Raw genomic sequence first — 55,530 nt, forward strand, 5'->3', positions numbered from 1 at the left:
ATCGCCGGAAGCGGCGGCGAGCAGCAGGTCCACGCAGCCCTGGCCGGCGCCCGCGTCTACATCGCCGTCGTGGCGCAGCTGGCCGACGGCGGCATGGGGGAGCACGGCTTTGCCGAGGACAAGGAAGCCGACATGGCACTTGTCACCCTCAATGCCCCCGACGGGCGCAAGGCCCTGCCGGTGTTCAGCAGCGTCGACAACCTCCAGGCCTGGCACCCCGAGGCCCGCCCGGTGGCCGTCTACGCGCCGCGGGCAGCCCTCTCGGCGGTAAGCGAGGACGCCCAGATGCTGGTCCTGGACCCCGGGGCCGATTTCACCTTCGTGCTGCGCCGCCCGGGCATGTGGGCCCTCGCCCGGCAACAGGAGTGGATCCCCAGCTACCTCAGCGAGGACCTTGCTGCGGTGGTGGCCGAGCAGGCCAGTGACGAGGAGGCTCTTGCCTCGATCCAGATCGCCCCGGGCCGTGGGGTGGGAACACGCACCGCCGCCGGTGCCTCCGTGGCCGGCGGGGGATCCGGGCCGGAACTGCGCCTGGAATTCACGTTCCGCCCGGGTACCGACGAGGCGGCGGCCCGCGAGTGTGTCTCACGGATCCACGCCCGGCTCTCCGCCAACCAGGACTTTGCCGAAAACGTCGACTCGCTCGAGGTCGCCTTGAAGGCAGGACCCTCCGCAGACCCCGGCACGCGGGCGTGAAATTCGGTCGCTACGGCCAACTGCTGCGCCAGCCCGGGGTCGCGCCGCTGCTGCTGATCGGCATGGTGGCCAGGCTGCCGCACGCCACGGTCGGCATGCTCCTGCTGCTGCACCTGGTCAACGAGCTGGGCATGGACTGGGGACCCGCGGGCCTGGTGGTTGGCCTGATGACCATCGGCATCGCGCTGGGTGCGCCGTGGCGCGGGCATGTGGTGGACATGTACGGGCTGCGCCGGGCGCTGATTCCCTCCATCATCGCCGAGGCCGTGGTGTGGAGCATCGTGCCGCAGGTTTCGTTTTACTGGGTGCTGCCGCTGGTGTTCGCCGGCGGGCTCTTTTCCCTTCCGGTGTTCTCCGTGGTGCGCACGGCGCTGGGCGTGATGACCACGGGGGAGACCCGCCGATCCGCCTTCGCCCTGGACGCCATGGGCACCGAGCTGGTCTTCATCGTCGGGCCGGCGACCGCCGGGATCGTTGCCACGTCCCTGGACACCACCGTCGGGATGATCGGCATTGCCGCGGCGGCCTCGCTCAGCGGCGTGGCATTGATGATCCTGAATCCGCCCACCCGCTCGGGCCAGCCCGGGGCGGTGGCCCAGAAGCCCAACCCGCACGAGGAGCGCCTCGGGGCCGAGGCCTCGCTCATTGCCGCGGGGCCCGGCGGCCTGGCCGATGTCGAAGGCGAATTGATCCTTGCCGGTTCCAAGTCCGCGCGGGCGCGCGTCGCCGCCCGCGGACGGGAGTTCCGCCACAAATTCGGCTGGGTCAGCGCCTCGGTGATCGCGGTGTTCATTGCCGCCTCCGGCGCCGGACTGGTGCTCTCGGGCACCGAGGTAGGGATCCTGTCGCTGCTTGACGAGCAGCACAGCGAGGGACAGCTGGGCATCGTGTTCCTCTTCTGGTGCGGCGCCTCGCTCGTGGGAGGACTCCTCTACGGCAGCCAGAATCGGCGCATCTCGCCGATCGTGCTGTTGCTGGCCATGGCGGTGCTCACGCTGCCGATGGCGTTCGCCACCAACACCTGGTCGCTGGCGCTGCTCTCGATCCTGCCCGGCATGTTGTGCGCCCCGGTGCTGTCGGCCGCCTCCGAATGGCTGACCGACCTGGTGGCGGAAAAGCGGCGCGGGGAGGCCATGGGCTGGTACGGCTCGGCGCTGACCAGCGGCACGGCCCTGGGCTCGCCGATCACCGGCGCGACGGTTGACGCCTTCGGCGCCTACTCCGGATTCCTCATGGTCGGAGCCATTGGCGCCCTGGTGTGTGCCGTGGCGTTGGTGGCACAGCAGGTGCGCCGGCACCGTGCGACCACGCGGGCACGCACGCTCATCGAAGATGCCTAGGGCCGGCTGAGGGTTCGCCGGACAAAAAACAAGTGCCCCGCCGTGAAGCGGGGCACTTGATCAGCAATGCGGCCGGGTGGATCCCGGTGGTTCGGATTCTCCGGAACCATCCTGTGAGAAACCTCTCGGCGGCAGGCCGCCAAAATCTTGCAGTGTTACGCGGAAAACGCGGTGGGCTAGTTCACCGGGCCGGTGAGCTTTTCACCCGGGCCCTTGCCCGGCTCGTCCGGGAAGGTCGAGGCCTCGCGGAATGCCAACTGCAGCGAGCGCAGGCCGTCGCGCAACGGACCTGCATGCTGGGAGCCGATTTCCGGGGCGGCGGACGTGACCAGGCCGGCCAGTGCGGTGATCAGCTTGCGGGCCTCGTCGAGGTCCTTCAGCTCTTCGGCGTCGTCGCCTGCGGCCAGGCCGCACTTGACGGCGGCGGCGCTCATCAGGTGAACGGCGGCGGTGGTGATGATTTCAACGGCAGCCACTTCGGCGATGTCGCGGATCTCGTTGGTGGCGTCGGTGGAGACCGGATTGGTTTCAGGAGTGCTCATACTGCTAAGCTTTCCATAGACCGACTGAATCCGTGTATTTGGAAGCGTCGCCCAACGGGTGGATGTGACCAAGGAGCCATGGATCAGTACGCAAGTGGAGGCCACTCCCACCCGCAGCAGCCGATTCAGGCGGCCGGGTAAGTTCGGTGCCGATGACCCCGCGGGGAATGTCGGCTGGATGATTTATTCATCGATCGAATCTGGGGCCTTCGCCTGCACTTGCAGCCGAGGGCCTTTCCTTTTGCTGCGGTGGCCTCGAACTTCGAACTACTCAGGAGCAACACATTAGCGATCCACGCATTAATGATCGAATCCGCGTCCCAGAGGTGCGGCTTGTCGGCCCTGCCGGTGAACAGGTTGGCATTGTCCGTATTGAGGATGCACTTCGTCTTGCCGTCGAGTCCGACCTTGATCTCGTGGAGGTCGCGCCCACCGCGAAGCCTCCCGTGTGCAAGTTGATGGACTTCGGAAAGTACAAGTACGAGGCTGCAGTCAAGGCACGTGAAACCCGCAAGAACCAGACGAACACCGTGCTGAAGGAAATTCGTTTCCGTCTGAAGATCGACACGCACGACTACGAAACCAAGGTCGGACACGCACTTCGCTTCCTTGGAGCCGGTGACAAGGTCAAGGCCATGATCCAGTTCCGTGGCCGTGAGCAGCAGCGTCCGGAAATGGGCATTCGCCTGCTCAACAAGTTCGCCGAGGCAGTTGCCGAAGTGGGCGTCGTTGAGTCGACTCCCCGCATCGATGGCCGCAACATGGTCATGGTCGTCGGGCCGCTGAAGAACAAGGCAGAGGCCAAGGCCGAAGCCCGTCGCTTGGAACAGCGCGATGCCGACAAGGCCAAGGCAGCGAACCCCAAGGCAAAGATGGACACCTCGGAGCCCCAGGGCGACATCGGCGGTTCGGTTGCCGATGTCATCGAGTCGGACATCATGGAAAAGCTTGCCAAGGTCCGTGCAGAGGCAGCAGCCGAAGAGGCCGCAGCAGCTGCAGCACCCAAGGTGGCCCCGGTCCGGACAGCCCCCGCAGCGGCCAAGGCCCCTGTCAGGTCGGCACCGACCCGCGAGGCCTCCAGCCGTCCGGCAGCCTCAAAGGCACCGGCAGCAGCACGTCCGGCGGCCAGCAGGCCGGCAGCGGCAGCGGCTCCCAAGCCGGTCGTCGCAGCCAAGCCCGTTGCGGCCCCGAAGCCAATGGCCGTTCCCAAGCCGATGGCCATGCCACCAAAGCCTGCGGGCAAGCCGGGTCCCAAGCCCGCAACCCGCGCAGCCAAGCCCGGGACGACCAAGTAGGGTCACCCCGAGCAGGGCACGCTCGCAAGAGCAACACCAGAACCACGGATTCCCCCAAACGCGGGAGTTCGCAAGATCCCCGGTCCGAAAGGATCCCGGGAGCAAGTAAGGAGAACGGCGGATATGCCGAAGTTCAAGACCCACAGTGGCGCCAAGAAGCGCTTCAAGCTCACCGGTAGCGGCAAGCTCGTGCGCCAGCAGGCCAACCGCCGCCACTACCTGGAGCACAAGTCCTCCCGCATCACCCGTCGCCTGGCCTCTGACCAGCTGGTCGCCAAGGCGGACGTCAAGACCATCAAGCGGATGCTCGGTCTCTAACACCAGTCCGTCTTGGGAATCCTGTCCTGGGTTCCCGACCACTTAAAGATTTTTTGCCGGCCCAATATTTGAGGCCAGGCGGAACAGAAACAAAGGAGTACACACGTGGCACGTGTGAAGCGGGCAGTAAACGCCCATAAGAAGCGTCGCGTCATTCTTGAACGCGCCAAGGGCTACCGCGGTCAGCGCTCGCGCTTGTACCGCAAGGCCAAGGAGCAGCTGCTCCACTCGTTCGTTTACAGCTACGGCGACCGCCGCAAGCGCAAGGGTGACTTCCGTCGCCTCTGGATCCAGCGCATCAACGCTGCATCCCGCGCCAACGACCTGACCTACAACCGCCTGATCCAGGGCCTGAAGGCTGCATCGGTCGAGGTTGACCGCCGCATGCTGGCCGAGCTGGCAGTGTCGGATGCCAAGGCATTCGCCGTGCTCGTTGCCGTTGCCAAGCAGGCCCTCCCGGCCGATGTCAACGCCCCGAAGGCCGCCGCCGCAGCTCCGGTTGCTCCGGCCGCCAAGAAGGCTCCGGCCAAGAAGGCTGCCGCTCCGTCCGCCGAGAAGGCTGAAATCGAAGGCGCCGTCAAGGCCGTCGAAGGCGAAGCCGCTCCCGAGGGCTTCATCATCAAGGGCAACGCCCAGTCGAACAAGTACCACGTCCCGGGCTCGACCTGGTACGACCAGACCGACGCCGAGTACTGGTTCAACAGCATTGAAGCAGCCAAGGCTGCCGGCTTCGAGCCTGCAGGTGGCGAGTCCCGCCAGCAGATCAAGGACGCCTAGTCCTTGAGCGCTTAAAGCTCTGGTCCAAAGGGACGGAATCGCTTGCGATTCCGTCCCTTTGGCGTATCCCCGGTAAAGTCATTCTCATGAATCTTGCCGGAGACAACGAAGTGACCATGACCAACGTCCGTGCCGAAAAGGTTCGAGAAGTGGCCCGACTGGCCACCCGCACGGGGCGCGCCCGCAGCGGCGAGTTCCTAGCCGAGGGCCCGCAGGCCGTCCGCGAGGCCCTGCGCCTGCAGCTGGAAAATGCAGAACAGGGAAAGGCCGCCGTTGTTCGTGCCGTCTATGCGACCGAGGACTGCCTGGACCGGTATCCGGAACTCGAGGTAATGGCCAACCAGGCCGAGAGCGTGCACACCCGGCTGGTCAGCCCGGAGGTCCTGGCGGCAATGGCCGACACCGTGACCCCGCAGGGAATCTTGGCCGTGTGCATCATTCCCGAAACCAGCCTGCAGGACGTGGCCGCGGCCAAGCCGCGACTCGTGGCGGTGCTGTGCCGCGTGCAGGACCCGGGCAACGCCGGAACCATCATCAGGGCGGCGGTGGCCGCGGGCGCCGACGCCGTGGTGCTCACCGCAGGCAGCGTGGACATCTACAATCCCAAGGCCGTGCGCTCCACCGTGGGCTCCGTCTTCCACCTGCCCATCATCACCAATGTCGATTTCGGTGAAACCATCGCCACGCTCAAGGCCCAGGGCAGCACCGTCCTTGCCGCCGACGGCTACGGTGCCGCGGACCTGGATGCGCTCCAGGACGCCAGCGCCGCGCGCCGCGCGGGAAGCCCGGGGGAAGCCGCCCAGGGACAGCCGGCCCTGGAGGACCCCACGGTGTGGCTCTTCGGAAACGAGGGCCAGGGCCTGAATGAGGACGAACTGGCCGGCGCCGACCACCGTGTGGCCGTGCCGCTGTACGGGATCGCCGAATCGCTGAACGTCGGCACTGCCGCCACGGTGTGCCTCTACGCCTCGGCACGCGCGCAACGACGCGCCTGAGGCGGGCGCCGCGCAGCTGCGCAACGGCGAAAATCCGGTGGCATAGGATGAGAAAATAGTGCTCAAATACCATGCCGATACCTCCTGCACGCGAGGTCTGCCCTTGCCGGGCGGACTGGTACACGGGTGTCGACGAATCACGGGCGAAAGAAGGTAGGGGCGCCATGGCAGCATCCGGCGGAACGAAGGCAGTGGTCGCGGCGCTTGCGGCCAACCTGACCATTGCGGTATTCAAGTTTGTGGCCTGGGCCGTGACGGCCTCCTCCTCAATGCTTGCCGAGGCCATCCACTCGGTGGCCGACTCCGGAAACCAGGTTCTCCTGCTCGTCGGCGGAAAGAAGGCCAGGCGGGAGGCCGATGCGCAGCACCCCTTCGGCTACGGGCGCGAACGCTACGTGTATTCGTTCATTGTCTCCATCGTGCTCTTCAGCGTCGGCGGGCTTTTCGCCCTCTACGAGGCCTGGCAGAAGTTCCAGCACCCCCACGGCATCGAAGGCAAGTGGTGGTGGGTTCCGCTGGCAGTGCTCATTGGCGCAATCATCGCCGAGTCCTTCTCCTTCCGCACCGCCATCATCGAATCCAACCTGGTGCGCGGCACCCAGTCCTGGGCCAAGTTCATCCGCACCGCCAAGGCCCCCGAACTGCCGGTCATCCTGCTGGAGGACTTCGGCGCGCTCCTCGGCCTGGTCCTTGCCCTGTGCGGCGTCAGCCTCACCCTGCTGACCGGCAACGGCGTCTGGGACGCGGCGGGCACCGCCTGCATCGGGCTGCTGCTGGTGGCCATCGCCATCGTGCTGGCCATGGAAACCAAGTCGCTGCTGCTGGGCGAATCCGCCGGGGTCGAGCACGTCGAGCAGATCTCGGCCGCCCTCACCGCCCGGGGCGCCAAGCTGATCCACCTCAAGACCCTGCACCTGGGCCCCGAGGAACTCCTGGTCGCCGCCAAGGTGTCGGTGCCGGAAAACGCCACGGGGGAGCAGATCGCCACCGCCATCGACGACGCCGAAGCACGAATTCGCGCCGCCGTGCCGCTCAAATGCGTGATCTACATTGAACCGGACATCCTGGGGGCGGCCAAGACGCTGCCCCAGGAAGGATAGTGGCGATGGCCTACAAGCAGATCGTCGCCGCCGCGATCCTGGACTCCCTTTCCTCCCCGCGCCGGCTGCTTGCCGCACGGCGCACCGCCCCGCCGGAACTCGCAGGCTTGTGGGAGTTCCCCGGCGGGAAGCTCGAGCCGGACGAGAGCTGTGAAGAGGGCGTGAGGCGCGAACTGGCCGAGGAGCTCGGTGTCGAGGTGGCCCTGGGCAGCGAGGTCTTCGGTCCCGTGCCCGAAGGTTGGGTGCTCAACGATCGTGCGGCGATGCGCGTCTGGTTTGCCGAGATCACCGGCGGCACCCCGGAGACGCTCGAGGACCACGACCAGCTCGCCTGGGTTGACCTGGAACGCGGGGCCCTCGAGGCCCTGGCCTGGATCCCTGCCGACCTGCCCATCGTCCGCGCGGTGCTTGCGGAGACCCTGGCCGGTGCCACCCGGTGATCCTGCTGACCGGATTTGAACCGTTCGGCGGGGCGGAGTCCAACTCCTCCCTCGCCGTCGCGCGGGAAGCCGCGCTGATCCTCGAAGAACAGGGCCTCCGGGCCGCGGCCGCGGAACTGCCCTGCGTCTTCGCCACCGCCCCGGCAGTGCTCGAAGGCCTCCTGGCCGCCCGGCGGCCGCACGTGGTGATCGCCCTCGGGCTGGCCGCGGGGCGCAGCACCCTGGGCCTGGAAAAGGTGGCGATCAACCACCTGGACGCCCGCATCGCCGACAACGCCGGGAAACAACCCATCGACCTGCCGGTCGTTGCCGGCGGGCCTGCAGCGTACTTCTCCGGCCTTCCGCTGAAGGCAGCCCTGCAGGCATTGCGGGACCCGGCCGCCGGAAACGGCCATGTCGCTGCCGAGATCTCCTATTCCGCCGGGACCTTCGTCTGCAACCAGGTGTTCTACGCCCTGATGCACCACACCCATGCGGTGCCGGGGGTCAGCGCCGGGTTCGTCCATGTTCCCCCGATGCGCGACGCGGACCCGGGGATCGGGCACCATGCACGCGCGGTGGCCGCCCTGGCACGGCTGGCGCTGGACCCAGGCCCCGAACCGGCCCTGGCCGCGGGCACCGAATACTAGGATCCCGCGGCGGGGCCGCTGTCCCGGGTGAGCAGTTCCCACTGCACCTCAAGCGTCACCGAAAGCTCCCGCCGGCCGGCAACCACCGGCATCGACTCGGCGGCCAACGCGACGGCCTTGGCACGTTGCAGCGGCTCCACGGGTGCGTCGCCCACTTCGCGGATCAGCAGCGCGGCCCCGAGGCGCGCGCCGGCAAGCGCGGCCAGGTGCGCGGCCTTGGAGCGTGCATCGGCGAAGGCCGATTCCCGGGCGGCCTTCAACGCGGTGCCGGGATCGGATACCTCCGCCCGCAGCGAATGGATCCGCAGTGCATCCCCGCCTGCGGCAACGGCGGCCGCCAGCACCCAGGTGACCGCGTCCACCGCCAGCTCCCGGGCCTCGATGGTCGTTTCCGCGTCGTAGCCGTCGGCCACGGATTCCTCGTTCCGCCAGGAGGTCCTGGCCATGAGCCCGATTCCCGTGGTTGCCAGGTTTGCCCCGGGTGCCGCGACCAATACCGCCGCGATGACCTCCCGCGCCCGGACGGCGGCAAGATCAAAGGCCTCCGCCGCCTGCCCGTGGTGCAGGTGGATGGTCAGGGAGATTGCCATGACATCGGGGACGGCCGGCGCGGATGCGGTCCCGTGCACCGTGATGGCGGCCGGGCGGTTCATGCCGCGGGCCCGTCAACCGGGCGTGCACCTGCCGGGGTTCCGCGGAGCCCGCGGCGCAGGCCGGCTGCCAGCACGGGCAACAGCTTGCGGACGGGCCTTTCCCGGTAACCGCCGGCCTGCAGGTTGGCAGCGCGCTCAAAAAAGTTCCTCGAGGCAGGGTCCGCGGTGCGCAGCCACGAATAGCCGGCGGCCGCAAAATACAGGGGGAGGAAGGGCAATCCCAGGCACAGGGCATATTGCGTGCAATGCGTCTCCTCATGGGAGAGCAACTGCGGGTGCAGGACCTGGCCGCTGAGCGAAGGACGAAAAAAGACGACGTTTCCCACGGTGAATGCCCCTGCCTTGGGGAGCGCCGGGGTGTAGTTTCGCGCGTAGAGGATTCCCCGCGCCCCGCGCGAGATGCTGCATCCGCTGGCGGCTGCCAGCGCCAGTCCACTGATGGTGCTCAAATTCAGCCAATTGGCGACCTCGCGGGTGCGCTCCCAGGTGTTCATGGTTCCCAAGTGTAGGCCCGGGGGGCCGGCAATGGGGGCCCGAGGCCGAAGGAACAATTCTTGGCCCGGGCGACCCACCCACTAGTGTTGAAGGGTGAACCGGGAGCACCGTCGCCGATCAATGCCCCGCACGTGGAGGAGAATTCATGAAGAAGACCGTATCCGTCATTGGTGTCATGGTCGCGCTGGTGTTGAGCCTGACCGGTTGCGTGAAGATGGAGGCCGACCTGGTCATCTCGAGCCCGGAGGAAGCAACGCTGGAGATGGTGATGGCCTTCGACAAGGGCGTTGCCGGAGACGTGGGCACCGACGAACTGCTGGCCCAGATGGGAATGACCGAGGACGAGTTCTTCCAGAGCATGCCGGAGGAAGCTGAGAAGACGCCCTACGACCAGGACAACTTCCGGGGCTACACCTTCACCGTCGCGGACAAGTCGCTGACCGAGATCAGCGACATCTCCGGCAAGCTGGGCCCGAAGATCGACGTCGACTACAGCGGGGAGATGTACCACTTCTCGGCCCAGGGTCTTGCCGGGACCGACACCTCGTCCCTGAGCGAAGCCACGATGACGGTCACCTTCCCGGGCGAGGTCACGAGCGCCAGCGCCGGGGCGCACATCGAGGGCAATACCGTGAGCTTCGACATGCGCGAGTCCAGCGGCGAGATGACCGCCGTGGCCAAGCCCAAGGACAACTCGGCGATGTACCTTTCCCTCGGCTTCGGTGCGCTTGGCCTGCTGGGCGCCGTCGTCGCGGTCGCCACGATGCGCCGCGCCGAGGAAACCGAAAACGTGCACGCCTAACACCGCAGGACGCCGAACCACGCGGTTCGGCCGGATAACGACAAAGGGACCGCCAGACCGGGATGAACCCGGGCTTGGCGGTCCCTTTGGCATGTCGGCCGGGAGGGGAGCGGCGGCTACTGTGCCTCGGTCAGGAATTCGGCAAGGATGGGTCCGGCGGTCTGCGCCCCGCCGCTGCCGTCGCCCACGAACACCGCCACCGCAAGGTCGCCCTGGGCGGCGATGGTCCACGCGTGGGCGTTGCGCTCGGCGTCGTATTCGGCCGTGCCGCTCTTGCCGATGATCACGGGTCCGGGGACGTTCTTGAGGTCCTTCAGGGTGCCGTGGTCAACCACCTGCGCCATCATGCCCGAAAGCGCCTTGGCCTCGGCCGCCGTCAACGGGTTCTTGGGCTTCGGTGCGGCGTCGGGCTTGGGGCTGGCCACCAGGTGGGGGCTGACGGTGGCGCCGTTCTTGACCGAGGCAGCCACCGTGGCCATGCCCAGCGCCGAGGCCTCGACGACACCCTGTCCGATGCCGTTGGCCGCCAGCTCGGTGCCGGTGGAGTCCTCCGGGACCGAGCCCAGGAACGAGGCGGCGCCCGTGGAGGGGCTCAGGTTCAGCCCCAGGGAGGCCGCAGCATCGGCGAGGGCCGGCGCCTTGACCTTCGAGGCACCCTCGAGGAAGACGGTGTTGCAGGACTGTGCCACCGCCTCGGAGAGCGGGATGCTTCCCAACGCACTGGAGGGGTAGCCGTCGTAGTTCTTGAACGCCTTGCCATCCACCGTCATGGTGGCCGGGCACTCCACGCTCGTCGCCGGGGTGTCCCCGGAGCGGAGCATGGCCAGCGCAGTGACGACCTTGAACGTGGAGCCGGGGGCGTACTTGCCCAGCAGCGCGGTGTTCTGTGCGTTGTCGGTGGGCCCGGCGGCGGCGGCGAGGATCGCCCCGTCGGAGGGGCGGATGGCGACCAGGGCGCTGTCGCTGTCCGAATCGGCAATCAGCGACTCGGCAAGGGTCTGCAGGTCGCGGTCGAGGGTGGTCTTCACGTCCTGGCCGTCCACCGCTTCCCGCGACACCAGGGTCGAGACCTCGGCCCGGTCCTTGTCGTAGATGTTGATGCTGTAGCCCTTGGTTCCTGCCAGCTCGTCCTGGTAGGCCTTTTGCAGGCCCGAGAGCCCGACCTGGTCCCCGGCGCCGATGCTGCCCTTGGATTCGGCGACGATTTCCGCCGTGGCCTCGCCCACCGATCCCAGGATCGCCCGGGCAAAACTCCTGCTGGGTGCCAGCGGCTGGGAGCCCGGTTGGGCCAGGACCCCGGGAATGGCCTCGAGCTGCTCGTCGGTGACGGTGCGGTTGATGTCGTCGCGCAGCGTGATGGCCTGGACGAAGGCGCGCGGGCCGGCGGCGGCAACGCTCTTGGCGTACGGTTCGGCGTCGATGTCCAGCACCTTGGCCAGCTTGGTTGCCGAGCCCTCCCAGGCCTCCTCGCCGATCGCTTCCTTGTTGATCCCGATGCGCAGGACCGGCCGGTCGGTCACCAGGGTCTGGGCCTTGTTGCCCAGGATCTCCCCGCGCTTGGCCGGGGCGCTGCGCTTGGCAACGTACTGGCCGGCCTCCAGCCCCGGCACTGCCAGGGCGGGGGAGTAGCGCACCGCCCAGGTCTTGGTCTGCTCATCGAGTTCCAGCGTCGCCTGGGTCTGGTAGGTCCAGTCGGTGTCGGTTGAATCGATGTCCCACACCGTGTTGTAGACGGCGGTGGCGGTCTTGGGGCCCTCGGACCCCTCGTCCTCGGTGACCGAGGCCAGGGTGACGGTGCGCGGGATCGACTCCAGCGGCTTGAGCGCCTCGGACAGTTCGGCACCCGCGGCGGCGGCGTCCTGGCCGGCCAGCGGGACGGAGGCAAGGTCCAGGCCCTGCAGCGAACCGGCCAGGAGTTCGGCCGTGGCATTCGGCGAGGGCGGCGCGGAGCAGGCCCCCAGGGAGCCGATCATCAACAAGGCGGCGGCAGGCAGGGCAAAAGTTCGAATAACTCGCGACATGGGACTAACTATTGCCCAAGCCTCCCGCGCTGTCCACAACCGCGGGGCCGCGGGGGGCCGAGTCGCGATTCCCGGCCCGCGGGGCGGTGCACCTAGAATGGGATGCAGAACCAGAGACACAATCAACAGTGAAAAGGGCCGTAGAACCCCATGTCTGAACCCACGAGCCCGGAAATGGACGCCAATGACGCCCATGCGCCGGTCGTCCCGCATCCCACCGACGAGGCCGGCATCGACATTGCGGTGCAAGCTGCCCTGGCCGCCTTTGCCGCCGCGCAGAACCTGGACGAGCTGAAGGCTGCCCGCCTGGCGCACACCGGGGAAAAGTCCCCGCTGTCGCTGGCCAACCGTGAAATCGGCCGCCTCGACAAGTCCGAGAAGGCTGTCGCCGGCAAGCTCCTGGGCGCCTCCCGCGGCCGGGTGAACAAGGCGCTCGCCGGACGCACAGCCGTCCTGGAGGCCGAGGACGCCGCCCGCATCCTCGTCGAGGAAACCGTGGACGTCACCGCGGCCCCGCGCCGCCGCCGCGCAGGTGCGCGCCACCCGCTGTCCACGCTGCAGGACCGCGTGTCCGACATCTTCGTGGGCATGGGCTGGGAAATCGCCGAGGGCCCGGAGATCGAGTCCGAGTGGTTCAACTTCGACGCGCTGAACTTCGCGCCCGACCACCCGGCCCGCGAAATGCAGGACACCTTCTTCATCGACCCGGTGGATTCGCACCTTTTGCTGCGCACCCACACCTCCCCGGTGCAGGTGCGCTCCATGCTCGAGCGCGAACTGCCGATCTACGTCTTGTGCCCGGGACGCGTGTACCGCACCGATGAGCTGGACGCCACCCACACCCCGGTGTTCCACCAGTTCGAGGGCCTGGCCATCGACAGGAACCTGACCATGGCCGACTTGCGCGGCACCCTGGAGCACTTCGCCCGGCAGATGTTCGGCGAGGACGCCTCCATCCGCCTGCGCCCGAACTTCTTCCCGTTCACCGAGCCCAGCGCCGAGCTGGACATCTGGCACCCGGGTGCCAAGGGCGGGCCGCGCTGGATCGAGTGGGGCGGCTGCGGCATGGTCAACCCCAACGTGTTGCGCGCCGCGGGCATCGACCCGGAGGAATACTCCGGGTTCGCCTTCGGCATGGGCGTGGAGCGCACGCTCATGTTCCGCAACGAGGTCCCCGACATGCACGACATGATCGAGGGCGATATCCGCTTCAGCGAGCACTTCGGGATGGAGATCTAAGTTATGCGTATTCCCCTTTCATGGCTGCGCGAATACGCGCAGGTACCGGCCGATGCCTCGGCCGAAGACGTCATGGCCGAACTGGTCAAGGTGGGCCTCGAGGAAGAGGACGTGCACCGTCCCGCCGACGAGATCTCCGGCCCCATCGTGGTCGGGCAGGTGCTCTCCATCGTCAAGGAGGAGCAGACCAACGGCAAGACCATCAACTGGTGCCAGGTCCGCGTCGTGCCCGAGGGCCAGCCCCAGACCCTGGCGTTCGAGGGCATCGACCCGAGCGGCGTGCAGGGCATCATCTGCGGAGCGCACAACTTCGTCGAGGGCGACAAGGTCGTGGTCACCCTTCCCGGCGCCGTGCTGCCGGGCAACTTCGCCATCAGCGCCCGGAAGACCTACGGCCACCTCTCGGCCGGGATGATCGCCTCCTCCCGCGAGCTGGGCATCGGGGACGACCACGACGGCATCATCGTGCTTTCCCGCCTGGGCCTTGACCCGGAGATCGGCGCCGACGCGATGGAACTGCTCGGCCTCTACGACCAGGCCGCCGAAATCAACGTCACCCCCGACCGCTCCTACGCGTTCTCGATCCGCGGCGTGGCCCGCGAATACGCGCACGCCACCGGCACCCCCTACACCGACCCGGCATCGCTGGTCGCGGTGGACGCGGCAACCGCCCCGGGCCACGAGGTCAAGCTGTCCGATGCCGCCGGCATCTACGGCAAGGACGGCTGCGACAGGTTCCTCACCCGCAAGGTCACCAACGTGAACCCGGCGCTGCCCACCCCGCCGTGGATGGCCAGCCGGCTGAACCTGGCCGGGATGCGCTCGATCTCCCTGGTCGTGGACATCTCCAACTACGTGATGCTCGAGCTCGGCCAGCCGCTGCACTTCTACGACGCGGACAAGCTCACCGGCGCCATCACGGTGCGCCGCGCCAACCCGGACGAGACGCTGAAGACCCTGGATGCCAAGGAGCGCAAGCTCCACGCCGAGGACCTTTTGATCACCGACGAATCCGGCGCCATCGGCATTGCCGGGGTCATGGGCGGATCGGCCACCGAGGTCTCCGACGCGACGCGCACCGTGCTCATCGAGGCGGCGCACTTCGAGCCGATCTCCATTGCCCGCTCGCGCCGCCGGCACAAGCTGCCCTCGGAGGCCTCGAAGCGCTTCGAGCGCGGAGTGGACTGGAACATCGCCGACGTGGCGGCCCAGCGCGCCGTGGACCTGCTGGTCCTGCTGGCCGGCGGCACCGCCACCACCGAGATCACCGACGAGGGCACCAGGCCCGAAGCCGTGGTCATCGACCTGCCGGCCGGGTTCGCCTCGGCACTGATCGGCATCGACTACACCGAGGAGCAGATCACCTGGGCCCTGGGCGAGATCGGTGCGACGATCGAGAACGTCGCCGGCGGCTACCGGGTCACCGCGCCGTCCTGGCGCCCGGACCTTTCCACCAAGCAGGACCTGGTGGAGGAAATCGCCCGCCTGGTCGGCTACCACCTGATTCCGGCGACGCTGCCCACCGCCCCTCCGGGCCGCGGCCTGAGCCGCGTACAGGGCCAGCGCCGCCGCGTCGTCGCGGCCCTGGCCGACGCCGGGCTGACCGAGGTGCTGTCCTACCCGTTCGTCACCAAGGTGCAGAACAACACCTTCGGTGCCGCCGAGGCCGGGGAGGTGAAGGCCGTCAAGCTGAACAACCCCATGTCCAGCGAGTTCGGGTTCATGCGCACCTCGATCCTGCCGGGCCTGCTGGGCATTGCCCGGCGCAACCACGGCCGCGGCTTCCGCGACCTGGCCCTGTACGAGGCCGGCCAGGTCTTCCTGCCGGGCGACACCCTGGGCACCGCCACGATCCCGCCGCTGGGGGCACGTCCCTCCGAGGAGGAGCTCGAGGCACTGTACAACGGTCTGCCGCACCAGCCGACGCACATTGCCGCAGTGCTGACCGGGCACGATTCGCCGGTAGCCGCCGCGCACACCCCGCGCGTCTACGACTGGGCCGATGCGCTGGATGCCGCCAAGCTGGTCGGCGACGTGCTGGGCGTCGAGGTCGTCGTCTCCCAGGGTTCGCACCAGGCGTTCCACCCCGGCCGCACCGCCGCCCTGGCGCTGCGCAACGGCACGCACGTCGGCTACGCCGGCGAGCTGCACCCGAAGCTGCTGGCCGAGCTGGACCTGCCCGAGCGCACTGTCGCGATGGAAATCAACGCGGACGAGCTCTTCGAGGCCGCTGCAGACGTGATCGTGGCCAAGGAGATCTCCACCTTCCCGATCTCCACCCAGGACGTGGCCCTGGTGGTTGACTCCAGCGTGGTCGCGGCCGAGGTGCTCGAGACCCTGCGCGAAGGCGCCGGCGAACTGCTCGAGGACCTCGCGCTCTTCGACGTGTACTCCGGCACCGGCATTCCGGAGGGCAAGAAGTCGCTGGCCTTCGGCCTGCGCTTCCGTGCCAACGACCGCACGCTGACCGCCGATGAGGCATCCGAGGCGCGTGCCGCCGCGGTTGCACTGGCGGCCGACCGCTTCGGCGCCGTGCAGCGCTAACATACGCAACATCTGATCCGGTAGGGGGTCGGCATTCGCTCACCACGTATGTGGTGGGCATGCCGGCCCCCTGCTGTCTTTAGTTCAACGGGTCGGAGTGCTTTTGTAGGTTCCTGGTGCTTCTTTTGGCGGAGGTATTCAGCGCCGACAGCGAACCCGACGGACCTGCCGGCTGCGTATCCCGAAGTTGCGGTCCAGAATGCCACGGCCTGATTCCTGGGCTGGCTGCAACCGAAGAAAAACAACATGGATAGAAGCGGAACTTGGAGCGTGAGAACCGTTGCCTCCGAGATAATATGTGAACTACAGTTGACATGCGATCGAGATTCTCAAGAGTGAGACATTCGATAAGTGGCGATCCGGTCTGAAGGACCGTCGCGCTGCTGCCCGCATCACGGCAAGGATCGATCGCCTGGCCGCGGGAAATCCGGGTGACGTGAAGTCTGTCGGGCGGGGGATCTCGGAACTGCGGATTGATGTTGGGCCAGGGTACCGGGTGTATTACCTCCAGGATGGCGATCGATTGGTCTTGTTGCTCTGTGGAGGCAACAAATCAAGTCAGCGGAGCGATATCAAGGAAGCGCACAGAATCGCCGACGAATGGAAAAGCAATGGGCAAGACAACTGAAAGCTTTAGCCGCTATGACGGTGCGGATTACCTCAACGATCTAGGGGACGCTGCGGCTTACCTCGAGGCGGTGTTTGAAGAGAGCGGTGACCCCGCGATGGTCGCGCAGGCGCTTGGCACAATCGCACGTTCCGGCAACCTCAGCGAATTGGCACGCCGCGTCGGGATGAGCCGTGAAGGTCTGTACAAGGCGCTTTCGGCCGACGGCAACCCGAGTTTCGCCACCATCGTCAAGGTCGTCAACGCCCTGGGGCTCAGGTTCCGCTTCGAGTCCGTGGCCTGACGGCGTTGCTGCCAGCGAAGCTTCATTGCGCGGACGCACTGCGCTCGCGGGATTCCTTAGGGCTCCGCCGGATTCCGGGCCCACGCATGGGCTGACGGGCCCCGCTGAAGGCAGCGCCGGGGAGCGGTGTCGGAAAGCAGAACAGCCGCCGGGTTCCTGCCCAGTTTCAGGTCGTGGAGTGTCCAGAGTCCAGTGGGCAGGCCCAGACGTTCAACCAACATACTCATCGTGCAGATCCTTGATGGCCTCGCGGACCACGGACTGGGCGACGAGGGTTCCGGCGGTGTATTCCACGACTCCGGGCTCCAGACAAGCGAGGATGGCGTCGGATATTTCCCCGAAACGGTCCGCCAGCCGGTCCTGGATGTCCTGTCCGAGACTCAGCAAGTTGGTTTCCCCGTGGGCCTTGGCAGTGGATGATTCGGTGGCCACGTCAGCGAGCACAGACATGAACCTGTGGGCCCGCCGCAGCCCTGCCATGCCGGATGCGGGTGTGGCATCCGCCATGGCTAGGATTCGCAGGTAGGCAGTCAGTAGGCTGCGGATGGCATCGTGGTTTCGGGGATGATCGTCCTGCAGCAGGGCCATCCCCGAATGCGTGGGATAGGGTTCGCCGTTGTTCTCCCACGCTTCTTCGACATATTCGTCCACGTCCCCGGTGGCTTCGTCCCCAGCGGTTTCGAAGAGATCGGCTTCGCCCATGGCGGCGTAAAGGTCCAGAAACCTCGAGAGCGGAAGCGGGTGGAGTCCCGGCGCCAGCAGGACGGGGCCCTCAGGGTCCGCGACAGGATACGCGAGTGACTCGACGGCGCGGGGGCTAAACCTTCCCTCGAGCATCCCGTCAAGCAGGAAGGCGGCCCACTGCACGAGCGCTATGCCCTGCCCGTGGGGCAGTGCGATGTCGTAGGGGCATTCGTGGGGTGTGCTTCGATGCGCCCGGCCGGGAACGCGAATCAGCACCAGCATGTGCAACAAGTCGAACACCTCGTCCCCGCGATGCCAGCGGCCGTTGTCCTTCAGGAAGTGAAGGTAGCCATCCAATCGGTCCATGGCCTGGCCGGCCACGACGCCGGGTAAGCGGCGCATGGTGTTCAGCATCAAAGAGAAGTGTCGCGGGACCAGGGCGTCGGGTGCGTTGAATGGCCCGATTTTGGCGTAGGACTCCAGCAGCACAAGCAGCCCTGCCCAGTCTTCGTGGGCCCGGCCGTGCGTCACGGTGCGGGATCTCCAGGCGATGTAGGCAGGTTCCAGGGCGTGAAGCCGTTCCAGTCCCGAGGCGCGCGACGGGTGGTGGCCTTGCTGCCGTGGCTTCGGTGATTTGCGGTGCTTGCGGCGCAATTGCTTGCTCGTCGTGGTCATTTCCATCCTTGGGGATTCGGTGCGGGAATCCCAGCATGGACCGATCCGCGGGTCGGTGGACCCGTGGCCTGCAGGGTTGTGGAGAAGTCGTCAATCCGCCCAGTCGAATGCCCGGGAACAAACCGCCCGCACCCCGGTGAGTTGGGGGAGTGGTCGGCCTTCAGCGTTCCCTCAGGCGTTCCCGGCCCCGGTTGCGATGGCCCCGATCCCGGCGGCTAGCAGGCCAGCGGTGAGACAGGCCGCGCCGAGGCCGATCAGCAGCGACAGTCGGTTGGGCTTCTCAGGGTTCTTCCCGAGCACCGAGAGGAAGAAGCCGGCGGGCATCAAGATTGCTGCCACGGGGACGCCCGAGCGGGCGATCCAGTCGACCCAGGTCGGGACGTCGAGGTGGTCGGCGAAGGCGAGGATTGCGAGGGACAGGACCAGTAGGACCGCGGCATGGGCGTGCCCCGCCCGGTACCAGGATTTTTGCAGGTCGTTGGCGGGAACCCCGCCGGCGGCGACGCGGACGAGGAAGGCGCCTCCGGATTCGACCGTGACGAGCGCCAGAAGCAGGATTCCGGCGAGGACCAGCGTGCTCGGTTCCATGGGGTGATTCCTTTCGAACCCGATTGGATAGCTGTACTATCCAAGGTAGATACCAAAACTATCCAATACAAGGGGTTGCGCCATGCGGATGTCCGAACTTCTGAAGCGGTCCGGGATGCCGCTGGCGACCGTGAAGTATTACCTGCGCGAGGGCCTGCTGGCCCCGGGGGAGAAGGTCGGTGCGACCATGGCAGACTACGGCGAGGAGCACGTGCGCCGGCTGGCGCTGATCCGCGCGCTCACGGAGGTCGTGGGCCTGCCGATCGCGGGCGTGCGGACCATCGTCGGCCTCATCGACGAACCGGAAGCTGACCGCTTCAGCACCTTGGGACGCGCGATCGAAGTGCTTCCGCCCGCCGTGGAGGCGGACCCGGACGGCGACTATCCGCGGGCGCGGGCGGCGCTGGAGGAGATCGGCCAGCTTTACGACCCCGGCTACGCGGCGGTGGCCCAGCTCGAACGCGGGCTCGCCGCCGCAGAGTCCGTCGGCCTGCCGATGGGGCGCGAACGGCTGCACGGCTATGCACGCCACATCATGGCGATCGCCGAGATCGACCTGGCCCAGCTGCCCGGCGCCGACACGCCCCGGGCCGTGGAGTACTCGGTGCTCGGCACCGCGGTCTACGAACCGATCCTGGCCGCGATGCGGCGCCTGGCCCACCAGGACCTGGCAAGCCGGATGCTTGGCGGAGTCGCGGCGGACCGCGACCGGTAGGATCGATGCCCGGCCGCGCGCCGCGAACCATGGCGGCCGGAGAACCTTTTTCGTAGGCTGTGCACATGACCGCTCCCCAGATCTATGTCAGCTTTCCCGGCACGGCCCGTGAAGCGCTCGGCTTCTACGCGGAGGTTTTCGGCGGAAAACTCTCCCTGTACACCTATGAAGAATTTGGCCGGAAGGACGGTCCCCCGGAGGCCATAGCCCATGGGGTTCTCGACGGCCTGGTGGCGTTGGCGGGATCGGATGCCGCCGAGGGCAGTAAGAGCGTCCGGTTCGAAGGGCTCATGCTCTCGTTGCTGGGGACCGCCGGACCGTCCGTCCTCCACGGGTGGTTCGACAAGCTCGCGGTGGACGGGAAGGTGCTGGATCCGCTTGCACCCAAGCCCTGGGGAGCGTCCGACGGCCAGGTCATCGACCGCCATGGGCTGCACTGGCTCATCGGATACGACCCGGAGCCGTGAGGTTCCAACAATCACCGGGCAGTCCCTCTTCGTACAACCCCGACGATCCATTGCGGCGCGGCCACGGTTCGCAGGTGGAAAAGCGGTTGGTGGAACTCGGCAGCGGAATCCGCATCGGCTGCCGCATTTCCGGCGCTGCCAGGGGGCCAACGATGGTCCTGTTGCACGCGCTCGGGGAACGGGCGGCCAGCTGGTCGGGTGTCGAGCCGCTGTTCGCTTCGCTGTTTCGTGTGGTGGGTCTGGATTTGCGCGGACATGGTGACAGCGACCGACCGGGCCTCTACACGTTCGAACTCATGCGCGACGACGTCATCGAGGTCCTTGAGATCATGGACCTGCGTGAGGTGGTGCTGATCGGGCACTCGATGGGCGGCGCCGTCGCATACCTGGTTGCCCAGGCACAGCCGGATCGCATCGCCCGGCTCGTGGTTGAGGACGTCCCGCCGCCGTTCCCGCGCACGCGGCCGGTTCCCGAACGCCCCGAGGGAGTGCTGGAGTTCGATTGGGCGGTCGTGCCGGCCATCGTTGGGCAGGTCAACGATCCCACCCGCCGCTGGTGGAGGCTGCTGCCCGAGATCACCGCTCCCACGCTGCTTGTCGGAGGCGGTCCCACCAGCACCATTCCGCAGGAGCTGCTCGTGGAGGTCTCGGGGCTCATCCCCGAATGCACGCTCGTCACCATGCCCACCGGTCACGACGTCCATGCGACGCGGCCGGGCGAGTTTGCCGACGTTGTGTTGGGCTGGTTGGACGGGGCCGGCACTTTCCCCGGCCCCGGGCCCGCCGGCCGCTAGCCCTGGCTCTCGCGGTCCTTGAGCAGGACGCGGAGCAGGCCTTCGAGCTGTTCGCGTTGGCCGGGCGCCAGGGCGGAGAGCAGGCGTTCCTCGTTGCCGACGTGGTCGGGCAGGGCCGCATCGAGGACCGCCCGCCCCCGCTGCGTGAGGGAAATGCGGATCGTGCGGCGGCTGCGCGGGTCGGTCTCGCGGGTGATGAGGTCCTTGGCGAGGAGCCGGTCCAGCCTGTTGGTGATCGCCCCGGAGGTGACCATGGCGCTGTCGGCGAGTTGTCCCGCGGTCAGTCCGTGCCCGTCGGTGTCGGCCCTCCGCAGGGTGGCCAGGATGTCGAACTCCCCGGCTTGCAGGCCGTGCTCGGTGAAGACGGCCTGCAGCTCGCGTTCGAACAGGCGCGTGAGGCGGGAAAGCCTGCCGAGCACGCCCATCGCGCTGACATCGAATTCCGGGTGCACCTGCGCCCACTGGGCGATGATGCGGTCGACGCTGTCTTCCACTTAAACCTCTTAATGTTGAACTGTTTGACACGAGTCAGATTATCACCGTAGTCTGCTCATCGTTGAATAGTTTAACGCTAAGGAGTTTTTCATGGGCAGAATGCGGACCACGTTGCTTACCGCCATTGCACCCGCGGTGTGGGGCACGACGTACGTCGTGACGACAGAGCTGCTGCCCCCGGGGCACCCGCTCTTCGCCTCGCTGGTTCGGGCGTTGCCGGCAGGCGTGCTCGCAATCGTGCTGACCCGCGCCCTTCCCACGGGTGCCTGGTGGTGGAAATCCGCAGTGCTGGGCGTGCTGAACATCGGCGCCTTCTTCCCGCTGCTGTTTATTGCCGCCTCCCACCTGCCGGGTGGCCTGGCCGCGACCCTCGGTGCCGCGCAGCCGCTGGTCGTCGCCATCCTCGTCGTGGCCATCCTGCGTGAGCGGTTCTCCGCGTGGCGCCTGACGTGGGGGATCGTTGGAATCGCCGGTGTCGCCCTGGTGGTCCTGCGTTCCACCGCCACCCTCGACGGGGCCGGCGTGGCAGCGGGCCTGCTCGGAGCGGTGTCAATGGGCTTCGGCGTCACCCTCTCCAAGAAATGGGGCAGGCCCGCGGGAGTGCCCGCCATGGGCGTGGCCGGATGGCAACTTGCCGCCGGAGGGTTGTTCCTCCTGCCGGTCACGCTGCTCTTCGAGGGGATGCCCGCGAGCATCGACGGCAGCGCGCTGGCCGGCTACCTCTGGCTGGGCCTCGTCGGCGGGCTGCTCACGTACACGCTGTGGTTCAGCGGCATCGCCCGGCTGCCTGTCGCCTCGGCCGCCGTGCTGGGACTGCTCTCGCCACTTGTCGCGGCGGGCCTCGGGGCGTGGCTCCTGGGCGAATCCCTCGGCGCAGTCCAGCTGGTCGGATTTGCCCTTTCGCTGGCGGCAATCGCCGCCGGCCAGGTCGTCCCCGGCGGGAAACCGCCCACGTCCACGAACACCGACGCCAGGCAGCCGGCGATGGCCGCCGCACAGGGAAAGAGGGCATCATGAGGATCGCCGTTATCGGGGCCACGGGAATGGCAGGCTCCCGCATCGCAGCAGAGGCGGTCCGCAGGGGCCACGCCGTCTCCGGCTTCTCGCGATCTATAGGCAGCGACGAACGGGACCGCGGGGAATTCGCCGTGTTCACCGCCGATGCGGCCGACGCGCAGGCCATGGGACGCATCGCTGCAGGGCACGACGTGATCGTGCTGGCCACCAGGCCTGCCCCCGGCGCGGACGACGATGTCTGCTCCCCGGTGGCCGCGGTGCTGGGCACGGCGCTGGAGTTCGGACGGCGCGTCATCGTGATCGGCGGCGCCGGCCCGCTCCGGGGACCAAACTCGGACCAACGCGTCATCGACGATCCGCGCTTCGTCCCCCCGGAATGGCGTTCCATCGCACAGCTCAGCGTCGACCAGTTCAACGCCTGCGCCACGCATCCCGCGGACTGGACCTATCTGAGCCCGCCGGCCCTGTTCGGACCCGGCACCCGGACGGGGACCTACCGGCGGGGAGGAAACCGGATCCTCATCGACCCACGCGGAGAATCACTGATATCTGCCGAAGACCTTGCCGTTGCCGCACTGGACGAGATCGAGGAACCCGAACCCGGGGTGCGCCACTTCACGGTTGCGTACTAGGGATGCGGTGCCCGCCGCCGCGTCTCCGGGGTCCAACGGGCTGTAGCTGAGGCCGCCGACGTGACCACGTGCATGGGGGCGCCCGCCACTTTCAGGATAGGGCAGCCAGGGGGTCTTGCCGCAAGACCCGTGCCGTGCCATACACTGCTCGGGTGTTCCCCTAGGGGAAGCATCAGGGAAATGAGGACGGGATGCCGGATGTGATTGTGGTGGGCAGCGGACCTGCGGGAATGATGCTCGCCGGTGAGTTGGCGCTGGCTGGCATTGAGGTGGCGGTCGTGGAGCGGCGACCCCCGGGGGCCCTGGCCGAATCCCGTGCCGGCGGCTTCCACTGCCGCACGATCGAGGTCCTCGACCAGCGGGGGATAGCCGACCGATTCCTGGCGGAGGGGACCACGGTGCAGACGGCACGGTTCGGCCGCACACTCCTGGACATCAGTGACTTTCCGACGCGGCACCCGTACGGCCTTGGCCTGTGGCAGAGCCGCATTCAACCGATCCTCGAGGACTGGATCGGCCAGCTCGGGGTGCCCGTCCATCACGGTCGCGAGGTCGTCGGAATCAGCCAGGATGAATCCGGCGTGGATGTCGAGCTCGCCGATGGCGGGAATCTCCGGTCGAGGTACCTGATCGGAGCCGACGGCGGCCGCAGCCTGGTCCGCAAGAGCGCGGGTATCGACTTCCCCGGCTGGGATGCAACCCGCAGCAACTTGATCGCCGAGGTGGAGGCAACGGAGGAACCTCCCTCCGGAACGCACCTGGACGAGTCGGGGGTCCACGGCTTCTCCCTGCTGGGCGACGGGCGCACCTATCGTGTCATCACGACGGAGCGGCAACTCGGCTCGCGGGAGGAACCCGGGCTGGGCGACCTGAGCGATTCCCTGACCGCGGCTTACGGAACGGACTTCGGGGTGCACTCGCCGACCTCGATCTCCAGGTTCACCGACGCCACCCGGCAGGCGGCGACCTACCGCAAGGGCCGGGTGCTGCTGGTCGGGGACGCCGCGCACATCCACTATCCCGCCGGCGGCCAGGGAATCGGCCTGGGCCTGCAGGACGCCGTCAACCTTGGATGGAAGCTTGCCCAGGTGGTCAAGGGCATCTCGCCGGAGTCTTTGCTGGATACGTACCACTCGGAGCGGCACCCGGTCGGCGCCCGCGCGCTCCAGCATTCGATGGCGCAAACGGCCCTGCAGCGCAATGACCCGCGGACCGCGGCGCTCGCCGAAACCGTGGATGAATTGATGTCCATGGACGGGCCCCGCCGGCACGTCGCCGCGCTGATCCATGGCCTGGACATCGCCTACGATCTGGGGGAGGGGCACCCGCTGCTCGGGCGCCGCATGCCGGACCTGGACCTTGAGACAAATGACGGACCGACCCGGGTGTTCACGCTGCTGAACGACGCCAAGCCGGTGCTGCTGAACCTCGCCGGTCCGGGCAACCTCGGGATCGCACCCTGGGCGGAGCGAATCCGTCGGGTCGACGCCCGGTACTCCGGCGCATGGAGCCTGCCACTCCTCGGCGAGGTGACACCTCCCGCCGCGGTGCTGATCCGCCCGGACGGCTATGTTGCCTGGGTGGGCCAGGGCTCCGCTCAAGGCTTGGAGGAAGCGCTCACCCGCTGGTTCGGCCCCAGGTTGCCCGGCCATTAGCGACAGTTTGGTCGCCAGTGAAATTGACCGAACTCGTTACTTCAGTGATTTCCGCGCCCCGACCGTGCACCGGCCTGGCGTTCGCCGGGGGTACCCCAACCTCGTGGATAGTGTGGCCACTACAGACCGTCCTCGTTACGTTGGCACGCTCGATGCGCGACACGGTAAACCATCGCATGGCGTTACGCAGTCGGCACCACCCAACCAAATACCACTGGCCGTTCGTGGAGGCGAACAGCACAGGTTCGACGTCGCGGGTGGTCGTGGTGCCGTCTCTCGAAGTGTAGCGAATACGGACTACTAACTGCTCGACCATCGCCACTTCCAGTGCCGACCTGTTGGCGCGGGAAGTGGAGGGAAGCTCGTTGACCCATACTCGGTGGGCCAACGCGTCGGCTCTTGCTCGGGTTCTGGGGTCAAGGACGTCCAGTATCTTTTGGATGCCGGCTGCTGCCAGATCGGAGTAGGGGGCATCGGGTGCAGCGGACACGGCCGCCATGAGCGCCACAGCCTGTGCGGGGGACAGGCTGACAGGGGGCAGGGACGCGCCAACCGCCAATCCGTAGCCACCGCCCGGACCTGGGCGCGACCATAAAGGCGTGCCACTTTTCTCTAACGCATCAAGGTCTCTTTTGACCGTGCGCACGGATACTTCGAACTCTCTCGCCAACCGTTCGGCGGAAATCCCGCGCGCGCCGCTGCGGCGCAGCATCTCGTTCAGCGCATGGAGCCGTTCGGTTCGTTTCACAGTTCAGGCTCCGACAAATTCATGACATAAATAGTGACACACTCTTGTCCGTCGGGCCTGCGAGAGTAGTGACATGACAACTGCTACGAACGGTCCGACCATCATTCTCATCGCCGGCCACTGGCTGGGCGCGTGGGCGTGGGATGAAGTCCTTGAACACCTAAAAACCAAAGGCACTCGTGCAATCGCGATGACGCTGCCGGGTCTTGATGGGAATGATCCTGAACGTGCTGCGAAGACTCTCAATGACCAGGCAGACGCAATCCTAGGCGTCATTTCTCAACACGGAAATCAGCCAGCAATTCTCGTTGCCCACAGTGGGGCCAACGCCCCCGTCAGCCTCGTCCTTGACAGACACCCGGACCTTGTCCGCCGAGTGGTATGGGTCGACTCCGGCCCTGTGGCGGCGGGCAGTGTCTTCGCACCCGATTTTCCGGATGACGCACATGAGTTGCCACTGCCGTCGTTCGATGTACTCGCGCAGCAGGCGAGCCTTGAAGGCCTGAGTGAGGAGGTCCTCGAGCGATTCCAGGCACTGGCCGTCCCTGAGCCCGGTCCAGTGCTTCGTCAGCCCGTCGAACTCACGAACGAGGCCCGCCGCAACGTCCCGACTGTCCTGGTGTGCTGCTCAATCTCGAGTGAACAGGTGATGGAGCTGGTCCGAGCAGGCCATCCCATGTTTGCCGAAGTCGCCAACCTTGAACACCTCAACGTCATTGACCTGCCCACAGGGCACTGGCCCATGTGGAGCCGCCCCCGTGACCTCGCCGAGCTCATTGACTCGGCGACATCACTAGACAGCTAAACAGCAAGTAGAGGGAGAGAGGCGGCCTAGTGCAAAAGGCCTACAAAGCGACAGCAGCGGACGCCGGCCTTCGATTCGAGGGCGTGCAGCGGGCCGGCAAGTCCAAGGATGGCCGGATCGCCCCTTCCCGGGGTGACCCGCACACGAGGTCGAAGGTGCCCGCCGCCATGACGTCTCCGGCAAGGGTTGTGCGGGTATCGACAGGAAGTTGTTGCTAGTGTCGTTGATGGGAAACACTCGGTCGCGGTGGAATCCGTATCCGGTGCCGATCCACCGGATCCGAGGCGTTTTTCCGTACGGCGGGACGATAGGCGTTGCCGGCAAGAATCTGTGGATGGCGGGCGACGAGTGATGAAAAAAATGATGAATTGGCACAAGGGACGCCTCGCGGCGGCCGCTTCCGGGCTGGCTTTCCTCTTGGTCGCAACCGGGTGCACCGCGGCCGACCAGGCCGACGGAATCAACAAATCCGGTGCCCAGGCACAGGAGAACCAGAACCGCGTGGTACTGGCCCAACCCGAGTCGGGCATTGGCCGAATCGGCGGCGGCTCCGAGGAGATGGCGTTGGAGTCCAGCCGGGCGTTCTTCGAAAAGGCCCCGGCCGTCGTCGTGCTGGGCGACGGCGGAGAGCAATCGGCGGCCATCGGGCAGGCCCGGGAACTCGGCCTCCCGCTCCTCGTGGCACCCGAGGATGCGTCTCAGCAGGATGGCTTCACGGCCGAGCTGGAGCGGTTGGGGGCACGTACCCTCATCACCCACGGAGCCGTGCCCGAATCGCAGGCTGGAAGCCTGGACGTCGTCGACGGGTCCACCCCCGATTCCGACCTGCCCGACATCGACCCGGCCGAAGGCTCCGCGGATTCCGGCTTCGCGGTCGTCGTTCGCTCGGGTGACAAGGAAGCGGAGGCATCGGGTCCAGCACTGGCCACGGCCCAGGCCGCAGGGGCGGAAATCCACACCATGGAATCGGCCGACCCGCGGGCCGCGACGAACCAGAAGTTCTTCCAGGACCACGCCGACGCGAACCTGTACGCGATCGGAAACGGGTTTGGCAATGCCACGGATTTCGCCGCGATGGCGGAAACGGCGGCCGGCGGACAGCAGCTTCCCGGCGGCGGGCAGATCGTGTTCCCGGACCGGCGCATGGTCGCCCTGTACGGCACGCCCGGGACGTCTTCGCTGGGTTTGCTGGGCGAACAGGACGTCGAGGGGGCCATCAAGCGCGCCAAGAAGTATGCCGCGGACTACCAGGCACACAGCAAGGAGAAGGTGCAGCCGGCCTTCGAGATCATCGCGACTGTCGCTTCGGCGTCCGCCGGCAAGGACGGGAAGTACTCCAGCTACGTTCCCGTGGAGCGACTTGAATCATGGGTGAAGGCGGCCCAGGAGGCAGGGGTCTACGTGGTGCTCGACCTGCAGCCGGGTCGCAACGACTTCCTGACCCAGGCCAAGCACTACGAGAAGTTGCTGGCTTACCCGAACGTCGGCATCGCCTATGACCCCGAGTGGAGGCTCAAGCCCGGCCAGCGACACATGGCCCAGATCGGTTCCGTGGATGCCGCCGAACTCAACCGCGCCAACGCGTGGTTGGCCGAGCTGACGCGCAAGCACCGTCTTCCGCAGAAGGTTGTGATCCTGCACCAGTTCACGCAGAGCATGATCCGCAACCGTTCCGCGCTGGACACCTCGCACCCCGAGCTGGCGATACTCGTGCATGCCGACGGCAACGGGACGCCCGGGATGAAGATGGCGACGTGGAACAACCTGCGCCGCGACCTGCCCGGCGGGATCAGGATGGCGTGGAAGAACTTCATCGACGAGGATTCCCCGACGTTCACACCCAAGCAGACCTTCGACGTCGACCCGAAGCCGTGGTTCGTCTCCTACCAGTAGTCACTACGGCGCCCGCAAATTTGGGGGTGTCAGTCCTTCTTCAGTTCCTCGGCGAGCATCACGAGGATTCCGCTCGGTCCCCGTAGGTAGGTGAGTTTGTAGATATCGGCGTAGGTCGCCACGCCGCGCAGCGGGTGGCATCCGTGCTTCGCGGCTATTTCGAGGGCCTTGTCGATGTCGTCCACCGAGAAGGCCACGCGGTGCATGCCGATGTCGTTGGGACGGGTGGGGTGCGACTCGATGGCCGCCGGATGGATGTATTCGAAGAGCTCGAGCCGCCCCTGGCCATCCGGGGTCTGGAGCATCGCGATGTTGGCGTGGTTTCCGTCGAGTCCGACGGCGGTGTCTGTCCACTCGCCGCTGACAGTGTCACGGCCGATGACTGTCAGGCCGAGATCCGTGAAAAAGGCGATTGCCTCTTCCAGGTCGCGGACGGCGATGCCGACGTTCTCAAGTTTGATGGCCATGCGTTGAAAGCTACCAAGGCAGACCGAGTTGTGCCAGTGGTGAGGCACCACGCATTCCCGCAACAGGGTTATTGTCCAGGCTACGGAACCATCCCGTGGCGTGGCCCGCGTTTGTCGTTGTGCTCGTTCCGAAATATAGACCCGGAACGGGTCCCGCAACGATGCGCCAGGGGTCACTCCCCGGCGGGTAAGATTCGCATGATGAAGGACTTGGAAAAGAATTGAACGAGGGCATGCCCCAAACGTCCCCACTGGATTCCCGGCTGGCTGCCTTGCACGACACGTTTCTGTCCGAGCGTCCGCCGGGTGCCGACGAAGATGTGCACATGCTCCCGGCCATCGTGGATCACGTCATTGAACGGTGCAGCAAGCCCGGCGACATGGTGTTCGACCCCTTCGCAGGGTTTGGCACCACCATCGAGCGGGCCGTCGCGCTGGGGCGGAAGGCCCTTGGCATTGAGCTGCTCCCCGAGCGCGTGGACTACCTGCGGGAACGGGTGCCCGGCGCGCGCATTGTCGAGGGCGACGCACGGGAGCTATTAAGGATCATCCGCCGCATCGAACCGCCCCAACCCGAGGCGGGCATTGACCTGATTCTCACCTCCCCGCCGTACATGACCGCGGAAAACCACGAGGCCGACCCGCTGACCGCCTATGAGGAGGACAACGGGGACTACGGCCGCTACCTGGACGAGCTCGGCCTCGTCGCCGCGCAGTGCGCGCGTGCGGTTGTGCCCGGCGGCTTCGTGGTGTGGAACCTGGCCGACATCCACCACATGGGCCTCACCACGCACCTGATCCGCGACTGTGCGCGCGTGCTCGAGCAGCACCTCACCTACGTGGGCGTCACCGAGATCGTGTGGGATCGCTACCCCCACGATCTGGTGTCCGATGCGTTGCTCGTGTTCCGGCGGACTCCTCTCGCGCCGCGCAAATAGTCCACCCTCCCGGAAGCGGGTGCCGAGCGACATTTGGTGGCCAATTCAAGGCGGTACCTGAATGTAGCTGATCCGAGGGAGGTGTCCTTGGCGAACACGTAGTGGATCAGGATTTCAGGGGTCCGACCCGGCCGGCGTGGATTGCGGGTAGGCTCAAGGGCCAACACCGATCCAAGGCGACGGAGGTGTCGTAATGACGAAAATCTTCCAGAGTGCTCCGCTGATCCTCGTGGTGGTCGTCTTGGTTGTATTCGCCTTTACCCAGTGGCTTCCCCTGCTCCTGGTTCTTCCTGCTGGTGCCGGGATGATGCTGGCCGGCAAACAGGGATTCACGACGAATCTACATCAGAAGCCCAAAGAGCATGAACCTCCGTATGAGTGACTTTGGCTTCCAGGAGAAGCAGCTCCAGGTGCCTGGATACCCAAGGCACGGCGGTGGCCGACGCCTGGGCAGCGGAACCGTGAGGGGCACGCATTTTTGGCAGTGCATTCGCTGTCCGAACCATTCTCGATCCTTGTGGGAGTGCACCGGGACGCCAAGGCAGGCAGCCACGGAACCATCGGTCTCGATCTTCCCGTTGAGACCCTCCCAGTATTGAAATCCGTCTTCGTCCTTCGGCAAGGCGAAGCAGACAGTTTCAGGTGCTGCCGCACTATCCGGCAAGGGTTCCAAAACGCCATCGGGCCATTGCGTGACCAGGCTCGGGTGAATTCGATATGCGTCCATCACCAGAGACCATCTGCCCGTCAGCCCGAAAGTGACTGCCGGCCGCAGGGATGCCATGGACAAGGTTCGGCAGCAGGACGTCGCGCCAAGGTCCCCAGGCGCCATGCGCGGCTCCTTGGGCCGGATTGGCCCACGGGAAGGGGAAGCGCCGAAGCCTAGAACTCCTCGCCGTCGGCGACGACCGCGGCGGCGGGCCCGACGATGTGCGGATCGGGGGACCCCACGAGCTCATGGTCCTTGCCCTCGTAGTCGAAGAGGCTCAACACGTGGCGCATCGCCTCGACGCGGGCGCGCTTCTTATCGTTGGACTTCACCACGGTCCAGGGGGCCCAGTCGGTGTCGGTGCTGCGGAACGTCTCTTCCTTGGCCTCGGTGTAGGCGTCCCACTTGTCCAGCGAGGCGAGGTCGGTGGGGGAAAGCTTCCACTGCCGCACCGGATCGATCTGGCGAATGGTGAAGCGGGTGAGCTGTTCGCGGCGGGAGACCGAGAACCAGAACTTCACCAGGGTGATCCCGTCGTCCACCAGCTGCCGCTCGAAGGCCGGCGCCTGGTGCATGAACCGGTCGAACTGCTCGCGGGTGCAGAAGCGCATCACGCGCTCGACGCCCGAACGGTTGTACCAGGAACGGTCGAAGAGGACCATCTCCCCGGCCGCCGGCAGGTGCGCGATGTAGCGCTGGAAGAACCACTGGGTGGATTCGCGCTCGCTGGGCTTTTCCAGCGCCACGACCCGCGCCCCGCGTGGATTCAGGTGCTCGGTGAAGCGCTTGATGGTCCCGCCCTTGCCGGCGGCGTCGCGGCCCTCGAAGAGCACCACCAGGCGGCGGCCGGTGGCCTTGATCCAGACCTGCAGCTTGAGCAGCTCGATCTGCAGGAGCCGCTTCTCCAGGTCATACTGTGCGCGATCCATGCGCGAGGAGTACGGGTAGCCCTCGCGCCAGGTGTCAACGACGTCCCCGGCGGAGGTCAACAGCACCGGGTCGTCATCGTCGTCGTCGCGGACGGAGTAGCCGTGGGCGGCCAAATCAAGCAATTGCATGGGTTGAGAGTATGCGGACGCGGTGAACGCGAGATGAACATTGGGGGACCGGAGGGTGGAGTTGCGACTATGTCACACCCGATGAAAGGGCCGGCCGTGGAGGCGGCCGGCCCTTTGCCCCACGGGATCAGTTTGCGGCCGGGGCCGGCAACACCGGCAGTTCCTTTTCAAAGAGCCAGGGCCGCAGGAAGGCCTCGGCGGAAAGGGCGGTGGGCAGATGGGTGTCGACGTGGTCCCGGAAAAGTCCGTAGGTGACGGTTCCGTGGCGCCGTGCCCCGGTCCAGGCCCGCAGCATCGCGAAGAAGGCGCGGTCGCCGGCGGCAAGTCGCAGGGCGTGCAGGGTCAGCGCGCCGCGCTTGTAGACCCGGTCATCGAACATGTCCTGGGGCCCGGGGTCCCCGATGGGGAGGTCCTGCTCCAGGGAATCGAGCATCGCCCAGGCTTCCCTGGCGCGCGCATCGGCGCTCGGGCCGCCGGAGGCCTCGGACCAGATCCATTCGGCGTAGCAGGCGAAGCCCTCGTGCAGCCAGATGTCCTCCCACGACCCGACGGTCAGCGAGTTGCCGAACCACTGGTGGGACAGCTCGTGGGCGATCAGGCGCTGCTGTTCCCACCCCGGGAGCAGGTGGTTGTTGCCCAGGATGGAGATCCCGTGGGCCTCGAGCGGGATTTCCAGGTCGTCCTCGGTGACCACGACCGTGTAGTCAGCAAACGGGTAGGGACCGAAGGCCTCGATGAAGGTTTCCATCATCCGCGGCTGGTCGGCCAGCGCGGACGAGGCCCGGCGCAGCTGGGAGGTGTTCGCGGCCACCAGTTGCGGCACCGGCGTGGGGGCTCCGGAGTGCCGTCCGCCCAGCGGGGCGGCGGCGACCTCGGTGCCGGCGAGGGAGCGCAGCTCGTAGCGGCCGATCTGCAATGTCGCCAGGTAGGTGGCCATCGGCTCGTTGACCTCGTAGGTCCAGCGTTCGCGGCTTGAGCGCCGTTGGCGGTCAACCAGTTGCCCGTTGCAGACGGGGCGGTACCCGGCATCGGTGTTGACGCTGATGCGGTAGGTCGCCTTTTGGCTGGGGTGGTCGTTGCAGGGGAACCAGGTGGGTGCCCCGTTCGGCTGGCCGGCCACGAGCACGCCGTCGGTCAGTTCCTCCCAGCCGACCTCGCCCCAGGTTCCCTGGCGCACGTTGGGGACACCGCCGTAGCGGATCTCCACGCTGAACTGCTCCCCGGCCGGCACCGGGGTCGCCAGGTGGAGTTCCAACCTGCCGGCCTTCTGCGTGGAGCGGGTGACCTTGGAGCCGTTGACCTGGCAGCGGGAGGCACGCAGCCCGGACAGATCCAGAACGATGCGCTGCAGCTCGGTGACGGCCACCGCGGTGATGGTGGCCCGGCCGTCGAGCCGGTTGCCGCCGAGCTTGCAGTCAAGGTCGAGGTCGTAGTGCGCGACGCGGTAGTCGGCGCTGCCGGAGCGGGGCAGGTAGGCATCCGGGATGAAGGATGCCGCCGCGGCGGTGGCGGTGGCGTTCAGTGGGGTGTGGCTCATGCGCGCGGCTGGCTCCAGGGTTGGACGGGGTTGCCCATCCAGTAGCTTGACGGGGGAACGGATTCTCCGCGCATCACCAGCGAACCCGGGCCCACGGTGGCGCCTTCCGCCAGGGAGGCGGCGGGCAGGATGACCCCGTGCGGGCCCATTGTGGATCCCGCGGAGAGTTCCACCGTATCAATTGCCATGACCCGGTCGTGGAAGAGGTGGGTCTGGACCACCGTGCCGCGGTTGACCGTCGAGGAGTCCCCGAGGGTGACCAGGTCGGCCTCGGGCAGCCAGTAGCTCTCGCACCAGACGCCGTGGCCGATCTTCGCGCCCAGGGCGCGCAGCCACCAGACCAGGGCGGGGGAGCCGGCGGCGGAGTGGGCGAACCACGGGGCGCAGACCATCTCGATGAACGTGTCAACGACCTCGTTGCGCCAGATGAAGGAGCTCCACAGGGCGTGTTCGCCCGGGCGGATGGGGCCGACCAGCAGCCACTTGGCGACGACCGCGGAGGTGGCGGCGACGGCACCTGCGGCAAGCATCACCGCGCCGCTGAGCAACGCGGCAAGCAGGTAGCCGTATTCGGCGGCCAGGAAGTCCAGCAGCGCCAGCACCAGGGCGGCGACGCCGACGGTGACGACGACGGGAACGATGCGGCAGATTTCCCACAGGGCGCGGGCAAACTTCAGGCGCAGCGGCGGGGCGTAGGTGAGCGAGTCATCGGAGGCCACTGCCGTGCGGCGCAGGCGCACCGGCGGGCTGCCCAGCCAGGAGGTCCCCGCCTTCGCCTTGGCGGGGGTGGCCGAGAGCACCGCGACCAGGCCGTTGCGCGGGACGCGGCGCCCGGCCCCGGCGATGCCGGAGTTGCCCAGGAAGGCGCGCTTGCCGATCTTGGCCCGGCCCACCTTCATCCAGCCGCCGCCGAGTTCGTAGGTGGCCACCATGGTGTCATCGGCCAGGAAGGCGCCGGCGCCGATGGTGGTCATCTTGGGGATCAGCAGCACCGTGGAGGCCTCGACGTTGCGTCCGACCTTGGCGCCGAGCAGGCGCAGCCACACCGGGGTGAAGAGCGAGGCATAGATGGGGAACAGCAGGTCGCGGGCCATGTCCAGCAGGCGTTCGGTGGCCCAGACCTGCCAGCCGATCCGGCTGTCGACCCGGTGCCAGCCCTCGCGCAGCCCCATGCCCAGCAACCGGGTGGCGACCAGCACGAACAGCATGTTGAGCCCGAACCACACCAGTGCCGCCACGGGAATCACGAGTGTGAGCCGGAGCAGGGATTCGTGCAGCGAGGCCTGCCCGCGCAGCAGCAGGGCCGCCACGATGATGGCACCCAGGATGGAGAGCAGGGGGATCGCGCCCAGGGCCGAGGACGCCGCGGTGAACAATGCGTTGCGCACCCGGCGGGCACGCAGGGGCTCCTGCGGCCAGGACGGCTTGGACTTGCCGCTGCGCTGGGCAGGGGAGCCGGAATAGGCGGAGAACGCCCTGGTGCTGCCGGCCAGGGCCGAGCCGGCCGCCAGCTCCACGCCGTCGGCGACCACTGCGCCGGGCATCAGCGTGCTGCGTGCCCCGACCGTGGCCTCGGCTCCGACCTCGATGGCGCCCACATGGACCCGGTCGCCGTCGATCCAGTAGCCGGTGAGATCGACCTCCGGTTCGATGCTGGCGCCGCGGCCCACGGTGAGCAGGCCGGTGACCGGGGGGATGGAGTGCAGCTGTACGTCGGCGCCGATTTTGGCGCCGAGGGCGCGGGCATAGAACTGGATCCAGTGCGCGCTGCCCAGGGAGACGGGATCAACCAGGTCGGCGATCTGCTGGGCCATCCACAGCCGCAGGTGCACCCTGCCCGAGCGCGGGTAGTTCCCTGGCTTCAGGTTGCGCAGCAGCGTGCGGGCGGCAACGACGGAAAGCGCCATGCGCCCGGGGGAGGAGACAAAGACGAGCCAGAGGGCGGCAACCGCCCACCAGGAGAGCCGCGGTGCGTCGGCGAAGACCCCGAGGGCACCGAGCACGTTGTTGCCGGCGGCGAGGTAGACGAGCCAGCGCATGCCCACCAGGATGAAGGTGGGAATTCCCATCAGCGTCTGGAAGACCTGGGCGCGGCGGGTGGTGCGCTCAACCGTGCGCACCTCGGTCGGTTCCCGGGATTCCGTGCCCAGGGCCTCGAGCAGGGACCCGATGCGCGGGTGGGAATAGACCTCGGCCACCGTGACGGTGCGGTAGCGCACGCGCAGGGCGGAGACCAGCTGGGCGGCCGAGAGCGAACCGCCGCCGGAAGCGAAGAAATCGGTGTCAAGGCTGCCGACCGGGGTCCCCAGCACGCGGGTCCACTGCTCGATCACCCAGGCAGCGTCCTCCCCGAGGTCCGGCAACACCCCTTCGGGCCCGGTGGCGCCGGCACCGGGCAGCGGCCAGGGCAGCGCGTTGCGGTCGACCTTGCCGCTGGTCTTGGTGGGCAGGGTGTCGACGATTGCCAGCAGCGGGATCAGCGGTGCCGGAAGCATGTCTGCCAGCCGGCCGCGCGCGGCGGACGTGTCGTAGCCGGGGGCCGCGGCCAGGTATCCGACGAGGATCTGGTTTCCGGCGGCGGTGGTCTTCACCGCGGCAGCGGCGCCTGAGACCCCGGGCAGGGACTGCAGCGCCGCATCGATCTCTCCCAGTTCGATGCGTCGGCCGCCGAGCTTGACCTGCTCGTCCATCCGGCCCAGGAAGACCAGGCCCTCGGGGTCGGCCTGCACCAGGTCTCCCGAGCGGTAGGCACGCTCCCAGCCCAGGGTCTCGAAGGGCGCGTATTTTTCCTTGTCCTTGGCCGGGTCCAGGTAGCGTCCGAGGCCAACGCCGCCGATGATCAGTTCACCGCTCTGCCCGGGGGCCACGGGGAAGCCCGAGGCATCGACGACCGCCAGGTCCCAGCCCTGAAGCGGCAGGCCGATGCGCACCGGATCGGTGCCGTCCATCTGCGCGGCGCAGGCCACGACGGTGGCCTCGGTCGGGCCGTAGGTGTTCCAGACCTCGCGTCCCGGAACCGCAAGGCGGGCGGCAAGCTCGGGCGGGCAGGCCTCGCCGCCGAAGATCAGCAGGCGCACGTTTTCCAGGGCCTCGGCCGGCCAGAGCGCGGCGAGCGTGGGGACGGTGGAGACGACGGTGACCCCGCGGGTCACCAGCCATGGTCCCAGGTCCATGCCCGAACGCACCAGCGCGCGCGGTGCGGGCACCAGGCAGGAGCCGTGGCGCCAGGCCAGCCACATTTCCTCGCAGGAGGCGTCGAAGGCCACGGAGAGCCCTGCCAGCACGCGGTCCTCGGGACCAAGCGGTTCGCCCTGCAGGAAGATCCGCGCCTCGGCGTCGACAAAGGCGGCTGCCGATCGCTGGGTGATGGCTACGCCCTTGGGCGTTCCGGTGGATCCGGAGGTGAAGATGATCCAGGCGTCGTCGTCCAGTCCGGCGTCGCGGGCAGGCTCCGGGTTCGCCTGCTCGCGCAGGAAGGTGATCTTTCCCTTCTCGCCCATGATGGCGGCGACCTTGGCCTCGGAGAAGACCAGCTTGGCACGTTCCTCGGGATCGTCCGCATCGACGGGGACGTAGGCAGCGCCGATCTTCATAGTGGCGAGGATGCCGATGTAGAGGTCGCGGGTGCCCGAGGGGACGCGGATGCCGATGCGGTCCCCGGCGCCGAGTCCGGCGGCCCGCAGGCGTCCTGCCATTTCGTCGATGGCAACGAGCAGGTCCGCGTAGGTCAGGGAGCGCTCGCCGTCATCAAGGGCGGGGGCCTCGGGGTGGGCAACCGCGCTTGCCTCAAGGATGTCCATGAGGGTGCGGGGCGTCGGAGCCAGGTTGCTGCCCGGGTATTGCGGCAGGAACAGGGCGGCGGTGGTTCCATTGTCGGAAATGCTGGGAGTCGGTTCCACTGTGGCTTTCTGGAAGTGGTGCTCGGCCCTGCCCCCTGTAGGGGACGGGCCAGGACGATGGAGCCCAACCATGGTCCGGTGGCACACCAACAAGGCGTCCGCCCCCGCCCGGTCGGCACGTACGGGGTTACCGTAACCGCGAAAGGTTAACGGAAGGTGTCCAAGGGACGCCGGTCACAGGGTTCGCGGTGACCCTGCGTCACATGGACATTCATGGACGTGTGATGCCTCACGAAAGCCGCCTGGAAGTCTCCGTTTCCGGGGGATCCGGAGGGACCCAGGAGGGCCTCGATGCTGCGGATGGGGGAGGTGGTCCCGGGGCCCGGGACCCGGTCCCCGTGCAGGTCCAGCACGAAGACCCTGTTCACCCCGACACCGAATTGCATCATGTGCGGCACCGCCACGGGTTGCCCGTCTCTCGGCAGGGCGGTGGGCAGGTCCCGCAGGGCCGGTTCGGGCTCGAGCTCCCGGGGCAGGCGGGTCAGTGTCGCGCCCTCGGCGGTGACCTCCAGGAGGGAGAGGCTGCCGGTGGCCGTGGCGAACTTGAAGGAGGCCGGTTCATGGCGTTTCATGGTGTCTCCGCCAGGTGGGAGCGATTGGCGCAATTCCCGCCATCTTCCCGGATGCGCGATACTCGATGCAGCCGATGTCTGAGAAGAAGGGGGGAAGGTCGAATGCGGCATGTGCCCGAAACTTCCCGTGAAGCCGGCCTCTCTGCGCTGAAGTGGGCGGCCGCCCCGTTGGCGGAGGCCGCGGCGCACACCGGACTCCACCTGCCCCCGGGCGAGCTGGAACGCGCCGGCGGATACCTGGACGGGCGCCCGCGCGAGGACTTCGCATCCGGGCGGATCCTGGTGCGCGTGCTCGCCGCCCGGTTGTTGAACCGTGCGTTGGGCCCCGGCCGCCGGATCCTTCCGGGTGAGCTCGAACTCGCCCAGCATTGTCCGCACTGCGGCTCGAGGGCGCACGGGGTCCCGCGGCTCCGGATCGCGGCGACCGGGGAGGGCTTCTCGGTGTCCTATGCACGGACCGCGGGTTGGCTGCTGCTGGCCGTGGCCCCCGTCCGCGACCGGCTCGGCGTGGACCTGGCGGACCTGGACGACCCGGCGTTTTCCCCGGGGGACGGGGAGCTGCTGGAGGGCTACGCCTATTCCGCGCAGGAACGCGCACAACTCGAATTGCTGCCCGAGGCCGAAAGGATTCGTCTTCGGGCGCGGTGGTGGGCACTGAAGGAAGCCGTGGCCAAGGCCAGCGGGGAGGGCCTGGCGGGGGAGGGCGGCATTCCCGTGGTCTCCGGGGCGAACCGCCACCCGGTGCTCTCCGGCCCCGGGATCCGGGTGCTGGAACTGGCGCCCGAGGCCGTTGACTCCCTGGGAGCCGTGTTGCCTGCCCATCTGGTGGGAGCCGTCGTCCAGGCCCCTGGCGCCTGAACACGCAACGGGCGGCGCTTGCCGATCCCGGCAAGCTCCGCCCGTGCGGCGTCGGATTCCCCGGTCCTAGCCCTTGACCGAGCCGCTCATCAGCCCGCCGACAAAGTACTTGCCCAGGAGGATGTAGACGATGAGGGTCGGCACCGAGGCGATCAGGGCACCGGCCATGGAGGCGGCGTAGTCGGTGAGCTGGCCGCCGGCCAGGAAGCTCAGGGCGATGGTGACGGGCCCGTTGCGTCCGGAGGAGAAGAACGCGGCGAACAGGTAGTCGTTCCAGGCGGAGGTGAACTGCCAGATCAGCACGACCACGAAGCCCGGCGCGGAGATCGGGAAGATCACCGAGGCGTAGGTGCGCAGGATTCCCGCCCCGTCCATGCGGGCTGCCTCGATGAGTTCGCCGGGGACCGATTCGTAGTAGTTGCGGAAGATCAGCGTGCAGATCGGCAGCCCGTAGACGATGTGCAGGACCATGAGCGAGGGGATGCCCTGGGGCACCCCGATGTCGCTCATCAGCTGGGTCAGCGGGATCATGACCGCCTGGTAGGGGATGAACATGCCAAAGAGAATCAGCGTGAACACCACGTTGGCGCCGGGGAAACGCCACTTGGAGAGTACGTAGCCGTTGATGGAGCCCAGTGTCGCCGAGATGACGGCGGCCGGGATCACCAGGGCGAAGGTCCGCCCCAGCGCCGGGGCCAGGGTGGTCCAGGCCTTTGACCACCCGCCGGTTTCCCAGGCGGTGGGCAGGAACCAGGCCCGGGACGGATCCGCGTCGGCGGTGCCCTTGAAGCTGGTGATGAACAGGACGTAGGCGGGGATCAGGACGACGATCACGAAGAGCAGCAGCAGGGCGTACTTCAGCGTGCGGTTCATCCGCCGGCGCCCGGGGTTCGGGGCGATCGCCGCGGGCAGCGGTGCCGGTTTCGCCGAACGGTCAAGGATCGAGGTGGCCATTAGCGCTTCTCCGCTCGCGAGGTGTACATGAGGTAGGGAACCACGACCAGTGCCACGAGCACCAGCAGGATCATGCCGATCGCGGCGGCGTCGGCGTAGTCGCTGCCGATGTACTTGACCCACATCATGGTTGCCGGGACCTGCACGTCGTAGGTGTTGGCGTCGGGGACGATGGCACGGATCAGGTCGAAGAGCTTCAGCGACATGTGGCCGATGATGATGACCGCCGAAAGCATCACGGGGTTCAGCTGCGGGAAGATCACATGCCGGTAGAGTTTCCATTCGCTGCAGCCGTCAATGCGTGCGGCCTCGCGCAGCTCCTCGGGAATGCCCCGGAAGCCGGCCAGGAAGAGGGCCATGACGTAGCCGGAGAGCTGCCAGATGGCGGGGACGGCGATGGCCGCGATGCCCCAGGTGGGGTTGGACCACCAGTCGTTCTGCATGAATCCCAGCCCCACCGAATCGAGCAGCCGGTTCAGGCCCGTGGTGCGTTCCCCGCCGGGCTGGTCGGTCTGGAGGCTTGAGAGCAGCCAGCGCCACACCACACCCGAGGCAATGAACGAGACGGACATGGGGAAGAGGTACACGGCGCGGAAGAAGCCCTCGCCCTTGGCCGGCTTGTCCAGCATCCAGGCCCAGAGGAAGCCGAAGACCAGGGTGCCGGCGAGGAACACGACGGTGAGGATGAGCAAGTTCCACAGTGAGTGCTGGAAGTTCGGGTCGGCCAGAAGATTCGTGTAGTTCGAAAAGCCGACGTAGTCGTCGCTCGGCTTGGCGGTGTGCTGGTTGGTGAGGCTGACGCGGAAGTTCTCGATGATGAGCCAGTAGACGAACACGCCAACCAGGATGATGGTGGGAGCCAGGAGCAAGAGCCCCGGTCCCCAGTGTTTTAGGCGCCGCAAGATGGTGTCCTCTCGGAGGGAAGTTGGCGTCTTAAACATGTGGGGGCGGTGTCCGCCAACCGTGTTGGCCGTGACCGCCCCCACATGTCCGGTGGAGTGTGCCTAGTTGCCGAATTTCTCCGCGGTGGCCGCGGCGGATTCCTGCAGCGTCGCCACGTTGGTGTCGCCGCCGAACTTGCTTACTGCGGTGCTGAGCTCGTTGAGCCATGCCACGGGCACCGCGGCGCCGTGTGCCAGCGAGGAGACGATCTTGTCCTGCGAGAAGTCCTTGATGGCGCTCTTCTGGTACTCGGAGAAGTCATCGGTCTTGGCCGTCGTGTTGGCCGGGATTGAGCCCTTGGCCTTGTTGAAGGCGGTCTGGCCCTCGGCCGAGCCGATGGTTGTCAGCCAGGCCTTGGCCCCGTCCGGGTTGGGCGCGCCAATCGGCAGGGTGAAGGAATCGGCCAGGAAGTTGAAGACGCCCTGGGTGCCGGGCATCGGGAAGTAGGCGTAGTCGGTGCCTGCCACGTCGCCGTCCTGGGCGAATTTGGCCTCGGCCCAGTCGCCCATGAGGTTGTAGGCAGCGGCGCCGTCCTGGACCAGCTGCGTGGCGGGTGCCCAGTCGCTGAGGGAATCGCGGTCCGAGTTGGTGTAGCCCAGGACCTTCTTGTAGGACTCGATGGCCTTGGTGACCTCAGCGCCCTTCCAGTCAGTTGTCCCGTCCCAGAGGCCGTTGTAGCCGTCGACGCCGAGGCTGGAGAGCAGCACGTTTTCGAAGAGCTGTACTTGGGTCCAGGATCCGGCGACGGCCAACGGGGTCTTGCCGCTGTCCTTGACCTTTTCCAGGTCCGCGATCCAGGCATCCAGGGTCTCGGCGGGCTTGTTCGGGTCCAGTCCTGCATCCTTCAGGACCTCGACATTGGCCCAGACGACGTTTGAGCGGTGGATGTTGGAAGGAACAGAGTAGATCTTTCCATCCACGGTGAGCCGGTCGACCAGGTCCTTGGGGAACTGCTCGGCGAGCTTGTTCTCGGTGTAGAAGCCGGTGAGGTCCTCGAGCTGTTCGGCATCGATGTAGTCCTGCAGTTCCGCGCCTGCATGGGCCTGGAAGGAATCCGGCGGGTTGCCGGCCTTCAGCTGTGCGGCCAGCACGCTCTTGGCCTGCGAGCCGGCCCCGCCGGCCACGGCAAGGTTGTCGAAGGTCAGGTTCGGGTAGTCCTCGTTGAAGACCTTGACCAGGGCATCGAGACCGACTTTCTCCGATCCGTCGGCCCACCAGGTGAACACTCCGACGCTGCCGGTGGCCTCGCTGGCCGGGGCGCCCGATCCGGAAGGCGTCTCGCCGCCGCCGCCGCATCCGGCGAGGGTGAGTCCCAATGTTGCTGCCGCTGCGATGAGCGTAAGACGACGTCGCATATCTGCCTCCAAGAGGTTGTTTGGAAATGTGAGGAATTGTGGAGAGGTGTGTCGGTGATCACCTAATGGTTACCCGCATCACACTTTGTCGTCAACTACTTAACGCAAACTTTCCTGAAGCGGGGAAGGTTGCGGTGCCGTCCCCGCCGGGGAATGGCTGTGCCGCAGCACCAGGGCGGCGGCCCCGAGCGCCTCGGCGCGATCACCGAGCAGCGCCATCCGGACAACGGTGTTCTCGCCAATCACCGGGATGGCATGGCGCAGCAGGCCGCGCCGGATGGGCTCCAGGAGGATCTCTCCCAAGGGTGCAAGCGGCCCGCCGATGACGATGACCTCGGGGCTGAGCAGGTTGGCGACATTGGCCAGCGCGTGGCCAACTGCGGCGCCCATGTCCCCAATGATGCGCAGCGTGGCGGAGTCTCCCGCGCGGGCCTGTTCGATGATTCCCTCGATCGTGACGGGGGCGCCGTGGGCGCGGCTGAGCAGCTCGATGATGATGCCGGTCGAGGCCACCGTCTCCAGGCAGCCGCGGTTGCCGCAGCGGCAAATGAGGCCTTGGTCAAAGATCGTTGAATGCCCGATCTCCCCGGTGACCCCCAGGCTCCCGTAATGCAGGGAGCCATTGAGGATGAGGCCGGATCCGATGCCGCTTCCGATCTTGAGGAAGCAGAGGTTGGGGCAAACCTGGTGCTCGCCCCAGGTGATCTGGGCCAGGGCCCCCAGATTGGCGTCGTTGTCAATGAACACGGGCAAATCGAGGGCGGCCTGCAGCTGGGATTCGATGTCGATTCCCACCCATTCCGGGAGTATCGCGCCGCGGATCACCGTCATGGTCCGGTGGTCGATGGGTCCGGGGATGCCGATTCCCGCGCCCAGCAGCTGTCCGTGTTCGATGCCGAGTTCCTCACGGAGTTTTCTGAGCATGCCGGCGGCGACGGAGATGCTTTCCTCGGCACGGTGCCCGACGGGCAGTGCCGTGTGGTTCTCGCCCAGAAGGCGGAAGCCGGAGCGGGCGAGCACGACCCGCACGTGGCTCCGGCCGAAGTCGATGCCAACGGCCACGTCGGCGGCATCGATGAGGCTGACGCCCAGCGCGCGGCGTCCCGAGCTGGTCGTGGGGGTGGCCTCCACCCGGTTGGCGGCCACCAGGCTTTTGACGATGTTTGAGATCGTGGCGGTGGAAAGTCCCGTCGCGCGGGCCAGCGCCGCCTGCGTGAGTGTCCCGTGGCTGCGCAGCATCGCCATGACCCGCTCTTCGTTCAGGCCGCGCAGTGCCGACTGCGAACCGGGGTTCGTTCCGGCGGTGGAGTTGCGTTGGTCTGCGCTCATGCCTAGTAGCGTGCGTCACAGGGACTCTTGCGGTCAAGACATTAACTCAAGATTAATGAGTCATCTTTTTTCTTGAAGGCAATTGCCTCGTGGCGGCATGAGGGCAGGACCTGCACCGAATGCCGCGGGCCGAGTGCCGAAAGGCGGGCGTCGACAGACGTGTGGCTCGCCTCCGCGCCCGGGACTGTAGTAGGAATGGACCAGGGTCTGCAATGGGGCCCGTTGACCGCCTAAAGGGGGAACGGCGCATGACGAATCCGGATCTGGGCCACTGGCCGCCCGGTGGGGACGGCTTCCGCCGCAGTGAGGTCTCCGCGCTGATCGGCGTCGGGGAGCAGGTGTGGGACCACGCCGCCGCCCAAGTCCTGCGCTGGGGAGTGAAGACCGCCAGCGGCTTTACGGTGAGTTCAACCGCTGTGGTGAAGCCGGGGGCCCGCGTAGAGGTCACGGCGCGACTGTTCGGCATCAGCGTCCTCGAGCCGGTGGAAGTTGTTGCCGTCGTTCAGGAACTGGAGCGCGTCGGGTTTTCCTACCGCACCCTGCCCGGTCACCCGGTGCATGGCGAGGAGGCTTTTGTGGTGAGCCGCCACGGGGATGAGGTGCGCCTCACCGTGCGTTCCCTGACGCGCGCGGCGCCGCAGCGGCCCTGGCGTGCGCTCTTTCCGCTGTTGCTGGTGGTGCAGCGGATCGTCCGCCGCCGCTATCTTCGGGCGTTGCGCCAGAAACCGCCGACCGGGCCGGGAAACCCATCGTTGGGCGGGCGGTGAATGGGCCGGCGTGCCTTCGAGCGGCGGTGCGCCCGGGGATCTCGCGATCCCCGGGCAGCAGCCCCTCGGGCCGGGCGATGGAACGGTCCGGGCTAGGGGACCAGGATGGTCTTTCCGGTGGTGGCGCGTGATTCGAGGGCGGTGTGGGCGGCTCCGGCCTCGGCCAGCGGGAATCGCGCGCCGATGCGGACGTCGAGCTTGCCGGCGGAAACCAGTTCAAAGAGTTCGCCGGAACGCCAGCGTCGCTCTTCGGCATCGAGCAGGAAGTCGGCGACCTTGGGGCGCGTCACGGTCAGCGAACCGTGCGCGTTCAGGCGCTGCAGGTCAAAGGGCGGGACCTGGCCCGATGCCCCGCCAAAGAGCACCAGGGTGCCGCGGATCTTGAGCGCCTCCAGGGAGCCGTCGAAGGTGTCCTTGCCGATGCCGTCGTACACGGCGTCGACTCCCCGCCCTTTGGTGATCTCGCGGACGCGGGTGGGTACCTCGTCATAGGACAGGACGTGGTCGGCCCCTGCGGCGCGCGCAAGTTCCGCCTTTTCCTCCGTAGAGGTGGTGGTGATGACGGTGGCCCCGCGCAGCTTGAGCAGCTGGATCAACAGCAGCCCCACGCCGCCGGCGCCGGCATAGGTGAGCACGGTGTCGCCCGGCTGCACGTTGTAGCTGGAGTTGATCAGGTAGTGGGCCGTGATGCCCTGCAGCGGCAGGGCCCCGGCGGTTTCCAGCGACACGTTCTCCGGGACGGGAAGGGCCTTGTCGGCATCCAGCAGTGTGTGGGTGGCATAGGTCTGCGACCCCTCGGTGGTGGCCACCCGGTCGCCGACGGCGAAATCGGTGACGCCCGTGCCGATTGCCTCGACGGTGCCGGCGCACTCGCTGCCCGGGGTGAAGGGGTAGCGGACCTTGTAGACGCCCGAACGCTGGTATGTCTCGATGAAATTCAGGCCGACGGCAGCGACCTTGACCAGCAGCTGTCCGGGGCCGGGGGAGGGAATCGGGGAGGCGACATACTCGAATACTTCGGGTCCGCCGGCCTGGCGGGCGATAATTGCTTGGGAACTCACGTGTGGGACTCCTTTGGTTCTGCTCAATGCTTTGTTTCCACCCTAGCGTTCGGGTCCTGCGGACCCCCGTCCCGGGCGGCGATGTTGCGTCGCGGGTCTCCAAATTATGAATATTTATTAGTTATCATGCATAAATGCGTAGTAGGGTGGATTCATGACGATTTCAGTAGCTGTATCCGGAGCCAGTGGGTATGCCGGCGGCGAGGTCTTGCGCCTGCTGTCCAACCACCCAGATGTGACCATCGGTGCCATCACCGCACACTCGAACGCCGGGCAGCGACTGGGCGAACTCGCCCCGCACCTGCATTCCCTGGCCGACCGGGTACTGGTGGAAACCACCGTCGAGCAGCTGCGCGGCCACGACGTGGTCTTCCTGGCTCTGCCCCACGGCGCCAGCGCCGAAATCGCCGCCCAGCTTCCCGCGGACACACTGGTCATCGACGCCGGTGCGGACCACCGCCTGGAATCGCCGGAGGCCTGGGAGAAGTTCTACGGATCCGCGCACGCGGGCACCTGGCCCTATGGCCTGCCCGAGCTGCCCGGTGCCCGTGACCTGTTGGCCGGTGCCAAGCGCATCGCGGTGCCCGGCTGCTACCCGACCTCGGTCCAGCTTGCCCTCGTGCCCGGCTTCGCCGCCGACCTGCTGGAAGCCGACGACGTCGTCGTGGTTGCCGCCTCGGGCACCTCGGGTGCCGGAAAGAGCGCCAAGGTGAACCTGATCGGCTCCGAGGTCATGGGCTCCATGAACCCCTACGGCGTGGGCGGCTCCCACCGGCACACCCCGGAAATGGAGCAGGGCCTGTCCAAGGCCGCCGGTGTCCCGGTCACCATCTCCTTCACCCCGACCCTGGCGCCGATGCCCCGCGGCATCCTCACCACCGCCACCGCAAAGGTCAAGCCCGGCGTGGACGCGGACATGTTGCGCGCCGCGTGGACGGCTGCCTACAAGGACGAACCGTTCGTGCACGTGCTGCCCGAGGGCCAATGGCCCGCCACCTCCTCGGTCATGGGCTCCAACCACGCTCAGATCCAGTTGGCATTCGACCCGCACGCCAACCGCGTGATCGTCTCCGCGGTCATCGACAACCTCACTAAGGGCACCGCAGGCGGGGCCGTCCAATCCATGAATATCGCCCTGGGCCTGAAGGAAACCGCCGGCCTGGCACTTGAAGGAGTAGCACCGTGAGCAACGCACCCATCGGAATCACCTTCCCCGCAGGCTTCAGCGCCTCGGGCGTCACCGCCGGACTCAAGGCCTCGGGGAACCCGGACCTTGCCCTGGTGCGCAACAACGGACCGCGCTTTGACGCTGCCGCGGTGTTCACCTCCAACCGCGTGGCCGCGGCCCCGGTGCACTGGTCGCGCCAGGTGATCTCGGACGGCCGGGCCGACGCCGTGGTGCTGAACTCCGGCGGCGCCAACGCCTGCACCGGCCCCGAGGGTTTTGCCAACACCCACGCCACCGCCGAACATGTCGCCACGGTCCTGGGCCTTTCCAGCGGCGACGTGCTGGTTTGTTCCACGGGGCTGATCGGCGAGCAACTGCCGATGGACAAGATCCTGCCCGGCGTGGACGCGGCCGCCGCGGCCCTGGGCGACGGCAGCGAATTCGACGGGGGAGCGGCTGCCGCCACCGCCATCATGACCACCGACACCGTGAGCAAGCAGGCAGGGTTCGCCGGTGCCGGCTACTCCATCGGTGCCATGGCCAAGGGCGCCGGCATGCTTGCCCCCGGGCTGGCAACGATGCTGGTGGTCATCACCACCGATGCGGTGCTGGAACCGGCGCAGCTCGACGCGGCATTGCGCGAGGCCACCCGCGTCAGCTTCGACCGGGCGGATTCCGACGGCTGCATGTCGACCAACGACACCGTGATCCTGATGTCCTCCGGTGCCAGCGGAACGACGCCCGACGTCGCCGAATTCACCACCGGACTCACCGAGGTCTGCGTCGAGCTGGCCCAGGCGCTGATCTCCGACGCCGAGGGCGCCGCCCACGAAATCACCATCCGCACCTTCAATGCCGCCACCGAGGACGACGCCGTCGAGGTTTCGCGCACCGTGGCCCGCTCCAACCTCTTCAAGACCGCGATCTTCGGCCAGGACCCCAACTGGGGGCGGGTGCTCTCCGCGGTGGGAACCACCCAGGCGGCCTTCGAACCCGACGAGCTGAACGTGTCAATCAACGGCGTCCAGGTCTGCCGCAAGGGCGGGGTCGGCGAGGACCGCAACCTCGTGGACCTTTCCGGGCGCAACGTCCTGGTGGAAATCGACCTCAACGCCGGCATGCAGGAAGCCAGCCTGTGGACCAACGACCTGACCCACGACTACGTCCACGAGAATTCGGCCTACAGCAGCTAGGCGGCGGTGCGCCGTGGGGTTAGCGGGATTGAACCTGCTACGACCACGGTGCCCCGCCACCCGGTCCAACGTTTCAGTGAGGAAACACCGAAGAGCATGACTGAGAACAAACCCACGCCCACGCCAATGGACGTTGCACAGCGCAAGGCCGAGGCCCTGATCGAGGCACTGCCCTGGATCCAGCGCTTTGCCGGAACCACCATGGTCATCAAGTACGGCGGCAACGCCATGATCAACGAGGACCTGCGCCGCGCCTTCGCCGAGGACATCGTCTTCCTGCGCCACGTGGGCATCAACCCCGTGGTCGTGCACGGCGGCGGCCCGCAGATCAACTCCATGCTCAGCCGCCTGGGCATCGAGTCAGAGTTCAAGGGCGGGCTGCGGGTGACCACCCCCGAGGCCATGGACGTGGTGCGCATGGTGCTTACCGGTCAGGTGCAGCGCGAACTCATCGGCCTGATCAACTCCCACGGCCCCTACGCGGTGGGACTCTCCGGAGAGGACGGCGCCCTGCTGCGCGCCGTGCGCACCGGGACCTACATTGCCGGTCAGCACGTGGACCTGGGGCTCGTGGGCGAGGTGACGGGGGTCAAGCCCGACCAGATCCTTGACCTGCTGGCCGCCGGCAAGATTCCGGTGGTCTCCACCGTCGCCCCGGAGGTCGACGAGAAGGACAACCCCACCGGCCAGGTGCTCAACGTCAACGCCGACACCGCCGCCGCGGCACTGGCCAGTGCCCTGGGTGCCTCCAAGCTGGTGATCCTCACCGACGTGGAGGGGCTGTACGCGGCCTGGCCCGACAGGTCCTCGTTGATCTCCTCGCTGGATTCCGAGCAGCTGCGCGACCTGATGCCCAAGCTCGAATCGGGGATGATCCCCAAGATGGCCGCCTGCCTCAAGGCCGTGGACGAGGGCGTGGGCCAGGCCCACATCGTCGACGGCCGCCAACCACACTCCATGCTGCTGGAGGTCTTCACCTCCGCCGGCGTCGGAACCCAAGTCATTCCCAAGGACAAGGCATGAACGAGATCATTGAACAGGAAACGGGCGCGCTGGACGCCCTGCAGGGCAGCGAATTGCTGGCCCGCTACAACAATTCGCTGCTGGGCGTCTTCGGCACCCCGCAGCAGGTGCTGGTGCGCGGGGCCGGCTGCCACGTGTGGGACGCCGACGGCAAGGAATACCTGGACCTGCTCTCCGGGATCGCCGTCAACGCCCTGGGCCACGCCCACCCTCTGGTCACCTCCGTGATTTCCTCCCAGCTGGCCACCCTGGGACACATCTCCAACTTCTTCACCAGCCCCACCCAGATCGCGCTGGCCGAAAAGCTCCTGGGGCTCAGCGAGGCTCCCGCGGGCTCGAAGGTGTTCTTCACCAACTCCGGCACCGAGGCCAACGAGGCGGCCTTCAAGCTGGCCCGCCGGAATGCCGGCACGCCCGAGGCCCCGCGCACCAAGATCATCGCCCTTGAACACGCGTTCCACGGCCGCACCATGGGTGCGCTGGCCCTGACCTGGAAGCAGGCCTACCGGGCACCCTTCGAACCGCTCCCCGGGGGAGTGGAATGGATTCCGGCCGGGGACATCGAGGCCCTGCGTGCGGCGGTCGACGAGACCACCGCCGCGGTGTTCATCGAACCGATCCAGGGGGAGGCCGGCGTCATCGAATTCGGCCCCGGCTACCTGCAGGCTGCACGCGAGCTCACCGCTGCGGCCGGTGCGCTGCTGGTCTTCGACGAGGTCCAGACCGGCATCGGCCGCACCGGCGCCTGGTTCGCCTCCGCCGGGGTCCTCCCCGACGCCATGACCCTGGCCAAGGGCCTGGGCGGCGGATTCCCCATTGGCGCGATGATCGTCTTCGGCACCGAGGCCACCGGGCTGCTCACCCCCGGCCAGCACGGCACCACCTTCGGCGGAAACCCCGTGGCGACCGCCGCGGCGCTGGCCACCTTGCATGTCATTGAGTCGCAGGACCTCCTGGCGCAGGTGGGAAGGGTGGGCGCGGAGGTGCGGACGAAACTTGCCGCGCTGGACTTCGTCACGGCCGTCCGCGGCCGGGGGCTGCTCATCGGGTTCGACCTGGCCGCCGCGGTGGCCCCGGCGGTGGTGGCCGCGGCGTTGGACGCCGGGTTCATCATCAATGCCCCGGGTCCCAACACGCTGCGCCTTGCGCCTCCCCTGATCATCACCACCGAACAGCTCGACACCTTCGTAGCAGCGTTGCCCGCGATTTATGCCGCGGCCGTTGCCGGCACCCAGGAATAGGACCAAAAAATGACCAGCACAGTTCGCCACTTCCTGACCGACCTCGACCTCACCCAGGCCGAACAGACTGAGGTCCTTGACCTGGCCCTGGCCATGAAGAAGGACAAGTACGGATACAAGCCGTACGCCGGACCGCAGACCGTCGCGGTGTTCTTCGACAAGACCTCCACCCGCACCCGGGTGTCCTTTGCCGCGGGCATCGCGGAGCTTGGCGGTTCGCCGCTGATCATCAACTCCGCCGAATCGCAGCTGGGCCACAAGGAGTCGATCTCCGATTCCGCCAAGGTCCTCGAGCGCATGGTCTCCACCATCGTGTGGCGCACCTACGCCCAGGCCGGCCTGGAGGAAATGGCCGAGAATTCGAATGTCCCGGTCATCAACGCCCTCTCCGACGACTACCACCCCTGCCAGCTGCTGGCCGACCTGCTCACCGTGCGCGAGCACAAGGGCACGCTGGCAGGACTGTCCATGGCCTACCTCGGCGACTCGGCCAACAACATGGCCAACTCCTACCTGCTGGCCGGCGTCACGGCCGGGATGCACGTGCGCATTGCCGGACCCGAGGGCTACCTGCCTGCCGCGGACATCATTGCCGCGGCCGAGGCTCGCGCGGCGGAAACCGGCGGCTCCGTGACAGTCACCACCGACGCCGCAGCGGCCCTGGCCGGTGCAGACGTGGTTGCCACCGACACCTGGGTGTCCATGGGCCAGGAAGACGAGAAGGCCGAACGCATGGAGCTGTTCCGCGAATACGCCGTCGACTCCGCGGCCATGGCGCACGCGCACCAGGACGCCATCGTGCTGCACTGCCTGCCGGCCTACCGCGGCTACGAAATCTCGGCGGACGTCATTGACGGACCGCAGTCGGTGGTCTTCGACGAGGCCGAAAACCGCGTGCACGCCCAGAAGGCCATCATGGGCTGGCTGATGGCCAAGTCGGACCTGGCTGTCGTGCCGGGAGTGAACCCGAACCGATGAGCACTCCGGCATCGTTCCAGCCCACGACGAAGATCGCCCGCCAGGCGCGGGTGAGTGCCATCCTCTCGACCCGCACCGTGCGTTCGCAGGCCGAGCTGGTGGCCCTGCTGGCAGAGGAAGGCATGGCCGTCACGCAGGCCACGTTGTCGCGCGACCTGGTGGAGCTGGGTGCGGTGCGCGTGCGCGGCGCCGACGGGGGACTCGTCTACGCGGTGCGCCAGGAGGGCGGGGACCGCAGCCCGCAGGCCGGCGTCAGCCACGAGGTCCACGACGCCAAGCTGGCCAAGCAATGCGCGGAATTGCTGATCACCGCCGAGGCCTCGGGCAACATCGTGGTGCTGCGCACCCCGCCGGGTGCGGCAAACTTCCTGGCCCTGTCCATCGACCATTCAACAATGCCGCAGATCCTGGGATGCATCGCCGGGGACGACACCGTCATGCTGGTGACCCGCGACGTGGATGGCGGTGCCGAGGTCGCCGCGCGCTTCCTGGCACTGGCCGACCCGCAGTAGTCAAATCGACCAGTCGCACCATCGCAGGACCCCGGAGGCATGGATGGACCCGTCAAAGAAGGCCGCAATACTCGGTGCGATCCTGGCTGCCCTGGTCTTGCTGGCGATCCTCGCCGGCATCATCGTCGGGACAAGCGGGATGCTCGCCGGTCCCGCGAACGGCCGGACCCATCCGGCGCCCATTGCGGCTACCGTGCGGTAACCCTTGTGGAACCAAAGCCCTTGTGCAACCATTTTGTTGCACAAGGGCTTTGCGTTTTGAGGGGATGCACATGGACGCCACACTGCAGGATGCCATCGAGGCAACCATCGACATCGATGCCACTGCCGAATCCGTTTGGGGGCTGGTCAGCGAACCGGGGTGGTTCATCAACGGCGGGGCCATCACGACGCATCGGATCGAAACCGACGGTGCATTCTCCACCGTTTGCGACGCGATCTATGGAAAATTCGAATTTGAGACCGTTACCCTCGATGCCCCGCGCTACGCGGCGTTCCGTTCCCTGGGCGGTCATGAGTGGGACGATCCGGTGCCCAACACGCTCGTTGAGTTCTGGATCGAACCCACACATTCCGGCGCGGTAAGGCTGCGGGTCATGGAGAGTGGATTCGCCGCCTTCGATGCCGAGGCGCATCGGCATGCCATTAGTGCCAACACCCGCGGGTGGGAAGCCGAGATGCTCGCGGCGCAGCGTTATCTGGGCGGAAAATGATTGGGCAGCCGGATGCGGCCGAATCACAATTGATTTTTGCAGCACTCTCGGACGCCACGCGTCGCCGGATGCTCAAGCTCCTAGGTGAGAATGCGAGCAGTGCCTCGCGACTGAGTGCGCCACTGGGTATCAGTCGGCAGGCCACGGCCAAGCACCTGCGCATCCTTGTCGATGCCGGCCTCGCCAAGAGCCGCCGCGACGGCAGGGAGATCGTTTTCGAATTGGTCCTGGGTGGGCTGGTGCCGGCAAGCGACTACATTCGCGGCTTGAAGGCGGGCTTTGAAGTGCAGCTGGTCGAAGCGGCCAAGTTGGGCTGAGCCAGCGCGCCCGGATTCGCGTGCCGCAGCAACCGGGCCGAGCCCTTAATGGCCACAGGGACTCCCCGGGCAGATTGCGCGGGGAGTCCCTGGTGGAAATCATGTGCGGCCGGAGCGCCGACGGGCGCTATGGCCCGTGGACGAGCTCGCTCTCGGTGCGCGGAGTGTCGAAGGCCTTGTGGAACGCGGATTCAACAGCGTCGTTGTAGGCAACCAACACCACCCGGTGAATCGATGTCGAATGAAGGTACATCTCGAACCAATCGTGGATCGCGCGGGCGGCGATCGCGGCAACGTCCTCCGGGTCCCAGCCGTAGGCACCCGCCCCGATGGCGGGAAACGCCACGCTGGTGGCGCCCAGGCGGGAGGCGACGTAAAGGGAATTGGTGAAGCACTGCGACAGCGTCTTGGGATTGGTCTGCCCCACGTGGCGATTCGGCCCGGGAGAGTGGATGACCCAGCGGGCCGGCAGGTCGCCGGCGCCGGTGGCCAATGCGAGCCCGGAGGCAAGGCCGTCGGGGTGGGTCGTGGCCCTCAGCTTCCGGCATTCGGCCAGCAGTGCCGGGCCCGCGGCCGCATGGATTGCGTCGTCGACGCCGCCGCCACCGAGCAGGGATGGATTGGCAGCATTGACGATCGCATCGACCTTTTGATCGGTGATGTCTCCACGCACGATGTCGATATGCATTTCTTCGCTCCTGTCAGTGATCCAGAACACCTGATAAACACCACGATACGCGTCGGTCCCGATCTTGTGGAGGGGCCCACAGTGGATTCTCAGGTGTGACTAGAGCAAAGCCGAAACGTCGGCCGGAAACGGGGCCACGGGGCAATTGTGTGACCTGGGCGGGATGCTCCGGCCGGCGATTGACGTGGACGCGTCGGGCGCGCCCGGGGAAGGTGCGGGCGCCGCGCGGCTGGCGCCCGCTGCCGGCGCGGCCACAGGCGGGCCGGGCTCCTAGAGGTACTCCTCGATCACTGCCTTGAACTCGGGCAGGTCGAACATCTGGGTGACTGCCAGGGCGTTTTGGGCCCCGAGGCGCGGATCCGCGCCGCGGGCGAGCAGCAGCCGCGTCAGTGGCTCGTTCTTGCGGAACACCGCGCAGGTCAGTGCGCCCTGGCCCTTGTCGTTGAGGCGGTTGATGTCGGCGCCGCGCTCGAGCAGGGCGGAGACGGTCGCGTCGTGGCCGTTGTAGGCGGCCAGGATCATCAGCGTGTCGCCCTTGGCGTCGGTGAGATCCGCGGGGATTCCCTGGTCGATGATGGCCATCAGCTTCTCGGTGTTTCCCTCGCGGGCCAGGTCGAAAATGGAGTGCAGGAACGCGAGCTCTTCCTCGGACAAGGCGTCGGGGGTGTTCGAATCGGTCATACCCAAATCGTACCGGGCGGCCGCCCGGAGGTTGCCGGCGGCATGACGCGTGAATAATTATGTAGACTAGTGAATAAGTATTAAGAATCGGGCGTTGCATCCGGGGCCGGGGAACCGCCCTGCACTAGGATGGACACTGGATTTGGACACCTCTCGAACCGGCGCCCGTGACGGGCACACGGAAGGATTAACATGGGATCGGCAACAAACGAAGGCGCACTCTGGGGCGGACGATTTGCCGGAGGCCCGGCGGACGCCCTGGCGGCGCTGAGCAAGTCCACGCACTTCGACTGGCGGCTGGCCCGCTATGACATCGCCGGATCCCGCGCCCACGCCCGCGTGCTGCACACCGCGGGATTGCTGGACGAAGCCGAGCTGGCCGGCATGATCGCGGCGCTGGATGAGCTGGAAGCCGATGTCGTCTCCGGTGCCTACGTTGCCTCCGATTCCGACGAGGACGTCCATGGCTCCCTCGAGCGCGGACTGATCGAGCGTGCCGGTACCGCGCTGGGCGGCAAGCTCCGTGCCGGCCGCTCGCGCAACGACCAGATCGCGACCCTCGGCCGCATGTTCCTGCGCGACCACGCCCGCATCATTGCCCGCGGCGTGCTGGCCACCATCGACGCGCTCATCGAGCAGGCCGAGGCGCACCCCAACGCCGCCATGCCCGGCCGCACCCACCTGCAGCACGCACAGCCGATCCTGCTCTCCCACCACCTGCTGGCCCACGCCTGGGCAATGCTGCGCGACGTCCAGCGCCTGGCGGACTGGGACAAGCGCGCCGCGGTTTCCCCGTACGGCTCCGGCGCCCTGGCCGGTTCCTCGCTGGGCCTGGACCCCAACGCCGTGGCGGCCGAGCTCGGCTTCGACTCCGCCGCCTGGAACTCGATCGACGGCACCGCCGCCCGCGACGTGTTCGCCGAATACGCCTGGGTCGCTGCCATGATCGGGATCGACCTTTCGCGCATCTCGGAGGAAGTCATCCTCTGGGCCACCAAGGAGTTCTCCTTTGTCACCCTCGACGACGCCTTCTCCACCGGTTCCTCGATCATGCCGCAGAAGAAGAACCCCGACGTGGCCGAGCTGGCCCGCGGCAAGGCCGGACGCCTGATCGGCAACCTGACCGGGTTGATGGCCACGCTCAAGGCGCTGCCGCTGGCCTACAACCGCGACCTGCAGGAAGACAAGGAGCCGGTCTTCGATGCGACCGACACCCTGGAGCTCTTGCTGCCTGCCGTCTCCGGCATGATCGCCACGCTGAAGTTCAACACGGACCGCATGGCCGAGCTCGCACCGCTGGGCTTTGCCCTGGCCACCGACATCGCCGAGTGGCTTGTCCGCCAGGGCGTGCCGTTCCGCGAGGCACACGAACTCTCCGGCGCGGCAGTGAAGCTGGCCGAGTCCAAGGGCGTCGAGCTGTGGGACCTGTCCGACGCCGAATACTCGGGGATCTCGGAGCACCTGACCCCCGAGGTCCGCAGCGTGCTGTCCACCGAGGGCTCGCTGAACTCGCGCAGCGCCCAGGGCGGCACCGCCCCCTCGGCCGTCGCCGCGCAACTGGCCGCCCTGAAGGACGCACTGGTTCCGGTGCGCGCCTACGCCGGATAGCGCACCCCGATCCACGATCCCAGGGCGGGGCCCACCACACTTGGCGGGCCCCGCCTTCGTGATTTCCGGCTGCATCTGCCGATAGGGTGTGGGTATGACCGAGCTCACGCCACAGGACCTGACGACCAGGATCCTCACCTCCCTGTCGGACCTACGCGCATTGGCGGCCACCGTGGATGCCGCGGCAGCAGCCGAACCCAGTGCCCTGCCTGGATGGAAGCGGGCCCAGCTGCTGGCCCACATCGACGGATTCAGCCGGGCCGCAACACGTCAGCTGGACACCGCCGGCGCCGACGAGCCATTCCCGATGTACGACGGGGGAATCGAGGGCAGGGAAGCTGCCATCGAGATGACTGCGCTGATGCGTGCCGAGGCCTTGGTGGCGCGGACCGACGAGTCCCTCGCCGCACTGGAGGCCAGCATCCGCGGCATCAGCGCAGGGGAGTGGGACCTTGCCACCGGGTTCCGCGGCGGCGGCAGCGTCCAGGACCTGTTTTACGCCATCTGGCGCGAACTGGTCATTCACTCCTCCGACCTGTTGCTGGCGCGCTCGGTCGCCGACTGGGAACCGGCGTTCTGCGCCCACCTCTTCGACGAGCTCGCGGTGCGGGTGCCCGAATCCAGGCGCTACATCCTTCAGCCGCACGGCGCCCAGCGCATTTCCCTGGGAAACGGCGATGACGTCACGGTGCTCAGCGGCACCGACTTCGACCTGGCCGCGTGGCTGGCCGGGCGCAAGCCGCTGGGCCCGGTGCAGGCCACCGCCGGCGCGGACGGTGCCGACCTTCCGGAGCTGGGCCCCTGGCCCTCCGGGCTGAAGGCCCGCAACTAGCCCTGCAACCCTGACGGCGGCGACGTGGTGATGGACGTGCAAGATGAATTGCTCCGGCTGGGATCGCTGCAGCTGGCTCCGCACCTGCTCGGAGCCCATGTCTCGACCTTCATCAGCGGGCAGCTGGTGGTGGTTCGGCTGACCGAGGTGGAGGCCTACGACGGT

General features: G+C 67.2%; 58 protein-coding genes (2 of these 58 cut by a window edge). 38 read left to right on the forward strand and 20 right to left on the reverse strand.

Translation table 11 applies throughout. The features are described 5' to 3' along the window. On the forward strand, positions 1-696 hold the 3' portion of the coding sequence (locus KRR55_RS17310; RefSeq protein ID WP_217390562.1) for an SseB family protein. Its footprint begins 219 nt before the window's first position; 696 of the gene's 915 nt are visible here — the last part of the coding sequence; its start codon lies beyond the left edge, outside the window; it ends in the stop codon at positions 694-696. Then, positions 693-2,036 carry an MFS transporter gene (locus KRR55_RS17315; RefSeq protein WP_217390563.1) on the forward strand — a complete coding sequence of 448 codons (1,344 nt, stop codon included), beginning with the start codon at positions 693-695 and terminating at the stop codon, positions 2,034-2,036. Before KRR55_RS17310 ends, KRR55_RS17315 begins: the two co-directional genes overlap by 4 nt. Positions 2,037-2,212: 176 nt before the next feature. Here KRR55_RS17315 and KRR55_RS17320 read toward each other — a convergent pair whose 3' ends face one another. Beyond that, positions 2,213-2,578 carry a DUF1844 domain-containing protein gene (locus tag KRR55_RS17320; RefSeq protein WP_217390564.1) on the reverse strand — a complete coding sequence of 122 codons (366 nt, stop codon included), beginning with the start codon at positions 2,576-2,578 and terminating at the stop codon, positions 2,213-2,215. Positions 2,579-2,904: 326 nt separating this feature from the next. On the opposite strand from KRR55_RS17320, the gene infC reads away from it, so the two are divergent. The 7 genes from infC (at position 2,905) to KRR55_RS17355 (ending at position 8,132) form a co-directional block, all read left to right on the forward strand. Then, a complete protein-coding gene (gene infC / locus KRR55_RS17325) occupies positions 2,905-3,873 on the forward strand; it encodes a translation initiation factor IF-3 (RefSeq protein WP_418888849.1) in 969 nt (322 codons plus the stop codon). 123 nt (positions 3,874-3,996) lie between these two features. Further along, a complete protein-coding gene (gene rpmI / locus KRR55_RS17330) occupies positions 3,997-4,191 on the forward strand; it encodes a 50S ribosomal protein L35 (protein ID WP_217390565.1) in 195 nt (64 codons plus the stop codon). A 105-nt stretch (positions 4,192-4,296) separates the two neighbouring features. Continuing rightward, complete coding sequence (gene rplT, locus KRR55_RS17335; protein WP_217390566.1) at positions 4,297-4,968, forward strand: 50S ribosomal protein L20, sunset domain variant; 672 nt, start codon at positions 4,297-4,299, stop codon at positions 4,966-4,968. Between the two features lie 86 nt (positions 4,969-5,054). After that, positions 5,055-5,963, forward strand: a complete 909-nt coding sequence (locus KRR55_RS17340; protein ID WP_217390567.1) for a TrmH family RNA methyltransferase — start codon at positions 5,055-5,057, stop codon at positions 5,961-5,963. Between the two features lie 164 nt (positions 5,964-6,127). Next, positions 6,128-7,063 carry a cation diffusion facilitator family transporter gene (locus KRR55_RS17345; protein WP_217390568.1) on the forward strand — a complete coding sequence of 312 codons (936 nt, stop codon included), beginning with the start codon at positions 6,128-6,130 and terminating at the stop codon, positions 7,061-7,063. A gap of 5 nt (positions 7,064-7,068) precedes the next feature. Continuing rightward, positions 7,069-7,503: a (deoxy)nucleoside triphosphate pyrophosphohydrolase gene (locus KRR55_RS17350; protein ID WP_217390569.1), complete on the forward strand. Its 435-nt coding sequence runs from the start codon at positions 7,069-7,071 to the stop codon at positions 7,501-7,503. After that, a complete protein-coding gene (locus KRR55_RS17355; RefSeq protein ID WP_217390570.1) occupies positions 7,500-8,132 on the forward strand; it encodes a pyroglutamyl-peptidase I in 633 nt (210 codons plus the stop codon). The genes KRR55_RS17350 and KRR55_RS17355 overlap by 4 nt, the downstream gene beginning before the upstream one ends. Here the strand turns inward: KRR55_RS17355 and KRR55_RS17360 are convergent. After that, the gene (locus tag KRR55_RS17360; RefSeq protein ID WP_217390571.1) at positions 8,129-8,785 is read right to left on the reverse strand and encodes an SIMPL domain-containing protein; all 657 of its coding nucleotides are present in this window, start codon (positions 8,783-8,785) and stop codon (positions 8,129-8,131) included. The genes KRR55_RS17355 and KRR55_RS17360 overlap by 4 nt on opposite strands. Further along, complete coding sequence (locus KRR55_RS17365) at positions 8,782-9,279, reverse strand: hypothetical protein (protein WP_217390572.1); 498 nt, start codon at positions 9,277-9,279, stop codon at positions 8,782-8,784. Before KRR55_RS17365 ends, KRR55_RS17360 begins: the two co-directional genes overlap by 4 nt. A gap of 146 nt (positions 9,280-9,425) precedes the next feature. Between KRR55_RS17365 and KRR55_RS17370 the strand changes: the two genes are divergently transcribed. Continuing rightward, positions 9,426-10,082 (forward strand): LppM family (lipo)protein, encoded by a 657-nt coding sequence (locus KRR55_RS17370; RefSeq protein ID WP_217390573.1) that lies wholly within the window; start codon positions 9,426-9,428, stop codon positions 10,080-10,082. A gap of 116 nt (positions 10,083-10,198) precedes the next feature. Here the strand turns inward: KRR55_RS17370 and KRR55_RS17375 are convergent, their stop codons facing one another. Next, positions 10,199-12,103, reverse strand: coding sequence for a penicillin-binding transpeptidase domain-containing protein (locus KRR55_RS17375; RefSeq protein WP_217390574.1), 1,905 nt, complete (start codon positions 12,101-12,103; stop codon positions 10,199-10,201). A 150-nt stretch (positions 12,104-12,253) separates the two neighbouring features. Here KRR55_RS17375 and pheS point away from each other — a divergent pair, with 150 nt between their 5' ends. The 4 genes from pheS (at position 12,254) to KRR55_RS17395 (ending at position 16,797) form a co-directional block, all read left to right on the forward strand. Then, positions 12,254-13,342 carry a phenylalanine--tRNA ligase subunit alpha gene (pheS, locus tag KRR55_RS17380; protein ID WP_418888850.1) on the forward strand — a complete coding sequence of 363 codons (1,089 nt, stop codon included), beginning with the start codon at positions 12,254-12,256 and terminating at the stop codon, positions 13,340-13,342. Between the two features lie 3 nt (positions 13,343-13,345). Beyond that, a complete protein-coding gene (gene pheT / locus KRR55_RS17385) occupies positions 13,346-15,886 on the forward strand; it encodes a phenylalanine--tRNA ligase subunit beta (protein WP_217390575.1) in 2,541 nt (846 codons plus the stop codon). 325 nt (positions 15,887-16,211) lie between these two features. Beyond that, the gene (locus KRR55_RS17390) at positions 16,212-16,514 is read left to right on the forward strand and encodes a type II toxin-antitoxin system RelE/ParE family toxin (protein ID WP_336245161.1); all 303 of its coding nucleotides are present in this window, start codon (positions 16,212-16,214) and stop codon (positions 16,512-16,514) included. Beyond that, positions 16,498-16,797: an addiction module antidote protein gene (locus KRR55_RS17395; protein WP_217390576.1), complete on the forward strand. Its 300-nt coding sequence runs from the start codon at positions 16,498-16,500 to the stop codon at positions 16,795-16,797. Before KRR55_RS17390 ends, KRR55_RS17395 begins: the two co-directional genes overlap by 17 nt. Positions 16,798-17,007: 210 nt before the next feature. On the opposite strand, the gene KRR55_RS17400 is transcribed toward KRR55_RS17395, so the two are convergent. Both KRR55_RS17400 and KRR55_RS17405 read right to left on the reverse strand, forming a co-directional pair. Continuing rightward, entirely contained in the window at positions 17,008-18,156 is a 1,149-nt protein-coding gene (locus KRR55_RS17400; RefSeq protein WP_217390577.1) for a hypothetical protein, read from the reverse strand. A 171-nt stretch (positions 18,157-18,327) separates the two neighbouring features. Beyond that, positions 18,328-18,744 carry a hypothetical protein gene (locus KRR55_RS17405; protein ID WP_217390578.1) on the reverse strand — a complete coding sequence of 139 codons (417 nt, stop codon included), beginning with the start codon at positions 18,742-18,744 and terminating at the stop codon, positions 18,328-18,330. 88 nt (positions 18,745-18,832) lie between these two features. On the opposite strand from KRR55_RS17405, the gene KRR55_RS17410 reads away from it, so the two are divergent. From KRR55_RS17410 to KRR55_RS17420, 3 genes are all read left to right on the forward strand, one after another. Then, a complete protein-coding gene (locus KRR55_RS17410) occupies positions 18,833-19,459 on the forward strand; it encodes a MerR family transcriptional regulator (RefSeq protein ID WP_254456351.1) in 627 nt (208 codons plus the stop codon). Between the two features lie 65 nt (positions 19,460-19,524). Further along, positions 19,525-19,926 (forward strand): VOC family protein, encoded by a 402-nt coding sequence (locus KRR55_RS17415; RefSeq protein ID WP_217390580.1) that lies wholly within the window; start codon positions 19,525-19,527, stop codon positions 19,924-19,926. Between the two features lie 74 nt (positions 19,927-20,000). Beyond that, positions 20,001-20,720, forward strand: a complete 720-nt coding sequence (locus KRR55_RS17420) for an alpha/beta fold hydrolase (protein WP_217390581.1) — start codon at positions 20,001-20,003, stop codon at positions 20,718-20,720. Here the strand turns inward: KRR55_RS17420 and KRR55_RS17425 are convergent. Further along, complete coding sequence (locus KRR55_RS17425; protein WP_217390582.1) at positions 20,717-21,214, reverse strand: MarR family winged helix-turn-helix transcriptional regulator; 498 nt, start codon at positions 21,212-21,214, stop codon at positions 20,717-20,719. The two genes, KRR55_RS17420 and KRR55_RS17425, sit on opposite strands and share 4 nt — an antisense overlap. Before the next feature lie 91 nt (positions 21,215-21,305). Here KRR55_RS17425 and KRR55_RS17430 point away from each other — a divergent pair, with 91 nt between their 5' ends. The 3 genes from KRR55_RS17430 to KRR55_RS17440 all read left to right on the forward strand — a co-directional run bounded on the left by KRR55_RS17430 (position 21,306) and on the right by KRR55_RS17440 (position 24,519). Continuing rightward, positions 21,306-22,232 carry an EamA family transporter gene (locus KRR55_RS17430; protein WP_217390583.1) on the forward strand — a complete coding sequence of 309 codons (927 nt, stop codon included), beginning with the start codon at positions 21,306-21,308 and terminating at the stop codon, positions 22,230-22,232. Next, a complete protein-coding gene (locus KRR55_RS17435) occupies positions 22,229-22,864 on the forward strand; it encodes an NAD(P)-dependent oxidoreductase (protein WP_217390584.1) in 636 nt (211 codons plus the stop codon). The genes KRR55_RS17430 and KRR55_RS17435 overlap by 4 nt, the downstream gene beginning before the upstream one ends. A 191-nt stretch (positions 22,865-23,055) precedes the next feature. Beyond that, on the forward strand, positions 23,056-24,519 hold the full coding sequence (locus KRR55_RS17440; RefSeq protein ID WP_217390585.1) for an FAD-dependent oxidoreductase: 1,464 nt from the start codon (positions 23,056-23,058) through the stop codon (positions 24,517-24,519). Here KRR55_RS17440 and KRR55_RS17445 read toward each other — a convergent pair. Then, positions 24,482-25,267, reverse strand: coding sequence for a helix-turn-helix transcriptional regulator (locus KRR55_RS17445; RefSeq protein ID WP_217390586.1), 786 nt, complete (start codon positions 25,265-25,267; stop codon positions 24,482-24,484). The two genes, KRR55_RS17440 and KRR55_RS17445, sit on opposite strands and share 38 nt — an antisense overlap. 73 nt (positions 25,268-25,340) lie before the next feature. Between KRR55_RS17445 and KRR55_RS17450 the strand changes: the two genes are divergently transcribed. Both KRR55_RS17450 and KRR55_RS17455 read left to right on the forward strand, forming a co-directional pair. After that, positions 25,341-26,072 (forward strand): alpha/beta fold hydrolase, encoded by a 732-nt coding sequence (locus KRR55_RS17450; protein ID WP_217390587.1) that lies wholly within the window; start codon positions 25,341-25,343, stop codon positions 26,070-26,072. A gap of 363 nt (positions 26,073-26,435) precedes the next feature. After that, on the forward strand, positions 26,436-27,965 hold the full coding sequence (locus KRR55_RS17455; protein WP_217390588.1) for a hypothetical protein: 1,530 nt from the start codon (positions 26,436-26,438) through the stop codon (positions 27,963-27,965). A 29-nt stretch (positions 27,966-27,994) separates the two neighbouring features. Here the strand turns inward: KRR55_RS17455 and KRR55_RS17460 are convergent, their stop codons facing one another. After that, entirely contained in the window at positions 27,995-28,432 is a 438-nt protein-coding gene (locus tag KRR55_RS17460; RefSeq protein ID WP_217390589.1) for a VOC family protein, read from the reverse strand. Between the two features lie 233 nt (positions 28,433-28,665). Between KRR55_RS17460 and KRR55_RS17465 the strand changes: the two genes are divergently transcribed. Both KRR55_RS17465 and KRR55_RS17470 read left to right on the forward strand, forming a co-directional pair. After that, complete coding sequence (locus KRR55_RS17465; RefSeq protein WP_217390590.1) at positions 28,666-29,370, forward strand: DNA methyltransferase; 705 nt, start codon at positions 28,666-28,668, stop codon at positions 29,368-29,370. Between the two features lie 193 nt (positions 29,371-29,563). After that, positions 29,564-29,752: a hypothetical protein gene (locus tag KRR55_RS17470; protein WP_217390591.1), complete on the forward strand. Its 189-nt coding sequence runs from the start codon at positions 29,564-29,566 to the stop codon at positions 29,750-29,752. Between the two features lie 500 nt (positions 29,753-30,252). Here KRR55_RS17470 and ppk2 read toward each other — a convergent pair whose 3' ends face one another. From ppk2 to KRR55_RS17490, 4 genes are all read right to left on the reverse strand, one after another. Further along, positions 30,253-31,137, reverse strand: a complete 885-nt coding sequence (ppk2, locus tag KRR55_RS17475; protein ID WP_217390592.1) for a polyphosphate kinase 2 — start codon at positions 31,135-31,137, stop codon at positions 30,253-30,255. A gap of 127 nt (positions 31,138-31,264) precedes the next feature. Next, entirely contained in the window at positions 31,265-32,674 is a 1,410-nt protein-coding gene (locus tag KRR55_RS17480; RefSeq protein ID WP_217390593.1) for a M1 family metallopeptidase, read from the reverse strand. Next, a complete protein-coding gene (locus KRR55_RS17485) occupies positions 32,671-36,474 on the reverse strand; it encodes a Pls/PosA family non-ribosomal peptide synthetase (protein ID WP_254456368.1) in 3,804 nt (1,267 codons plus the stop codon). Before KRR55_RS17485 ends, KRR55_RS17480 begins: the two co-directional genes overlap by 4 nt. Before the next feature lie 245 nt (positions 36,475-36,719). Continuing rightward, positions 36,720-37,145, reverse strand: coding sequence for a hypothetical protein (locus KRR55_RS17490; RefSeq protein WP_217390595.1), 426 nt, complete (start codon positions 37,143-37,145; stop codon positions 36,720-36,722). A gap of 111 nt (positions 37,146-37,256) precedes the next feature. On the opposite strand from KRR55_RS17490, the gene KRR55_RS17495 reads away from it, so the two are divergent. Further along, positions 37,257-38,003: a 4'-phosphopantetheinyl transferase family protein gene (locus tag KRR55_RS17495; RefSeq protein ID WP_217390596.1), complete on the forward strand. Its 747-nt coding sequence runs from the start codon at positions 37,257-37,259 to the stop codon at positions 38,001-38,003. A gap of 66 nt (positions 38,004-38,069) precedes the next feature. On the opposite strand, the gene KRR55_RS17500 is transcribed toward KRR55_RS17495, so the two are convergent. The 4 genes from KRR55_RS17500 to KRR55_RS17515 form a co-directional block, all read right to left on the reverse strand. Continuing rightward, positions 38,070-38,957, reverse strand: a complete 888-nt coding sequence (locus KRR55_RS17500) for a carbohydrate ABC transporter permease (protein WP_217390597.1) — start codon at positions 38,955-38,957, stop codon at positions 38,070-38,072. Beyond that, positions 38,957-39,862, reverse strand: coding sequence for a carbohydrate ABC transporter permease (locus KRR55_RS17505; protein ID WP_217390624.1), 906 nt, complete (start codon positions 39,860-39,862; stop codon positions 38,957-38,959). Before KRR55_RS17505 ends, KRR55_RS17500 begins: the two co-directional genes overlap by 1 nt. A 99-nt stretch (positions 39,863-39,961) precedes the next feature. Further along, the gene (locus KRR55_RS17510) at positions 39,962-41,254 is read right to left on the reverse strand and encodes an ABC transporter substrate-binding protein (protein ID WP_217390598.1); all 1,293 of its coding nucleotides are present in this window, start codon (positions 41,252-41,254) and stop codon (positions 39,962-39,964) included. A gap of 99 nt (positions 41,255-41,353) precedes the next feature. Beyond that, complete coding sequence (locus tag KRR55_RS17515) at positions 41,354-42,583, reverse strand: ROK family transcriptional regulator (protein ID WP_217390599.1); 1,230 nt, start codon at positions 42,581-42,583, stop codon at positions 41,354-41,356. 248 nt (positions 42,584-42,831) lie between these two features. Between KRR55_RS17515 and KRR55_RS17520 the strand changes: the two genes are divergently transcribed. Next, positions 42,832-43,350, forward strand: coding sequence for a DUF1990 family protein (locus KRR55_RS17520; RefSeq protein WP_217390600.1), 519 nt, complete (start codon positions 42,832-42,834; stop codon positions 43,348-43,350). 92 nt (positions 43,351-43,442) lie between these two features. Here the strand turns inward: KRR55_RS17520 and KRR55_RS17525 are convergent, their stop codons facing one another. Continuing rightward, a complete protein-coding gene (locus KRR55_RS17525; protein ID WP_217390601.1) occupies positions 43,443-44,411 on the reverse strand; it encodes a quinone oxidoreductase family protein in 969 nt (322 codons plus the stop codon). A 154-nt stretch (positions 44,412-44,565) separates the two neighbouring features. On the opposite strand from KRR55_RS17525, the gene argC reads away from it, so the two are divergent. From argC to KRR55_RS17570, 9 genes are all read left to right on the forward strand, one after another. Then, positions 44,566-45,597 carry an N-acetyl-gamma-glutamyl-phosphate reductase gene (gene argC / locus KRR55_RS17530; protein WP_217390602.1) on the forward strand — a complete coding sequence of 344 codons (1,032 nt, stop codon included), beginning with the start codon at positions 44,566-44,568 and terminating at the stop codon, positions 45,595-45,597. 11 nt (positions 45,598-45,608) lie between these two features. Next, complete coding sequence (argJ, locus tag KRR55_RS17535; RefSeq protein ID WP_217390625.1) at positions 45,609-46,772, forward strand: bifunctional glutamate N-acetyltransferase/amino-acid acetyltransferase ArgJ; 1,164 nt, start codon at positions 45,609-45,611, stop codon at positions 46,770-46,772. 96 nt (positions 46,773-46,868) lie between these two features. Further along, positions 46,869-47,795 (forward strand): acetylglutamate kinase, encoded by a 927-nt coding sequence (gene argB, locus KRR55_RS17540; protein WP_217390603.1) that lies wholly within the window; start codon positions 46,869-46,871, stop codon positions 47,793-47,795. Then, on the forward strand, positions 47,792-49,036 hold the full coding sequence (locus KRR55_RS17545; protein WP_217390604.1) for an acetylornithine transaminase: 1,245 nt from the start codon (positions 47,792-47,794) through the stop codon (positions 49,034-49,036). The genes argB and KRR55_RS17545 overlap by 4 nt, the downstream gene beginning before the upstream one ends. A 9-nt stretch (positions 49,037-49,045) precedes the next feature. Next, the gene (gene argF / locus KRR55_RS17550; RefSeq protein ID WP_217390605.1) at positions 49,046-50,014 is read left to right on the forward strand and encodes an ornithine carbamoyltransferase; all 969 of its coding nucleotides are present in this window, start codon (positions 49,046-49,048) and stop codon (positions 50,012-50,014) included. Beyond that, positions 50,011-50,526 carry an arginine repressor gene (locus KRR55_RS17555; RefSeq protein ID WP_217390606.1) on the forward strand — a complete coding sequence of 172 codons (516 nt, stop codon included), beginning with the start codon at positions 50,011-50,013 and terminating at the stop codon, positions 50,524-50,526. The genes argF and KRR55_RS17555 overlap by 4 nt, the downstream gene beginning before the upstream one ends. Positions 50,527-50,569: 43 nt before the next feature. Then, the gene (locus tag KRR55_RS17560) at positions 50,570-50,728 is read left to right on the forward strand and encodes a hypothetical protein (RefSeq protein WP_217390607.1); all 159 of its coding nucleotides are present in this window, start codon (positions 50,570-50,572) and stop codon (positions 50,726-50,728) included. 70 nt (positions 50,729-50,798) lie between these two features. Next, positions 50,799-51,239 (forward strand): SRPBCC family protein, encoded by a 441-nt coding sequence (locus KRR55_RS17565; RefSeq protein WP_217390608.1) that lies wholly within the window; start codon positions 50,799-50,801, stop codon positions 51,237-51,239. Continuing rightward, a complete protein-coding gene (locus KRR55_RS17570) occupies positions 51,236-51,556 on the forward strand; it encodes an ArsR/SmtB family transcription factor (RefSeq protein ID WP_217390609.1) in 321 nt (106 codons plus the stop codon). Before KRR55_RS17565 ends, KRR55_RS17570 begins: the two co-directional genes overlap by 4 nt. Positions 51,557-51,683: 127 nt before the next feature. Here the strand turns inward: KRR55_RS17570 and KRR55_RS17575 are convergent, their stop codons facing one another. Together KRR55_RS17575 and KRR55_RS17580 are read right to left on the reverse strand one after the other, a co-directional pair. After that, complete coding sequence (locus KRR55_RS17575; protein ID WP_217390610.1) at positions 51,684-52,244, reverse strand: O-acetyl-ADP-ribose deacetylase; 561 nt, start codon at positions 52,242-52,244, stop codon at positions 51,684-51,686. Between the two features lie 270 nt (positions 52,245-52,514). Beyond that, the gene (locus tag KRR55_RS17580; RefSeq protein ID WP_217390611.1) at positions 52,515-52,925 is read right to left on the reverse strand and encodes an ankyrin repeat domain-containing protein; all 411 of its coding nucleotides are present in this window, start codon (positions 52,923-52,925) and stop codon (positions 52,515-52,517) included. A 192-nt stretch (positions 52,926-53,117) separates the two neighbouring features. Here KRR55_RS17580 and argH point away from each other — a divergent pair, with 192 nt between their 5' ends. The 3 genes from argH to KRR55_RS17595 form a co-directional block, all read left to right on the forward strand. Further along, the gene (argH, locus tag KRR55_RS17585) at positions 53,118-54,533 is read left to right on the forward strand and encodes an argininosuccinate lyase (RefSeq protein ID WP_217390612.1); all 1,416 of its coding nucleotides are present in this window, start codon (positions 53,118-53,120) and stop codon (positions 54,531-54,533) included. A gap of 94 nt (positions 54,534-54,627) precedes the next feature. Then, positions 54,628-55,365, forward strand: coding sequence for a maleylpyruvate isomerase family mycothiol-dependent enzyme (locus KRR55_RS17590; RefSeq protein WP_217390613.1), 738 nt, complete (start codon positions 54,628-54,630; stop codon positions 55,363-55,365). A gap of 30 nt (positions 55,366-55,395) precedes the next feature. Continuing rightward, on the forward strand, positions 55,396-55,530 hold the beginning of the coding sequence (locus KRR55_RS17595; RefSeq protein ID WP_217390614.1) for a DNA-3-methyladenine glycosylase. 513 nt of this gene lie beyond the right edge of the window; 135 of the gene's 648 nt are visible here — the first part of the coding sequence; the start codon lies at positions 55,396-55,398; its stop codon lies off the right edge, out of view.

It is taken from the genome of Paeniglutamicibacter quisquiliarum (assembly GCF_019084045.1).
Classification (GTDB): Bacteria; Actinomycetota; Actinomycetes; order Actinomycetales; family Micrococcaceae; genus Paeniglutamicibacter; species Paeniglutamicibacter quisquiliarum.

Coding starts and splice junctions, on each gene's coding strand:
- KRR55_RS17405 (WP_217390578.1), bottom strand. CDS start 18,744: ATGGAACCGAGCACGCTGGTCCTCGCCGGAATCCTGCTTCTGGCGCTC.
- KRR55_RS17395 (WP_217390576.1), top strand. CDS start 16,498: ATGGGCAAGACAACTGAAAGCTTTAGCCGCTATGACGGTGCGGATTAC.
- KRR55_RS17365 (WP_217390572.1), bottom strand. CDS start 9,279: ATGAACACCTGGGAGCGCACCCGCGAGGTCGCCAATTGGCTGAATTTG.
- KRR55_RS17510 (WP_217390598.1), bottom strand. CDS start 41,254: ATGCGACGTCGTCTTACGCTCATCGCAGCGGCAGCAACATTGGGACTC.
- KRR55_RS17470 (WP_217390591.1), top strand. CDS start 29,564: ATGACGAAAATCTTCCAGAGTGCTCCGCTGATCCTCGTGGTGGTCGTC.
- ppk2 (WP_217390592.1), bottom strand. CDS start 31,137: ATGCAATTGCTTGATTTGGCCGCCCACGGCTACTCCGTCCGCGACGAC.
- KRR55_RS17560 (WP_217390607.1), top strand. CDS start 50,570: ATGGACCCGTCAAAGAAGGCCGCAATACTCGGTGCGATCCTGGCTGCC.
- KRR55_RS17545 (WP_217390604.1), top strand. CDS start 47,792: ATGAACGAGATCATTGAACAGGAAACGGGCGCGCTGGACGCCCTGCAG.
- KRR55_RS17580 (WP_217390611.1), bottom strand. CDS start 52,925: ATGACCGATTCGAACACCCCCGACGCCTTGTCCGAGGAAGAGCTCGCG.
- KRR55_RS17500 (WP_217390597.1), bottom strand. CDS start 38,957: ATGGCCACCTCGATCCTTGACCGTTCGGCGAAACCGGCACCGCTGCCC.
- KRR55_RS17340 (WP_217390567.1), top strand. CDS start 5,055: ATGAATCTTGCCGGAGACAACGAAGTGACCATGACCAACGTCCGTGCC.
- KRR55_RS17460 (WP_217390589.1), bottom strand. CDS start 28,432: ATGGCCATCAAACTTGAGAACGTCGGCATCGCCGTCCGCGACCTGGAA.
- KRR55_RS17345 (WP_217390568.1), top strand. CDS start 6,128: ATGGCAGCATCCGGCGGAACGAAGGCAGTGGTCGCGGCGCTTGCGGCC.
- KRR55_RS17400 (WP_217390577.1), bottom strand. CDS start 18,156: ATGACCACGACGAGCAAGCAATTGCGCCGCAAGCACCGCAAATCACCG.
- KRR55_RS17565 (WP_217390608.1), top strand. CDS start 50,799: ATGGACGCCACACTGCAGGATGCCATCGAGGCAACCATCGACATCGAT.
- KRR55_RS17360 (WP_217390571.1), bottom strand. CDS start 8,785: ATGAACCGCCCGGCCGCCATCACGGTGCACGGGACCGCATCCGCGCCG.
- KRR55_RS17435 (WP_217390584.1), top strand. CDS start 22,229: ATGAGGATCGCCGTTATCGGGGCCACGGGAATGGCAGGCTCCCGCATC.
- KRR55_RS17520 (WP_217390600.1), top strand. CDS start 42,832: ATGACGAATCCGGATCTGGGCCACTGGCCGCCCGGTGGGGACGGCTTC.
- KRR55_RS17515 (WP_217390599.1), bottom strand. CDS start 42,583: ATGAGCGCAGACCAACGCAACTCCACCGCCGGAACGAACCCCGGTTCG.
- pheS (WP_418888850.1), top strand. CDS start 12,254: ATGTCTGAACCCACGAGCCCGGAAATGGACGCCAATGACGCCCATGCG.
- KRR55_RS17480 (WP_217390593.1), bottom strand. CDS start 32,674: ATGAGCCACACCCCACTGAACGCCACCGCCACCGCCGCGGCGGCATCC.
- KRR55_RS17375 (WP_217390574.1), bottom strand. CDS start 12,103: ATGTCGCGAGTTATTCGAACTTTTGCCCTGCCTGCCGCCGCCTTGTTG.
- KRR55_RS17455 (WP_217390588.1), top strand. CDS start 26,436: ATGAATTGGCACAAGGGACGCCTCGCGGCGGCCGCTTCCGGGCTGGCT.
- KRR55_RS17350 (WP_217390569.1), top strand. CDS start 7,069: ATGGCCTACAAGCAGATCGTCGCCGCCGCGATCCTGGACTCCCTTTCC.
- pheT (WP_217390575.1), top strand. CDS start 13,346: ATGCGTATTCCCCTTTCATGGCTGCGCGAATACGCGCAGGTACCGGCC.
- KRR55_RS17570 (WP_217390609.1), top strand. CDS start 51,236: ATGATTGGGCAGCCGGATGCGGCCGAATCACAATTGATTTTTGCAGCA.
- KRR55_RS17430 (WP_217390583.1), top strand. CDS start 21,306: ATGGGCAGAATGCGGACCACGTTGCTTACCGCCATTGCACCCGCGGTG.
- argH (WP_217390612.1), top strand. CDS start 53,118: ATGGGATCGGCAACAAACGAAGGCGCACTCTGGGGCGGACGATTTGCC.
- KRR55_RS17320 (WP_217390564.1), bottom strand. CDS start 2,578: ATGAGCACTCCTGAAACCAATCCGGTCTCCACCGACGCCACCAACGAG.
- KRR55_RS17465 (WP_217390590.1), top strand. CDS start 28,666: ATGCCCCAAACGTCCCCACTGGATTCCCGGCTGGCTGCCTTGCACGAC.
- KRR55_RS17485 (WP_254456368.1), bottom strand. CDS start 36,474: ATGGACATCCTTGAGGCAAGCGCGGTTGCCCACCCCGAGGCCCCCGCC.
- KRR55_RS17450 (WP_217390587.1), top strand. CDS start 25,341: ATGACAACTGCTACGAACGGTCCGACCATCATTCTCATCGCCGGCCAC.
- KRR55_RS17410 (WP_254456351.1), top strand. CDS start 18,833: ATGTCCGAACTTCTGAAGCGGTCCGGGATGCCGCTGGCGACCGTGAAG.
- KRR55_RS17440 (WP_217390585.1), top strand. CDS start 23,056: ATGCCGGATGTGATTGTGGTGGGCAGCGGACCTGCGGGAATGATGCTC.
- KRR55_RS17370 (WP_217390573.1), top strand. CDS start 9,426: ATGAAGAAGACCGTATCCGTCATTGGTGTCATGGTCGCGCTGGTGTTG.
- KRR55_RS17415 (WP_217390580.1), top strand. CDS start 19,525: ATGACCGCTCCCCAGATCTATGTCAGCTTTCCCGGCACGGCCCGTGAA.
- KRR55_RS17490 (WP_217390595.1), bottom strand. CDS start 37,145: ATGAAACGCCATGAACCGGCCTCCTTCAAGTTCGCCACGGCCACCGGC.
- KRR55_RS17575 (WP_217390610.1), bottom strand. CDS start 52,244: ATGCATATCGACATCGTGCGTGGAGACATCACCGATCAAAAGGTCGAT.
- argC (WP_217390602.1), top strand. CDS start 44,566: ATGACGATTTCAGTAGCTGTATCCGGAGCCAGTGGGTATGCCGGCGGC.
- KRR55_RS17555 (WP_217390606.1), top strand. CDS start 50,011: ATGAGCACTCCGGCATCGTTCCAGCCCACGACGAAGATCGCCCGCCAG.
- argF (WP_217390605.1), top strand. CDS start 49,046: ATGACCAGCACAGTTCGCCACTTCCTGACCGACCTCGACCTCACCCAG.
- argB (WP_217390603.1), top strand. CDS start 46,869: ATGACTGAGAACAAACCCACGCCCACGCCAATGGACGTTGCACAGCGC.
- rpmI (WP_217390565.1), top strand. CDS start 3,997: ATGCCGAAGTTCAAGACCCACAGTGGCGCCAAGAAGCGCTTCAAGCTC.
- KRR55_RS17590 (WP_217390613.1), top strand. CDS start 54,628: ATGACCGAGCTCACGCCACAGGACCTGACGACCAGGATCCTCACCTCC.